Genomic DNA, 57,671 nt, shown 5'->3' on the forward strand with positions numbered 1-57,671 from the left:
AGGAGCACCGCTGGGTAGCTATGTACGGAGGGGATAAGCGCTGAAAGCATCTAAGCGCGAAGCCCCCCTCAAGATGAGATTTCCCAATTAGTAAGACCCCTTGTAGACGACGAGGTTGATAGGTTGGGGGTGGAAGCGCGGCAACGTGTGGAGCTGACCAATACTAATAGGTCGAGGGCTTATCTAAATACCATGATTTACCTTCGTTTAGCATCTAGTTTTCAGGGAATAAACCCTGTATAATAGTGAAGTATTAAACTTAGCAGCAATAATTTGGAGAGATACCCAAGTGGCTATAAGGGGACCCTCTGCTAAGGGGTTAGACTGCGTAAGCGGTGCGAGGGTTCGAATCCCTCTCTCTCCGCCAGTTCTATTCTTCTCTATAATTTAATTAATGTGGCGGTGTAGCTCAGCTGGTTTAGAGCGTACGGTTCATACCCGTGAGGTCGGGGGTTCGAGTCCCTTCGCCGCTACCAATATCATTCGGAGGCTTAGCTCAGCTGGGAGAGCATCTGCCTTACAAGCAGAGGGTCAGCGGTTCGATCCCGTTAGCCTCCACCATTTTTTTATTTCTAAATGTAAAGCGCTTGCTTTATATAAGAATTGAATATGCCGTTGTAGCTCAACTGGTAGAGCAACTGACTTGTAATCAGTAGGTTGGGGGTTCAAGTCCTCTCGACGGCACCATTAAATAAATCGGATGTGGAGCTGTGGTGTAGAGGCCTAACATGCCTGCCTGTCACGCAGGAGACCGCGAGTTCGAATCTCGTCAGCTCCGCCATTTATTTATTTCATGGACAAGCATTACTTAAGTGTTATGGCTCGGTAGCTCAGTCGGTAGAGCAGAGGACTGAAAATCCTCGTGTCGGCGGTTCGATTCCGTCCCGAGCCACTTTTTTTGTATAACGGACCTTAAAGTTCGGGATACTTACTGCATGGAGGCTTAGTGAAGTGGCTAAACACGGCAGACTGTAAATCTGCTCTCTTCGAGTTCGGTGGTTCGAATCCATCAGCCTCCACCATTATTATCTACCCTGGGAGCCATTAGCTCAGTTGGTAGAGCACCTGACTTTTAATCAGGGTGTCGAAGGTTCGAGTCCTTCATGGCTCATCAGATAAAAAGACCTCATATGAGGTCTTTTTTTGTTGTTTGTATTTGTAGTTTTTGATTAACGGACTGCATCTTTTGTTCACAAGAGGCTTGTTTGTCCCGACGATCATCAATTTTGACAGCGGTTGAGACACGTGCAGCTCCACTTGTGAAACAACCTTCGTGTAGAATCCCGATTACTTCTAACAAACGCTCAAGCGGCCCTTCAATAATTGTGCTCATCGGTGTGAGCTGATAAGTGATACCCTCTTGCTTCGATAATGTTATCTGCATATCTGCAACATACGCACTTAGGCTTGTTGTGCCAGTCCCTATCGGGATAATCGTAACTTCAGCAATAGCCATATTCTTAATATCTCCTTTTTAGCAATGTTAATCAAAAGTAAGTTTGCATTAAAACTTAATATACTTTTCTGCGAAGTATTGCAACTTTATGCGGGACTTAAACGTGGATACAGTGAAAGGGGGGGGAAAGTGAATCTAGATGAAGTATATCGAACATATGTGAATGATGTATACCGCTATTTGTTTTCCCTATCCCATAATCATTATACAGCAGAAGATTTGGTACAGGAGACGTTCTATCGAGCTTATGTGAAACTTGCTGATTACGAGATATCGAATATTAAAGCTTGGCTATTTAAAGTTGCCTATCATGCTTTTATAGATAATGAACGGAAGTATAAGCGCGTAATCTTGCAAGATCAAGTTCCAGAGATTGAACCCAATTTACATACACCTGAGAAAGAGGTAATCGATAAAGAAGGTTTACATACATTGCTTCGTATGATGGATCACTTAACGATGAACGAACAGCATGTTGTGTTATTGTGTGATTTTCATGGGCTCCAATACCAAGAGACCGCAGATATCCTGAATTTGAAGTTAAATACAGTGAGAAGCCATTTGCTCCGTGGGAGAAAGAAGATGATTAAGATGGTTAAGGAAAGGATGAATGGTGATGAGTAAAGATAATATAGACAAGCAATCGGATGAAGAAATATATCAGCAATTAATTAAAGGTTCCATTGATCAGTTTAAGGATACACATTCTCTTACTGAAAAGAACCAGCAACAAATTATTCGCTCCGGTAAGTTTATGGCGCAGAAAACGAACATCATGATTAGTCTAGCAATACTGTTGCTTATCCTTCCTGTACTTACGCTAGCGACGTATGTGTATTACGGAATTGGGGGAAAGGCGAATCGACTTATTGATGTAGCTGCTAAGACTGTTTATGTGACAGAACCGAATATGAGAATAAAGCAATGGGGAGTAAATATCGATATAGGCTTATTTTCAATGGATATGGATTTTTCTATTTATAAAAAGATCGGGAACGAGGAATACAAAGTTGCAAATTACGATGTTCCCATTACTTTTAGTCAGACAGGACGTATTCAAAGAGAAGCTTTCTTAGATCGTGAAGTCACGACCCATGACAAAGGCTTCATGTATCCTAGAGGCAGAGTTCCATATACGGCTGATCTACAATGGAACGTTCTAAAAGGATTACCGGACGGAACAGTATCTGAAATTTATATCTCATTGGCGAATGTCATGTCACGTGAAGAATTTGAAAAGTTGCTTCCTCAAAATATAGATCTTCGTTGGCTTGCTGTAGATACGGGATTAGAAGGTCGCACTGATGATCAAAGTGGAACTAGTTTCTCTGCAATTGGCTATCCTGCGCAAGTAGATGCGAATCCTTCTTCTCCTTTTTCTGATAAGGGGAAAACCAACGAAGTTACCTTCTTGGAAGTATTGAAGCTGCTTCGTGAATATGAACCACAAGCTGAGAAAATGGCTGGAGTAAGAAATCTTTCGCTTACAAAGAGAATCCAACATATTGAACAAAACGGGATAAAAATTTATGGAGCTGTTCTTACTGGACCAACCGCTCAATTAAGACAATTGGAACAAGTGAAAGAAATTCGCGGCATGAAAGTAGGGGAAGTGAAGTTATGGAATTAATGAGCAAGTTTAGCAAAATGACTGGATTTATATCCTTTCTCATTGGGCTTGTGCTACTAGCAATATTAAATATTTCCCTTCTTACCCAAAAAGGCACTATGGATGGGCTATTGAACCCCATTATATATTTCTCGCTGATCTCTTTTGTACTTGGTGTTGTTGGCTTATTCGCATTCAAACGTTTCCGGTTATTTGCGATATGGGGGATTGGGATAAGTGCGTTCTGTCTAATTTTCTTGGTCTTGATGTTCGGTTTATCTTGGAGCATCAATCCTAGACCATAAATTAAAAAAAGAAGAGTGCCAACAAGTGGCATTCTTCTTTTACTTTATATAGCGTAAATTTAATTTAACGAATTTCTTGCTTACTAGCTAGTTCTATAATATAGTCCGCAGATCGTGCAGCTAAGGCCATGACCGTATTCGTTGGATTGCCACCGCTGGATGTTACAAAAGTACTAGCATCGCATATAAACAAGTTCGGAATGTCATGTGATTGTCCGTACGAATTAACGACAGATGTCTGCGGGTCATTGCCCATTCGGCATCCACCCATAAGGTGAGCAGTATCTGGTACAACATATCTTACGGTACCTTCAGCAGCACGAATGATCGATTTCATATTCTCTACAGCATGATCAATTAGGCGTAAGTCGTTCTCTCCATAGCTGAAAGTCACTTGTGCACGAGGAATGCCATGTTTATCTTTCTCATCACCAATTGTAACTCGATTATTAACATCAGGGAGCACTTCACCAACCATGGTGACCCTTCCATAATAATTATAGTTGAACATCGCTTTACGAAGTCGATCTCCCCATAGTAGCGAATCACTTGATTCCATAATCGCTTTAGCGGTTGCTAAGGGTCTAGCCCCATGCGCATGTAAGGTATATCCTCTAGCGTACGAACGACTTTTATCTGTCTCATAAAAATCTTGTGTTGTCGCAAGAACAGGGGTCCCTTTGTATAACCGAATTTCATGATCAAATTCACCATACACATCGTGAGAGCTATGCGTCATAATAGCTCGTCCAACCCAGCCGGAGCTATTCGCTAGTCCATTCGGAAATTGAGAGTTTGCCGAGTTTAATAATAACCGCGGCGTTTCAACGGCATATGCACTAACAATAACGAGCTTGGCTTTTTGCGAATACTCTACCCCTCCATGTAGGAATGTAACGCCTGTGACAAGCCCATCTGACCCAACGGTAATCTGATTCACCATACAGTCTGTAAGCAGCACAGCACCTGCGGTAATGGCTTTAGGGACGTGAACAATTAAGGTGCTAAACTTTGCATTCGGCATACATCCTTGATTACAAAATCCACGATTAATGCACGGGGGTCTTCCTTCATAAGGAGCAAGTAGAATCGCAAGTGGCGATACGACGGATTGAATTTGTAATTTATCACAACCACGACGGAACATATCAGCATTCGGACTTAGGATATCCCGTTCGGGTAGTGGATAAGGACCTTGGAAATTTCCCCATGGAAAATGACGCGGACCAGCTACGCCAACTTCTTTTTCAATTTTTGTATAGTAAGGCTCTAGATCTCGATAGTGAAGGGGCCAATCCTCGCCCACACCATCAATCGAGCGAGTCTTGAAATCTGATTCATGGAAACGCAAAAATACGCCAGTAAAGTGCTGCGTTCCACCTCCAACTCCATAGCCGCTATTGTTGTGTCCCATCGTAAGAGGGTTCTGACCCTCAACAAGGCGGGTCTCCTGCCAACCTAATACTTGCATGGCCAGTTCATCACTAGCAAAGTCATGTTGGGGATCGCGCATAGGGCCAGCTTCTAGTATAACGACGCTCATACCCATCTCACTTAATTCTTTGGCAAGTACCCCGCCAGCTGCACCAGCACCGACGATGACGATATCGACTTCTTCTTTCTCATGTTTCCAATTCATGATTTATTGGTAGCCTCCCAAGGGTCAACTTGACCAGGAGCAAGTCTAACATAACCACGCGGATAAGCAGGTCCTCCAAATCCAATTTCGGACCAAACTTTCGGATGAGAGTAGTAAGACTCAACTGTCCATATGAGTAGCTTTTGAAAAAAGTCTTTAGGCGGAACTTGCATATGCTCATCGCCTTGTTGTCCAGTACCTTCGCTTATGTCTGTCATTAAGCTGTGTTGAATTTCGGGGGACAGTTTCCAAAAGTGATTGCCATAAAGGGACTCTGCCAACTTGTGCACATTATTTAACCCTGTACGAATTAGGATTGGAGCTGGAGGGACATGCGGCTTACGCTGCCCTTCGCCTTTATTGTCAAATAAAGTGCGATCTATGTGACCTAACACGTAAGTAATGATTTCTCCGCGATCATCATCCATTAACCTTGCACACCACGAACGTAAGATCTCAATCTCTATTGCATTTAAAAAATGGTAGGAGTCTTCTCGCACTATTCTTGAACTGACGATGGAACGTGTATGCTCGTCCCAATGTTCATGCTGGGACATGACATCATACATCGGGTAGTGAATTTCGTTCTTTTTTACCATAATATCATCTCCAATACACAGCCAGCAGTCCGAGAGCGCCGATAGCCGAATATAATAAGGGCATTATAATGGGTGGACCAACGAGGAAATTACGCAGGGCATAACCGCCAATACGTAAGCCTACACCCCGTACATGATAATAAAACCCAGTGAGTCCAGAGAAGACAGCTATCCACATTAAGATATGAAACGTGTGGAGCAACCACATTGGACCTGACAGGGCTAAACAAAGACCTACGACAAAATAGATCGGGGAGGATAATACCGGTGCCCACATGACTTTACGGTAAAAATTTTGTCGATAATGAGACATCGTAACTTGAATGCCGATGAGCAAATAGGCAATAGCCACAAACAATACAATACAGCGTGCAAGCTGCCAATGATCCCAAACCAATACCTTCACTCCTTTAACATACAAGGCTCCAAGTTGGAGCGTTTATTACTAATTATCTCCAATTATTGCTTTAAATATTGCCAAGATTCATTTCTGCATGGAGGTTTTTTGTTTAGGAGAACCTAACTTTGCTTTCCCTTCACGGCAGAAAGGAGTTCGGAAGCGATGCATATGGTTTTTCCTCTGCTTGTTTCGTTCATTATTGTGTTCTTAATCGTGCCTGTACTTCAAAGATATGCGAAACAAATTGGCTTTGTTGATCAGCCCTCTAAGCGCAAGATTCATAATGATCCCATCCCGCTTATGGGTGGTATTGCGATTTACTTAGGGTGCATGATTTCAATCTTAATTTTTGTTCCAACTAATCCAACCTCGCTGGCGATTATGCTTGGTGGTACGATTCTGATGCTTACGGGACTTTTAGATGATTGGTTTAAGACAAAAGGAAAAGAATTTCCTGTATGGCCGCGTATTCTTATTTATGGTGTCGTATCGTCGATTCCGATCTGGTTTGGAATAGAAATTACGGGTATGTCCAATTGGAAGTTCGATGACATGATTGTGTTTCCAGAGTGGTTAGCGTGGACAGCGACGATCATTTGGGTATTTGCGATTACGAACATGATCAATTTCATTGATGGAGTAGATGGACTTGCCTCGGGTATCGTTACGATTTCTTCTTTTACCTTGTTTATTATTGCGGCATTAATGGGGAATATGCCACTTGCGATGTTGGCAGGGGTACTTGTCGGGTCATGTCTTGCTTTTCTAACGTATAATTTTTATCCAGCCAAAATATTTATGGGTGACGCGGGCGCAGTCTTTCTCGGATATACGATTGCGGTTATTAGCATAAATGGGGCTTTTAAGAGTGCGACGGTGTTGTCTTTGTTCGTTCCCGTACTCGTATTAGGGGTGCCGATTCTCGATACGGCTATTGTATTCATGCGGCGTTTACTGAAAGGACAAGGGCTGCATAAGGCAGATAAACTCCATACGCATCACAGCTTGATGAAATGGGGGCTTAATCAGCGGCAGACGGTCACATTCCTTTACTTAATTGGTATTGTCTTCGCACTACTATCCATCATAATTGTTCTTCTTATTCGATAAATTGTCCATCCCTTGGTTAACGTGATAAAATTGTTAAAAAGTCGATCACAAGCAAGGAGTGGCCTATGAACTGGGAGCAGATAAGAGCACAATTAGAGACAATACTGGAACACTCGGTTGAACTTACGCAATTACCTTTAACTAGCTTGGAGACAGATGATACTACTGTACGGTTTGTACTTGAACATAAGGATAATGGTGAAGCTGTTGTACTTCGAATTGAAGGCGGAGAACTCACTTCTATCGAACATGCATTAATTGACATGATGATTCGTGGTGCTCAGAAGCAAGTAGCAGAAACATCTACCTTGCCGGTTAGAACGCAAGAACAGGTGCAAAGTGAGATGCAAATGTGGGTGCTGGAGCAGTTAAATCACGGGAATGTACTAATGGAGCTGCCAGATAAATTTGTAGAGGCTTTTCAGCTGCATGAGAATCGAATTCCTTTGCTTCTCATGCTTGATAGCACCACGAAAAACGTCAGTTATCGATCCTTCAAAAAATTGTTAGAGTCATTCTTCAGCAATGAAATTCTGCTTATGCCATTACTTGAAAAGGAATGGCTTATTCTTGCGTCAGAAGATTTACTTACAAGCAAGGCGGCAGAGCAGAGTGAGGTAGCAGTTACACTCGAAGAGGAACTGTCGGATATCGGTTCAGGCTTACACGAGATGTTAGAGGCCGAATGGGGTTTGGAATGCAGCTTAGGAATCGCTTATCCATGTGTGCCACGTCCACAGCTGCTTACGACCATTTGTAAATTACGAGAGACGCTTACGGTTGGACGTACCTTTAATGGCGTAAACCGTGTACATATGGCTTGGCAGTTGCGCTTTGAGACGCTACTGTTCCAGTTATCAGACGATGTGAGATCGGCATTCTTAGAAGATGTATTCAAAGGCAATGAGAATGTGCTGGATAGTGAGACAGTATCTACACTTGAGCAATTTTTTATGATGGACTGCAATGTAAGTGAGACGGCGAAGAAATTGTACATTCATCGCAATACGCTTTTGTATCGATTGGATAAGTTTAAACAAGAGGTTGGACTAGATGTTCGAACGTTCCACGATGCGGTATTGGTGAAAATGTGCATGGCATTGTACAAAGTGTACAAATTGAACAATGGGAAGCGATGATTTTTGTAGGCTTTGTGCATAGTCAGGGTAGTACGTATGGGTTATGATGAATTTGTACTTATTTTACTCGAAATTTGAGGGGGAAACGCATAATGGCTGGCGTACGTTTAAACCATATCGTAAAGAAATATTCCGGAAATGATGAAGCAACTGTTAAAGACTTTCACTTAGATATTCAAGACAAAGAATTCGTTGTTCTTGTAGGCGCATCTGGTTGCGGTAAATCAACAACTCTTCGTATGATTGCAGGACTTGAGGAAATTTCTGAAGGTGAACTATACATTGGCGATCGTCTTGTAAATGACGTGGCACCAAAAGACCGCGATATTGCGATGGTATTCCAATCCTATGCCTTGTACCCACACATGAACGTTTATGAGAACATGGCGTTCGGCTTAAAATTACGTAAATTCAAAAAAGCTGATATCGACAAACGCGTTCGTGATGCAGCTAAAATTCTAGATATTGAACACTTGCTTGATCGTAAGCCAAAAGCACTTTCCGGTGGTCAGCGTCAACGTGTTGCTCTAGGACGTGCGATCGTTCGTGAGCCACAAGTATTCTTGATGGATGAGCCGCTTTCTAACCTTGATGCGAAGCTTCGTGTACACATGCGTGCTGAGATCGCGAAGTTGCACAAGCGTCTTCAAACAACAATTATCTATGTAACACATGACCAAATCGAAGCGATGACAATGGGCGACAGAATCGTAGTTATGGATAAAGGTATTATCCAACAAGCGGCTTCCCCAGAAGTAATCTACAATACACCATCAAACATGTTCGTAGCTGGTTTCATTGGATCACCTTCCATGAACTTTATGAACGGTGCTTTGGCTGATAAAGGTGGATCCTTATACTTCACTTCCGGCAATGTAAACGTAGAAGTTCCTGCAGGTAAAGCACAAATTCTTCGTGAAAAAGGTTATGTTGGCAAAGATGTTGTTCTTGGCCTTCGTCCAGAAGATTTCCACGATGAGCCTGTATTCATGGAAGCTTCCCCGAACACAATTGTGAACGCGGTTATCGAAGTTTCTGAGAACTTAGGACATGAAATGTATCTATATCTTAATGGTATTGGTGAAGGTACAATCATTGCTCGTGTAGACGGACGCTCTGCACTTAAAGAAGGTACGAACGCGAAGCTTGCTCTTGATATGAACAAAGCGCACTTCTTCGATAAAGAAACAACGAGCTCCATTTTATATAATGCTTAATCAATATTAAGTAGCAGAGAACCTAGCGGCAATTGAGCCCTAGGTTCTTTTGTATATGCCTTTTGTTGATTTCATCTCCTAATTCTATTAGGATGGAACTATTGGACCATGAAAGGAACGATATGAGATGTCTAGAAAAGTAAAAGTTTCGGATCTGATCAGCCAGCTGCATTTGGAAATCGTAGGTGGCAAAGAAGGAGTCAATCGCCCAATTACGGTTTCAGATTTATATAGACCTGGTTTGGAGATTGCAGGTTATTTTAACTACCACCCGAATGAACGCGTACAAATCCTAGGAAAGACGGAAGTGACGTTCTTCGCTACGCTTTCCGATGAACAACGTCGTGAACGTTCACGCATGTTATGTGAATCTCCAGACACACCATGCATTATTATTACACGTGGCTTAGAAGTAGCAGAGGAATTGTTGCAAGAAGCGGAGAAGAACAACTTACCGGTTCTTCGCAGCACAATGACAACAACGATTCTCGCATCGAGAATTACAGGCTTTCTTGAGAATAAACTTGCACCGAGCACGACGATCCATGCCGTACTTGTCGATGTATACGGGATCGGTATGCTTATTACAGGGTCCAGTGGTATTGGTAAAAGTGAGACTGCACTTGAGCTTGTAAAGCGTGGTCACCGTCTGATTGCCGACGATGCAGTTGAAATCCGTCAAACTGCAGATAAAGTATTAACAGGGACAGCACCTGAACTTATTCGACACTTACTTGAAATCCGCGGTGTCGGTATTATTAACGTGATGACCCTCTTCGGTGCAGGTGCCGTTCGTACAGCGAAGAAAATTGCGCTTGTGGTGCGTCTTGAGAACTGGGAGAAAGACAAGCAATACGATCGCTTAGGACTCGATGAGGAGACGACGAAGATTATTGAAACTGATATTCCTCTTGTCACAATCCCTGTTCGTCCAGGTCGAAACTTGGCTGTTATCGTCGAGGTAGCTGCGATGAACTTCCGATTGAAGCGGATGGGTTACAATGCCGCTCTACAATTTACGAACAAATTGACAGAAACGATATCGGAAGACTCGGAAGACGCCGATTAATGATGTAGAACTTAAGATGCTAAGGAGGCAAGAATAGATGAACCCGATTGCATTGTCATTAGGGCCGATCTCTATCCATTGGTATGGAGTCATTCTAGGATCGGCTGCATTAATCGGATTACTACTCGCTATACAAGAAGGTAAACGATTTAAAATTAAGCCGGAGTTTTTCATGGATATGCTGCTTATCGCAGCCCCTTCTGCTATTATTGCTGCTCGAATTTATTACGTAGCTTTTCAGTGGGACAACTATAAAGATAATTTCTGGAGCGTATTCGCGATATGGGAAGGCGGTATTGCGATTTACGGTGCGCTTATAGGTTCATTAATTGCGGGTTACTTCTACTTCCGTGCCAAAGGATATGACTTCTGGCGAATGGTAGACATATGTGCTCCAGGTCTCATTGTGGGGCAATTGATCGGCCGTTGGGGAAACTTTGTGAACCAAGAAGCGTACGGTGGACCTGTTGAGGAATCCTTCTTGCGTCAGACCTTGCATTTGCCGGATTGGATCGTCAATAACATGTACATTCAAGGCGCCTACCATCATCCAACATTCTTATATGAATCGTTATGGAACTTAGTAGGTCTTCTTATCTTGTTCTGGCTACGTAGAAGACCGTTCTTACGTGCGGGCGAACTGTTTATGAGCTATTTTATCTGGTACTCCATCGGTCGTTTCTTTATCGAAGGTTTGCGTACAGATTCCTTGTCATTTACAGGTCCAACGTGGTTAGCTTCACTAATTGATGCAATGTGGTCACCTATGAATCTCGTATTTGAAGCAGGAGCTATGACATATGGGGGTAACATTCGAATTTCGATGCTTGTTGCGATTCTGATCTGTGTAGCTGCTGTTGTATTAATCATTGTTAGAAGAAAGAAAGGTTGGGCGAAAGATCGTTATTTAGACCCGATCGTCTCTAGCAAAGCACCAAAAGTAAATACTGTGGATCAGCCTAACTAATCTTAGAGAAGACAATATAGAAAAGAGGCAGACCATGATTAAAGCGATGTTATTTGATTTAGATGGAACAGTTCTTGATACGAACGAACTTATTATACAATCCTTTCTTCATGCATTAGAAGGTCAAACACCAGTACCTTATACCCGCGAGCTGCTTATTCCACATATGGGCAGACCGCTGTATGAGCAAATGCGTTATTTTACCGAGCAGGATGAAGTTGAAGAGATTGTGAAGACATATCGTGCGTTTAATGTTGCGAAGCATGATGAGCTTGTATCGGCATTCCCCCATGTAGAGGAGACACTTGCTGCACTTAAAGAAGCGGGTATTCGAATTGGGATTGTAACGAGCAAGGTTCGGATGACAACTGAGATGGGACTTAAGCTTACGGGACTGGACAAGTATGTCGATACGGTCATTACGGTGGACGATGTAAAGCAGCCGAAACCGCATCCAGAAGGCATTCAATCTGCGCTACGTAACTTAGACTTCGGATTAGAAGATTTATCAGATGTGATCATGGTGGGTGATTCCCATTATGATATTGAAGCAGGGCACAACGCAGGTGTTCAGACAGTAGCCGTAAATTGGTCCCTGAAGGGTCTAACTTATTTGCAAAAATATAACCCCACTTACATCATCGATGATATGCGTGAGCTTTTACCGATAGCGGGTGTAACGGAGGCTTAAAGCTTTGAGAAAAACAGATCGATATCCAGTTGAGGGATCGAATTCGTTGTGGCAGATTTATCGTACGGTGAGTAGATGGAAAGGGATGAAAAATTTCATCTGGATCCAAATCGCACGTTATTCGGCTTCCCTCCATTTTAAAAATTGGATTTATCGTCGCATGTTAGGTATGAAGGTCGGTCAAGATACGGCCTTCGGCCTGATGGTGATGGTAGATGTATTTTTTCCAGAAAAGATTACAATTGGTGAAAACTCGATAGTAGGCTATAACACAACGATATTAGCCCATGAATATTTGATTAAAGAATATCGACTTGGTGACGTACATATTGGTTCAAATGTATTAATTGGTGCGAACTGTACAATCTTGCCGGGCGTTACGATCGGTGATGGTGCAATTATAGGAGCGGGAACAGTCGTGCATAAGAATGTAGCTGCGGGCAGCTTCGTAGCGGGTAATCCCTTGCAGGTTATTCGGGAGTGATATTTAACTGGATTAAATATCCAAAATTTGTATTGACAGGGATAACTATCCTCAGGTATGATCGGATTAAAAGTTAAAGCCTTTTAATTTTAAAACGATTACAAGTGTAAGAGGGAGGGAAAATTCGACTTATTTCTTTATTTTTGTAAGCGCTTTTCCACAAAAGAATGAACAGCTTGTTTTTTTATATTAAAAATTAAAACGTTTAAACATTGGGGTGTATCTTCATGTTCAAATCGATAAGGAACCGTGAGACGGTTCACTTCTACATCTTTATCGCACCTTGGATTATCGGTACTTTAGTGTTCTTGCTCTATCCCATGATTGCATCACTTTACTACAGCTTCTCCGAGTTCAAGATCGGTCAAGCACCGAAGTGGATTGGATTGCAAAATTATGTCGATCTGTTCCACAATGATTTGTTCTGGCAATCCGTAAAAGCCACACTTCGCTTTACACTATTCAGCGTCCCACTTACTCTTATACTCTCCTTGTTATTCGCGATCTTGCTGAATCAACGTATTCCCTTCAGAGGCTTTTTCCGCACTTTAATGTATTTTCCAAGTATGATTTCGGGTGTTGCGATGTCGCTAATCTGGTTATGGATCTTTAACCCTGCAGTTGGCATGATCAATTATGTATTAGGTTTAATCGGTATTGAAGGTCCACATTGGTTGCTCGATGAGAATTGGGCGGTATATGCCCTTGTACTCATGACGTTATGGAGTGTAGGCGGTGGTATGGTTATCTTCTTAGCCGGACTGCAGAATGTTCCGCAAACGTTGTATGAAGTTGCGAAGATTGATGGAGTCGGTCGTTGGAAGACATTCTGGAAAATTACGTTCCCGATGATTTCACCTGTTGTCTTGTTTCAACTCATTATGGGTATAATCGAATCGTTCCAAGTGTTCACACAAGCCTATGTAATGACTCGAGGCGGGCCGCACTACTCGACTTCATTCTATGTGTATTATATCTATCAGAACGCATTTGCGAACAACAAGATTGGCGCTGCTTCTGCCATGTCATGGATGCTACTTGTTGTTGTCATTGCCTTAACTTATTTCATTATGAAGGTATCCAAAAAATACGTTCATTATGAAGGGGGTGAAGGACTATGAGTAGCGTGAATCTCGATACCAAGTCAATTGAATCCAGACCGCCTTATCCACTCAAAATAAAGAAACCTAGAAATCGACCGCGTACCAATTGGATTGCACTCCTGCTTGTTATTATCATCTCGATCATTCTAGTCGCACCGGCGATAAACTTAATTTCCACCGCTTTAAAATCCAACGCAGAATTACTCACTTTCCCTCCTAGAATTATCCCGAAGACGATTGTATGGTCCAACTTCTCCAACGCATTTGAACGTTACCCGATTCTCACGTGGTACAAGAACAGTATTTTCGTTGCACTTATGAGTGTAATTGGCACTGTGTTATCTTCCTCATTTGTGGCCTTCGGCTTTGCAAGGTATCGAGCGAAGGGTAAGCAAGCGTTATTTACGATTTTGCTCGCAACGATGATGATTCCTTATCCTGCAATCATGCTTCCGCAGTTTGTCTTGTTTACGAACTTAGGGTGGATGGATTCCTTTGCACCGATTGTTGTACCGACCTTTTTTGGATCCGCTTACATTATCTTTTTACTGCGTCAGTTCTTCACTTCGCTGCCGAATGAATTGTTCGAGGCTGCACGAATGGATGGTTGCTCCGAGTTTCGTCAGTGGTGGTCGATTGCATTGCCACTATCAGGTCCAGCACTTGCAACTTCATCGATCTTTACGTTTATCTGGACATGGAACGATTTAATTGGTCAGGTTATGTACTTGAACTCATCGAATAAATTTACACTGGCAATCGGAATGGCAAGTATGGCGTTCTCCAACACAAGGCTGATTCCTTGGAATTTGGTTATGGTCGTATCGATACTCTCGATTATTCCGATCGTCATCATTTTTGCAGTGGCACAAAAGTATTTTGTCCGGTCAATCGTACTCACGGGCGTGAAATAACTATTTTGAAGGAGGATTTATATGAAGTTAATGAAAAGAATGTGGTCCGGTGCAATTGTCCTGTTGTTACTGGCCATCATGATTCTACCTGCATGTTCCTCATCCGATAATGGTAAGGTGACGATTACACAATACACACTTGATACAGATGATAAGGCTTATATTGAGAAACTTGTACCTGAGTTTGAAAAGTTGAATCCGAATATTAAAGTTAATATATTGAAAGCACCACTTAATGAATATGACTCCAAACTACAGAACTTGGTCGCTTCCAAGCAAGCACCTGATGTGACTTCCCACTTTGGTAACGGTGGATTCATCGAGTACTATAACAAAGGTTTGGTTCGTGAGATGACGGACTTGCTTGAAGGATTTAAGCCGGAGGAGTATGGACTTCCACAGAACTTAATGGACATTTATAAGCAGAATGGAAAAGTATATGGCATCCCGGTCTATAGCTATGTATCGTTGTTGATGTATAACAAAGACTTGTTCGATAAAGCAGGCTTGCCATACCCGCCATCGGATTATGAAGATAAGTCTTGGACATGGGACAAAATGTTGGAATATGCAAAGAAGCTGACACATGTGACAGAAAGCCCGAATGATACCACGTATGGACTGGATTGGTTCTGGGGCGAGAAAGACATGAGACCCGTTTACTTTAATGCAAAGGTATATTCGGATGATACGTGGAATAACGGCGGAAAACCGTCTGAAGTATACTTCAATTCTCCAGAAGTAATTGCAGCAAACCAAAAAATTAACGATCTTGTATTTAAAGATAAAGTCATGGCACCTAATGCATTTAATCAGGCGATTGCAGGACAGGATGGAGATCCTTTTGCAACAGGAAAGATCGGAATGTCAGTGGGTGGTGCATGGAATTTAGCAGCAGCGAAAGATTTCTCCTTCAAAGTGGGCGTTGCGGCTGTTCCAGCTGGACCAAATCCGAAAGTAAGGGATGTTCTATATGTGGATCCGCTCTTTATCCTGAAAGACTCCAAACACCCGAAAGAAGCATTCGAGTGGATTAAATTCCAATTGAAAAAAGATATTCAGGAGAAGTCCATTGAGCTAAGCGGAGGAACGCCACCTGCCAACCAACAAGCACTAGATAAATACTTTAGCTTCTTCCCGACGGTTGAGCCGAAAGATTTGAAAAACGTGGTAGAAGGTGGAATTAAATATGGTGTCGAATCTTATAACCATGTAATTACAAATTACTCGGAACTACTGACAATTGTGAAGAATGAGATGGACCCGCTGGATAATGGTAAGAAGCAAGCTGCTGATGTCGCACCTGAATTGCAAAGTAAAATTAGCGAATTATTCAAAGTCGGTAAGAAATAGATTGGGTTTCATTCTCAAGGAGGGAGGGTTGTTGTGAAAGTTAGTATATTTGATGTGGCTAAACGCTCGGGGCTATCGGTTGTAACGGTTTCTCGTGTTCTCAACAATTCTCATTCCGTACGGGAAAAAAATCGGGAGAAAGTGCTCAAGGCGGTCAAAGAATTAGACTATATCCCAAACTCAGCAGCACGAAGCTTAGCTAGTGGGAAAACGAAAATCATTGGTATGACCTTGACGACTCTTCATGATTGGATTTTTGACGGGATTGTAAATACGGTGAATCGTAATTTAGAAGAGCATGGTTATTTTCTGGCGCTGTCCATCGATGGTGATCAAATAGGTGAACCCATTAAGGAAGAGCATCAAGGTGTTAACTTTTTGTTTCAAGAAGATCGCGTAGACGGCATTATCGTGCTATCCCCGCTCACACAGGAAAAGTATATGATGGAGCTTAATCGTAAACAGATTCCATTCGTTATTGTTGACAGTCAAGATGAAGATTTGGATGTGTCGATCGTTAACGTAGATAACTATTTCGGTGGATATGAAGCGACGAAGCATCTGATTGATCTTGGCCACAAGAAAATCGCACACATCTGTGGTCCAGAGTTGTTCCTCAGTGTTAAAGAACGTAGGCGGGGTTATGAAGCAGCGATGCGAGAAGCGGGACTTGAACCGTTTATTACCCAATCTGAGTTTAGCATTCGTGCGGGGTTTGATGTAGTTAAGGATTGGCTGCGGGATGATATAAGACCAACCGCTGTGTTTGCAGCAGATGATTTCGTCGCACTGGGTGTCATGCAAGCTTTTCAAGATGAAGGATATCGGGTCCCAGATGATGTTTCCATTGTTGGATATGATGATCAGCCTTTCTCAAGAGAAATGCATCCACGAATGACAACAGTTGCTCAACCGTTAGATGAAATGGGTAAACATGCGGTAAATTTATTGCTTAATAAAATGAGTGGATCTGCTAAACGGAATGTTGCGATGAAAATTAAACCAACGCTCCTTCCGCGCGAATCAACGGCATATTGCAAGTAAATAGAAGATTGCCAAGAGCAGGAAATTCCTGCTCTTTTTTTCATTGGAATCATATTGACGCGGGAAGTATGTGGTGTTAAAATTACGGATAACTTCATTTTGGTAGCATGGTAACATGGTAGCGAACTAAAGCGTTTGTTAAATGATAATTAGATATGAACATAATAAATAGATGATGAAAATGAAAGAAATAGACAGGATAAGGGTAGGAGGAATGACATGTCTAGACCGAAAGTGTTTGAAAAGCCTGCAGGGATGAAGGATTTCCTGCCAGAGGCTGCCGTACAAATGAGAGAAGTTGAGCATCAGGTGCTGGACTGTATGCAGCGGTGGGGATATAGGGAGATCATTACACCCACATTGGAATATTACGATACCGTCGGTAAGGCTTCATCGACAGAAGATCGCAAGTTGTTTAAGCTGCTCGATCGTAATGGCACAACCCTGGTGATGCGCTCCGATATGACGACGCCTATTGCGCGTGTAGTATCTTCAATACTTAAAGAAGAGGCTTTTCCGATCCGAATTTCGTATCATGCCAATGTGTTTCGAGCAATGGAAGACGATGCAGGGCGGGGAGCTGAGTTTTATCAGACAGGTGTAGAACTTGTCGGAGATGCAACACCTGATGCGGATGCGGAAGTTGTGGCACTTGCGATTGCATCGCTAAAGGCGGCAGGTGTGGAAACTTTCAAAATTGCGATTGGTCATGTCGGTTTTCTGCACGGATTTTTCCAAGAGATGTTGGTCGGCCTACCCGAAGTGCAGCAAGCACTTAAAGATTGCTTGCTCTATCGGGATTACGTCGGGTACAGGGATATCTTACGGACATTGCAACTTGGAGAAGAGACGCTGGAGTGTGTGATGAACATCTTGCGACTGCGGGGCGGAGCGGAAGTATGTGATCAGGCGCTTGCGATGACAGAAGATTCGCTTGCAGAGGCTTCGATTAAGCACTTATGTGAAATATGGCATGTACTTGAAGCATACGGAGTAAGTGAGCACGTGTTGATTGATCTAACGATGATCGGGGATTTCGACTATTACACGGGGATGACTTTCGAAGGGTATGCAGCAGGGCATGGCTTTCCGGTATGTGCAGGAGGGCGCTACGATAACTTGCTTAAACAATTCGGTAGACCCGCACCTGCAACAGGGTTCTCACTTAAGACGAATCGGATCTTGGAAGTCATCGCAACGAACGAGCAGGAACAACCTAAACGTATCTTAATTATTTATGATGTGAAGCATCGCGTAGAAGCGCTGAAATGTGCGGCTGAATATCGCGCTGAAAAAAATGTGTTCGTACAGACGTTGCTGTTGTCGGCGCTAGACAGAGTAGCCGCCTATTCGCAAACGGAGGATGGCAGGTATCTGTATCAAGGGGTTGTGTATCAAGAGATTGTAACGTGTATTGAGGAGGTGTAAATGGTGGGTGAGATGTTAAAAGTCGCGATGCCCAAGGGGCGTATATATAAACAAGCTTTTAAGTTGTTCCGTGAGGCTGGCATATCCATTCCAGAGGAAACGGATGATTCGCGCCGGCTCATGATTTCTTTTCCAGAAGCGGGGATGGAGTTCATTCTAGCAAAGCCTGTTGATGTACCAACTTATGTGGAGTATGGGGTCGCGGATCTTGGTGTTGTTGGCAAGGATGTGTTGATGGAAGAGAATCGGGATGTATATGAACTGCTTGATCTAGGTATTGCACGCTGCCGAATGTCTGTCATTGCGAGTCCAGAATGGAAGCCTGTACTGAATCCAAGGGTCGCGACAAAGTATCCGAATGTCGCATCGGCTTATTTTCGCGAAAAAGGACAACAAGTTGAGATCATTAAGCTGAACGGTTCCATTGAGTTAGCGCCATTAATTGGACTTGGTGATCGCATTGTCGATATGGTAGAGACAGGGCAGACGTTACGTGAGAATGGGCTTGTTGAACAGGAAGAAATCTTCCAGATTACAAGCCGCCTAATTGCGAATCGGGTGAGTTATCGGATGAAAAATGCAGAGATTCAAAAGCTGTGTGACATGCTGCAACAGTCGATTGTGATAGAGAGTTGAGGGTAGTGGAAGTAGTAAAGGGAAAAGTCGGAGCGAGATAGAGATTCAGATATAGATAGTTTGGAGTGAGAGAACCGAGTTCGTTCAGATGAAGTATAGAGAGGTACATGTAAAAAATTTGGCAGTGGAGTAAAGGGGGAGAAGTGAATGAAGATTGTGCAGGCAAGCGATTTTTCGCTGAAGCGGGAAGTAGAGTACGGGACACCGGAGCAGAATGAGGCTGTGGCTCGCATTATTGAAGCGGTGCGTCAAGATGGCGATGAGGCGCTCATTCGATTTTCACGGGAGTTCGACCGCGTGGAGATTGAGTCGCTGCGCGTTGACGCAGCGGAGATTGAGGCGGCATACAAGCAAGTGGATGCCGAGTTCGTGGTAGCGCTGCGAAAGGCAGCCGCGAACATAAGGGCTTACCACGAGAAGCAGAAGCGTAACTCGTGGATGGATCTGCAGGAGGACGGCAGTATCCTCGGGCAAGTGATCCGACCGCTGAAGCGGGTCGGGCTCTACGTGCCCGGTGGGACGGCTGCGTATCCGTCCTCGGTGCTCATGAACGCCATCCCGGCACAGGTGGCGGGGGTTCGCGAGATCGTGATCGTGACGCCGCCGGCGACAGCGGGAAGTGCGGGAGTGAACCCGCACATTCTCGTTGCCGCAGCGGAAGCTGGGATCACGGAGGTGTACCGCGTCGGCGGGGCGCAGGCTATCGCGGCGCTCGCGTACGGCACCGCGTCCATCGCCGCGGTGGATAAGATCGTCGGCCCGGGTAACATCTATGTCGCTCTCGCCAAACGTAACGTGTTTGGCGTGGTGGATATCGACATGATCGCCGGGCCAACAGACATCGTCGTGCTCGCAGACGAATCCGCCGACCCGACTTACGTCGCGGCAGATTTGCTCGCTCAGGCTGAGCATGACGTGCTGTCACCTGCTACGCTGCTCACCCCGTCGCTTCCGCTTGCAGAGGCCGTGCAAGCGGAACTTGCGCGGCAACTCGAGGTGTTGCCGCGCCGCGAAATCGCCGCCGAGTCGACGGCAAATCGCGGTGCGATCGTGGTCACAGCCACAATCGACGAAGCGGTGCGTCTGGCGAATGCCATCGCACCAGAGCACATCGAACTGCTTGTCGCCGAGCCGTTCGCGCTTCTCCCCCGCATCGAGAATGCGGGAGCTATTTTCCTAGGACAATACTCGTCCGAGCCTGTAGGCGATTACTTTGCGGGACCTAATCATGTGCTGCCAACGAACGGCACGGCAAGATTCTCATCACCGCTTAGTGTCGATGATTTTATAAAGAAATCGAGCGTGATTCATTACAGCCGAGAAGCGCTGCTAGCAAGTGGCGATATGATCATGACGCTTGCGCGCAATGAAGGACTTGAAGGACATGCAAGAGCGATTGAAGTACGACTAAATAAAGAAAAAGAAAGATTAAACAAAGAACGAAGCGAGGGGAACTGATCATGACGGAGTGGGTGCAATCAAGCCGAGTGGCTTCTATCAAGCGAACGACGAATGAGACAGATATTCAGTTAACTTTAGATGTGGATGGGCAGGGGAAAGTCGAATTAGAAACCCCCGTTCCGTTCTTGAATCATATGCTCGATTTATTTACAAAGCATGGACAGTTTAATTTGAAGTTGGATGCAAAAGGTGACATCGAAATTGACGATCACCACACGGTTGAGGATATTGGAATCTGCTTAGGTCAGGCACTTCGTGAAGCACTTGGAGATAAGCGTGGGATTAAGCGTTATGCTTCTGTATTCGTCCCGATGGATGAGGCTTTGGCACAGGTTGTGATCGACATCTCGAACCGTCCTCACTTGGAGTATCGTGCGGTGTATCCTTCACAAGTGGTGGGATCATTCGATACGCAGCTTGTGCATGAATTCCTGTGGAAATTAGCGCTCGAAGCGCGTATTACACTACATGTCATCGTTCATTATGGCAGCAATACACACCACATGATCGAAGCAGTATTTAAGGCGCTTGCACGTGCCTTAGATGAGGCTACAACGGTCGATCCGCGTGTGCAGGGAGTTCCTTCAACGAAGGGGGTGCTCTAAAAAGTGGCAACGATTGCAATTGTCGATTATGGAATGGGAAATCTACACTCTGTAAGTAAAGGGGTCGAACGTCTAGGACATCAAGCTCTGATTACATCTGACCCGAAGGAGATTGAAGCTGCAGATGGCGTTATTTTGCCTGGTGTTGGCGCATTTGGTGATGCGATTGATCAACTTCGTGAAACGGGATTGGATCAGGTTGTGCGTGAGTACGTCCAAACGGGCAAGCCTCTGCTTGGGATCTGTCTAGGGATGCAATTGTTATTTACATCAAGTGAAGAGCATGGCGAGCATCAAGGACTGGATTTACTTCCGGGGCGTGTCGTTCGGTTTCAAGGCGAGCTGAAAGTGCCACATATGGGCTGGAATCGACTCGCACTTGCAAAGTCCGATCCACTGCTTACAGGAATTGAAGAAGGTCATGTGTATTTCGTGCATTCGTATCATGTTCTGCTTAATCAACCGAGTGATCTATTAGCGAGTACGGATTATGGTCAGCCTGTTACGGCAATTGTCGGGCGGGATAACGTATACGGCATGCAGTTCCACCCGGAAAAAAGCGGCGAACTTGGCATTCGATTACTTCGTAACTTTGTGGATATGTGCAGGAATCCGTTGATATGTGGATAGCTTACTCGTGAAAACTTTTATCCACATGTTGATAATTTTTGAAAACAGTTATACCTGTGTATAAATGAAATTGACGTCCATTCTGTACACATCCTGTACACAAGATGTGTATAAAGACAGGGTTTTCTATAATAACTCGTTTGAAGCGATTTGTGAAGTGGGGGGACGAAATTATGTCAGCTTTTATTATTTATCCAGCAATTGATATTCGAAATGGCAAATGTGTGCGTCTTGTTCAAGGCGATTATAACCAAGAGACGGTGTATAACGATAATCCTCTAGAAGTAGCTCAAGATTGGGCTGCACAAGGAGGGAAGTGGATTCATCTTGTGGACTTGGATGGAGCTAAGGCAGGCTATCCGGTTAATGATGAGTTAATCGGTAAGATTGCGGAGAGTGTGAAAGTACCGGTTCAAGTCGGCGGTGGGTTAAGAACAGAAGATGATGTGGATCGTCTGCTATCACTTGGTGTTTCGCGTGTTATCTTAGGTACGGCTGCGATTGAAGATCGTGAATTTGTGTATCGGGTGCTAAGTAAATACGGAGAGCAAGTTGCGATTGGTATTGATGCAAGGGAGGGTTATGTGGCAACTCGCGGTTGGTTAGAAACTTCGCAGGTGAAGGCTACAGACTTAGCTGTTCAACTTGCAGAGCATGGTGCTCGTACGTTTATTTTCACGGATATTTCCCGAGATGGGATGATGGAAGGTCCGAATGTGGAAGCCATTGTGGATTTAGCGCGTGTATCGGGTCAGACGGTGATTGCTTCAGGTGGAGTTTCACGTCCAAGTGATCTTACGAAGCTTGCTACTTATGCTGATGCAGGTGTAGGTGTAGGTGGAGCTATTGTTGGTAAGGCATTATACACAGGGGCGATTGATTTGAGAAAAGCACTTGTGGAGATCGGTTGATCTTCGGGTAATTAATCAGGTAGATAGTTTAGGAGAGGAGCGATAGACCATGTTAACGAAACGAATTGTCCCTTGTCTGGACGTTAAAGACGGGCGTGTTGTGAAGGGTGTTAACTTTGTTAACTTACGTGACGCAGGCGATCCGGTTGAACTTGCGGCAATCTATGATCGTGAAGGTGCAGATGAGCTTGTATTTCTCGATATATCAGCTTCGATTGAAGGTCGCGCTACGATGGTCAATGTTGTGCGTAAGACAGCGGGCGAGATCACGATTCCTTTTACAGTAGGCGGAGGGATTAGTTCGGTTGAGGATATGAGTCGCTTGCTTCGGGCTGGGGCAGATAAGATTGGCATTAATACAGCTGCCGTGTTAAATCCGGAGCTTGTATCTGATGGAGCTCGTAAATTCGGTGCTCAGTGTATCGTTGTAGCGATAGATGCGAAATTCAACCCAGAGTGGGGCGAGTGGGAAGTGTATACCCATGGCGGTCGATCAGCTACAGGCATTCGTACACTCGAATGGGTGAAACAGTTAGAGAAACTTGGTGCAGGTGAGCTGCTATTAACTTCGATGGATGCGGATGGGACGAAAGATGGCTTTGATATTAAGCTCACTCGTGAGGTTAGCCGCTTGGTGAACATTCCAGTGATTGCCTCTGGCGGAGCGGGAACGAAGCAGCACTTCTACGATGTATTTACCGAAGGCGGAGCAGATGCGGGACTAGCTGCAACGATTTTTCACTATAAGGAACTGACGATTCATGACGTTAAACAGAATTTGCGAAGCAAAGGGGTGGAAGTAAGATGATAGAAGTGAAATACGATGCGCAAGGGTTGGTGCCTGCGATTGTGCAGGATGCAGTGTCCAAGGATGTATTAATGCTTGCTTATATGAATGAAGAGTCGCTTAAACTTACGATAGAGTCGGGCGAAACGTGGTTCTGGAGTCGCTCCCGCGAGGAGTTGTGGCATAAAGGAGCAACGTCTGGCAATGTACAGAAGGTTCGCGACATTCGCTATGACTGTGATTCGGATACACTGCTCATATTCGTGGACCCACAAGGCCCCGCATGTCATACGGGGCAGTATACGTGTTTTTATCGGAAAATGGAGCCTGAAGATGCGTTATCAACACAATCTACTACTCGTGATCGCTTCTCCATTCTATCTTCGTTGGAATCCGTGATTGCTTCACGTGATCTAGAACGTCCAGAAGGATCTTACACCACTTATTTATTCGAAAAAGGTGTGGATAAGATTTTGAAAAAAGTCGGAGAAGAATCAGCAGAAGTAATTATCGCGGCTAAGAACAGTGACAATGAGGAGCTTCGTTATGAAGCAAGCGATCTTATTTTTCACTTGATGGTGTTATTAAGAGATCGGAAGTTGCCACTAGATGATGTGATGCGTGAATTGCAAAATCGACATTTGAACCCGAAGAAGGTATAGGGGGTTATCCTAGATATGTTTATTGATTATCATACTCATCATGAGCGCTGCGGTCATGCCGTTGGTCGATTGGAAGAGTACATTGAACGCGGCATCGCGATCGGACTTGATCAGCTTGGTCTGTCCGATCACATGCCGCTTTTGCATGTAGACCCAGCTACATACTTACCTGAGATGGCGATGGCAATGGATGAGTTGCCGCGATACGTGGAAGAAGCGCTTCATCTCAAAGAAAAATACAAGGGACAAATCGATATACGTGTGGGTCTAGAAGGGGACTATATCGAAGGCTATGAGCAGCAGATAGAGCGTATTATTAAGGCGTATCCATGGGATTATGTGATTGGTTCGGTTCATTTTCTAGGAACATGGGATGTCTCTGATTTTCGACAATTAGCGCAGTGGGACAATCGGGATGTGAATGTCGTGTATCGTCAGTATTATGATGCTGTGCAAAAGGCTGCAAAGAGTGGTTTGTACGATTTTCTTGGACATATCGATATGATCAAGCGTTTTGGCTATAAGCCGGCCGAAGATATGTTGGCACTTGAAAGGGAAACGCTGGGTATCATCAAAGACAATAATATGGCAATTGAGGTGAATGCTTCCGGATTACGACATCAGGTAAATTCGATGTACCCGAGTCGTGACCTGTTGGAATATGCTTGTCAGATCGGGATTCCTGTTACGATGGGCTCGGATGCTCATGCGCCTGAGCGGTTAGCTGAGAACTTAGAAGTTGCACAAAAATGTTTAAAAGAAATCGGTTTTACGGAACTTGCCACATTTTGCTCACGAAGTCGGATTTTACTTCCTTTTTAATTTCCTTGACTTTCATGTATAATAAATGTGAAGTGACACGAACTGACATTGAAGCTCGAATAATGTCTTCCCACAAGAAGGGGAGGACTTTTCGTGCGGAATCTATTTTTCGGAGGTAACCATGACATCCCAAAACCAAGTAAAAATCTTTTCCGGGTCTTCCAATCCAGACCTTGCCAAACGTATTTGTGACGAACTAGGACAACCGCTAGGTAAAATTAAACTATCCCGTTTCAAGAGCGGTGAAATCTACTGCTGTTATGAGGAAAGCATTCGGAATTGTGACGTGTACTTGGTACAAACATTCTCCCACCCGATTAACGAACATATGATGGAATTGTTAATTATGATGGACGCGGCGAAGAGAGCATCAGCTAGAACTATCAACCTGGTCCTTCCTTATTATGGTTACTCCCGTCAAGAAAGAAAAGCAGCTCCGCGCGAACCGATTTCTGCTAAACTAATGGCTGATTTGTTTGTGGCTGCAGGATCACACCGCTTGATCACAATTGATCTGCATGCGCCGGCGATTCAAGCGTTCTTCAACATCCCAGTTGATCATCTAACTGCACTTGATCTAATTACGGATTACATCCGCAAGAAAGATATCAAGAACCCAATTATCGTATCTCCGGATGCGGGTCGTGCAACGACAGCTGAGAAAATGGCGAACATACTTGACGCTCCGTTTGCGATTATGATTAAGAAGCGTCCTGAGCATAACGAATCCGTTATTACACACGTAATTGGTGATGTTAAGGGCCGTACGCCGATTATTATTGAGGATTTGATTGATACTGGATCAACGATCGTAAATGTTGTTGAAGGGCTAAAAGAACGCGGTGCTGAGGATGCTTATGTATGCGCAACTCACCCTGTATTCTCTGGACCAGCATTAGAACGTCTTGACCATCCGAATATTAAAGAAGTTGTCATCACGGATTCCTTAGCAATTGGCTCTGAATATCCTGAACGCTTCAAAGTTCTATCTGTTGCACCGCTATTAAGTGATGCAATCCGCATTATTAATGATGGTGGATCCATCTCCTCCTTGTTCAAATACGGCGGTATCTAAGACTTAGCTGATTTTACAAGGGAAAGGTGTATGGTATACTAAAAGACGTATATTGGAAAGTTATGGAGGTGTCTTGTGATGAGAAAAAAGCGTGTCACCGCGAATGCTGCAACAACAAACACAAATGTAATACCCGTTCGTATGGATGCCACGTTCTTCTTCGAGAGGGCTGTACAATCCCTGGATCGATATCATTATGACAAGGCACTCAAGTACTTTCGCCGGACCGTTGAGTATGAAAAAGACAACCCAGTCAATTATCACAACTTGGCTGGTGTGTTGTCTGAAATGGGTAAATATGAAGAGTCGAACCAAGTACTAACACAAGTCGTTGAGCAAGTTGATCCTGCCGCGACTGAGTGTTATTTCTATATGGCGAATAATTATTCAAATATGGAACGATTTGATTTAGCAGAAAAGGCGATCATTCAGTACCTAGAGAATGACCCGAAAGGGTTATATCTTGATGAGTCTGAAGAGATGCTGGAGATGCTAACTTATGAACTGGAGCGTGCACCTAAGGTCACCCGTATCAAAGCGAGAGAAGGGTTGTTCGAACACGACCATGCTCGTGAACTATTGGAAGCGGGTAAATTCGGTGAAGCACTTCGGACTTTGGAAGCTATCGTAGAGAAAGATCCTGAGTTTCTAGCGGCGCGCAACAATTTGGCACTGGCTTACTATTACACAGGTCAATTCGACCAAGCGGTCGATACGATTCATCAAGTACTTACACTTGAGCCTGGCAATCTGCATGGTCTATGTAACTTGGCGATATTTAGTCAGCATTTACGAAAAGAAGCGGAAGTCCGCGAGATCTTGCAAATGCTTCAAAATATGGTGCCACTACATCCTGACCATATGTTTAAATTGGCGACGACGATGGGAATTCTAGGGGATCATGCGACGGCTTATTCCTTATTCAAGCGACTATTAAAGTATGGTGAGGGAAATGATGATCCTTGCCTCTATCATTATACAGCAGTAGCTGCTAGCAATATTGGATATTATGTGGAAGCGAAGCGCTTGTGGCTGCAAGCAGAGAAGCTGGATCCGAAATCGGATGTTGCACCTTTTTATTTGCAGCAAATGAAAGAGCTTGAGGCAGGTCGTCTAGGAAAGCTGCACTATCACTATCACCTTCCATTTGAAGAGCAATTCCGTCTCATTGAGAAGGCATCTAGTGGTGTTGCTGAGCATCTTAAAGAGGATCCACTCGTTCGCTCCTCCTTCTTCTGGGGACTTCGACATGGGGATAAGAATACGAAGTTGCAGGTCATTCAAGCTTTTGGTCTCATTGGAGACAAGGAAGTGCGAGCTGCATTACTTGAGTTTGTTCTCGAACCTGATGAAGAGGATGCTGTGAAGAAAGCCGCTTTGTTCGTCCTTCGCTCCATTGGAGTGGAAGGTCCGATTAAAGCGTATCTAGATGGCAGTTTACAAGAAGTAACGGATGCTTCTTCTGGGTTTAACTTACCGGTATGGGAGCCTAAATGGCAGACTGTGATGGAAGTTGCTTATAAACAAATGCATAAACGGTATGATTTGATACAACAGCATGATTTGGAAACACTATGGGTAGATTTTCTATCACGGGTATATCCAAACACGCCGAGAATTGCGAAGATTGAAGGTTGGTCTGCTGCACTTGAGTATTGGATCGCCAAAATGCATCGTAAAGCAATTACGTATCAAGAAGTAGCAGATCGTTATGGCACGACTGTCACGACGGTAAGCAAGAACGTGAAGCTAATTGATGAAGTGTGTGGTCTTAAACAAAAAATGGCGGCATTATGGCCTAAGTATCTAGATATTTAAGGGGGAACGCCTTATGTATAAATCCATTATCATCGGTACAGGTCCTGCTGGACTTACAGCAGCGATTTACTTAGCACGTGCGAACCTAAATCCACTTGTCATTGAAGGTCCAGAACCAGGCGGACAATTAACAACGACAACAGAAGTGGAAAACTTCCCAGGCTTCCCTGATGGGATTATGGGTCCAGAACTGATGGCGAACATGCGTAAACAAGCGGAGCGCTTTGGTGCTGAGTTTAAGACAGGTTGGGTAAATTCTGTTGATCTAAGCAGCCGTCCTTTCAAATTGCAAGTAGAAGGTATGGGTGAGCTTGTAGCGGAGTCCGTTATTATCTCAACAGGTGCTTCAGCGAGATACTTAGGCATTGAAAATGAGCGTGAGAACGTAGGACGTGGTGTGAGCACATGTGCAACTTGTGACGGATTCTTCTTCCGTAATAAGAAGATCATCGTAGTTGGCGGTGGAGACTCTGCAATGGAAGAAGCACACTTCTTAACGAAATTCGCTTCAGAAGTTGTACTTGTACACCGTAGAAATGAACTTCGTGCTTCGAAAATTATGCAAGACCGTGCACGTTCCAATCCGAAAATTACGTGGAACTTGGACAAAACCCCGCTTGCTGTTGAAGCAAATGGCATGGGTGTAACTGCTCTAAAAGTTCGCAATAATGAGACTGGCGAAGATGAATTAATCGAGACTAACGGTATTTTCGTAGCGATTGGACATACACCAAATACAAAATTCCTCGGCGGTCAAATTACGACAGATGAGCAAGGCTACATTATTGTGAATCCGGGTTCGAGCGAAACGAATATCCCGGGTGTGTTTGCTTGTGGTGACGTACAAGATTCCAAGTACCGTCAAGCGATCTCAGCAGCAGGTAGTGGTTGTATGGCTGCACTTGATTGCGAAAGATTCCTTGAAGCGTAAATGATAAGCATTCGATAAGGCTCCGAATAGGAGCTTTTCTTTTTTCGTATAGATTAGATGGTGGCTTTGGTTTGTAGGTAGATCATTGTAAACATAGACACATTTGGATATCCTTGACCTTGATACAGGGTTGGCTTATAGTTGACTGTGTAAACGGTACCCGGATATTTTTTTGAACAAAAACACTTTTCTTTGAGGTGACTTGGAATGGCAAATCAGATTTACGTTGGCGTTGATCTCGGTGGTACGAGTATTAAAGTAGGACTTTGCGACGAGAACGGGCAACTACTTCATAAGTATGAAGGCCCAACGCTATCCGAAGAAGGCGCAGAAGCTGTGCTGGATCGTATCGCAGACTATTGCAGAAAAGCAGTTGAAGAAGCTGGATATGCATGGGAGCAAGTTGCGGGTGTTGGAGCAGGAATTGCAGGTTTCCTCAATATTCGTGAAGGGATTGTAGAATTGTCAGCAAATCTCGGTTGGCGCGATGTCCCTGTCAAAAAAAGCCTAGAAGAAAAACTAGGTAAAACAGTGAAGATTGATAATGATGCGAACGTTGCTGCGCTTGGTGAAGCGTGGGGTGGCGCAGGTAAAGGCATCTCCAACTTGATATGCTACACGCTTGGTACAGGCGTTGGCGGCGGTATTATTCTAAATGGTCGTATTTATCAAGGGTTTAAAGGAATGGCTGGGGAACTTGGTCATATGAGTGTAGTGCCTGATATTGAAGCTATTCAGTGTTCTTGTGGTCAGTTTGGCTGTCTAGAAACGGTGTCTTCTGCAACAGGAATTATCCGTATGGCGAAAAATGCGGTTGAACGCGGTGAACATACAAGTCTAGCACTATTGCCGAAAATTACAGCGAAAGATGTGTTTGAGGCAGCAAGTGCGCATGACGAAACTGCACAACGCATCGTAAGTCGTGCGGCTTACTATTTGGGACGCTCCATGGCGCATTTAGCTGCGATGCTTAATCCAGAGCGCTTTATTGTAGGCGGCGGGGTTTCACACGCAGGTGAACTATTGTTTGTACCAGTTCGTGAAACATTTGATAAATATGCACCTGCTCCACTTAAAGCAGACGTTGATATTGTTCCAGCTACACTTGGTAATGATGCTGGTTGCATTGGCGCGGCAGGTCTGAATTTATTCTAGAAACAGGTCGAAGTGATTGACCTAACGGGAGAGGGTTAACCATGGATAACACATCCACGATTGCCAAGCTTGTTATCATTACGGGGATGTCTGGGGCAGGTAAAACCATTGCTGTTCAATGTTTTGAAGACTTAGGGTTCTTCTGTGTGGATAACTTGCCACCCGTATTGATTCCGAAGTTTGCAGAGCTAATTGAACAATCCCAAGGTAAAATTGGCAAAGTAGCGCTTGTCATTGATTTAAGAGGAAGAGAATTCTTTACAGCGCTACATGAGTCGCTGCGTACAGTTCGTGAGAATTACACGATCACGTATGAAATTCTGTTCTTAGATGCCACGGATGGAACCTTGGTTCAACGTTACAAAGAAACACGTCGTCGTCATCCACTTGCGAAGGATGGATTGCCACTTGAGGGTATTCATGCTGAGCGCAAGCTACTTGAGGAGCTTAAAGGTTTAGCGAGTCAAGTGATTGACACGAGTTCATTAAAACCTGCACAGCTGAAACAAAGTATTTTCTCTCGATTCACCAATCTGGATGCCAATCGCATATCCATAAATGTGATCTCTTTTGGGTTTAAGTATGGTGTCCCAATCGATGCAGATCTGATCTTCGATGTTCGCTTCTTGCCCAATCCGCACTATGTCGAGAATTTACGACCGCAGACGGGTCAGAATGAAGAAGTGTATGATTACGTAATGAAGTGGAATGAAACACAAGAGTTTTTAGCAAAACTATTGGATATGCTTCAGTTCTTAGTGCCACAGTACAAAAAAGAAGGCAAGAGCCAGGTTGTTGTTGGTATTGGATGTACAGGAGGCAAGCATCGCTCCGTTGCCATTGCTGAATACTTAGGCAAGATGCTAAGTTCCTCTGAGACGGAAGTCGTAAGAGTAAGTCATCGTGATGCGGAACGGGATCGTCATTAAGAGGGTGAAACTTATGTCAAGTAGAGGCTACGGACCGATGCCTAGACCGAAGATCGTCGTATTCGGCGGTGGAACGGGTTTATCTGTCATGTTGCGTGGTTTAAAAGAAAAGCCGCTCGACATTACAGCAATCGTAACGGTTGCTGATGATGGAGGAAGTTCAGGCGTATTGCGGTCAGAGTTAGGTATGCCTCCTCCGGGAGATATTCGAAACGTGCTCACAGCACTTGCTGATGTTGAGCCGCTTCTTTCATTGATGCTGCAGTATCGGTTCCGAGAAGGGACTGGGCTTGCAGGACATTCGCTTGGTAATTTAATATTAGCTGCGATGAAAGATATAACAGGTGATTTTGTCACAGGGATTAAGGAGATGTCGCGTGCATTTGCTGTGAGGGGCCGTGTGCTGCCAACGGCGAATCAAGCGATTATTCTTAATGCTGAGATGGAGGATGGCACTTTGGTTGTAGGTGAGTCCAAAATTCCTGAAGCTCGCAGCCGTATTAAACGTGTTTTTTTGGAACCAGCTGATGTGCAGCCGTTACCTGAAGCGCTTCAAGCGATTCGTGAGGCAGATGCAATATTGTGTGGTCCAGGTTCATTGTATACGAGTATATTACCGAATCTACTTGTCCCGCATGTGGCGGAAGAAATTCTGAAATCCAATGCGGTCAAAATGTTCATCTGCAACGTGATGACACAGCCGGGTGAAACGGATAACTACACGGTAAGTGATCATCTAGAAGCTGTTCATGCACATGTCGGTCATCATCTATTCGATTATGTGATTGTGAACAATGGTGAAATTCCTCCACAAGTACAAGATAAATATGCGGAAAAAGGTGCAAAAGCGGTTCATCTAGACTTAGAAGAAGTGAAGAAGCGAGGCTATGAGGTGATCGCGGATCGTCTTGTTCTATTCCGGACGTACTTACGTCATGATGCTGCCAAATTAAGCGACCATATTTATCAGATTGTCGAAAGTTGGATGTTAAGAAAGGGGTGAGATGGATGTCCTTTGCGGCGCAAACGAAAAAGGAGCTAACTCTTGTCGAGAGTGATGCTTGCTGTGAGAAAGCAGAGCTTTCAGCACTTATTCGCATGAATGGTTCTGTGCAAATCACGAATCAGAAAGTTATTCTTGATATTTCAACAGAAAATGCCGCGATCGCTCGTAGAATCTACTCCCTTCTGAAGAAATTGTATGGCTTGCATACGGAATTGCTTGTTCGTAAAAAGATGCGTCTAAAGAAAAACAATGTATATATCGTGCGTGTACCTAACGGGGTACAGATATTGCTCAAAGAATTATTCATTGTCTCGGAAGGGTTTCTTTTTACGGACGGGATCGATAATAGCATTATTCGCAGTACGTGCTGCAAGCGTTCGTACCTCCGCGGTGCGTTCCTAGCAGGCGGGTCGGTTAATAACCCAGAAGGTTCTTCGTATCATCTGGAAATTTCCTCGATGTATGAGGAGCACTGTGGAGAACTAACCAATCTAGCGAATAAATTTGATCTCAATGCGCGATTTATTGAACGGAAGAAAGGGTTTGTTCTTTATATTAAAGAAGGTGAGAAGATTATCGAATTCTTATCGATTATCGGTGCTCATCAAGCTCTGCTCAGATTTGAAGATGTTCGGATTATGAAGGACATGCGCAATTCTGTGAACCGAATCGTCAATTGCGAAACAGCGAATTTGAATAAAACGATTGGCGCTGCTGTGCGTCAAATCGATAACATACGACTCATACAAAAAGAACTGGGGCTCGATACTTTACCTGATAAACTACGAGAAGTAGCGGAAGTTCGCTTAGAGAACCCCGATATTAATCTTAAAGAAGTAGGCGATCTGCTTAAAGGTCAAGTGAGTAAGTCAGGTGTCAATCATCGACTGCGCAAGCTAGATGAACTTGCAGATCGAATTCGTGGGATAAAATAGGGAAGTCGTATAAAAAAGTAGTTTAATTGTTCGTGAAATGGTATAATAATGTTAATTGAGTGCGTTTTCTTTTGGTATCAATGGTAAAATTTGTATATAATAAATCGTAGAGAAAAAAGGGGGAATTGGTTCGATGTCAAGACGCCCAGTCGTTGTGAAACTAAAGACCGGTCTTCATGCAAGGCCTGCTGCATTATTCGTACAAGAAGCGAATAAGTTCTCATCTGAAATTTTTGTTGAGAAGGACGAGAAGAAAGTGAATGCCAAGAGCATCATGGGTATCATGAGTTTGGCAATTTCCACTGGAACTGAAGTTACCATCTCTGCAGAAGGTTCTGATGCTGAACAAGCTGTAACAGCTCTTACAACTTTGGTTAGCAAAGAAGAATTGGACAACCAATAAGACAAGTTCTAAACAATAAAGCCGCTGATGAATCAGCGGCTTTTTAACTATACCAAGAGCTCGGTAGACATAGAATGAGATGGAAAGGGTCGTAAGCGATGAAGCATTCGATATTTATAATAGAAGATGACGAGGCTATTGTGGAGATGGTCGAGAATTATTTGGTGAAGGAAGGTTACGCCGTTACCGTTGCTCGTGATGGTGAAGAAGGTTTGATGGTTTTTGAGCAAACAGAGTTGCAATTCGATCTTATAATGGTGGACTTGATGATGCCGAAGATCGATGGGATGGAAGTGATTCGTCGAATCCGGATGAGCAGTCTTGTACCGATTCTCATTCTATCAGCGAAGGATGGCGACATCGATAAAGCGTTAGGCTTAGGATTTGGCGCTGATGATTATATCGCAAAGCCGTTCTCCATGATTGAATTGTCAGCGAGAATTAAAGCGATGATTCGGCGTGCGACGCAATATGCGAAGGTGGATAGTAAGCCTGAGCCCATGCAGCAGATGCTAATGATGGGGGATCTGGAGATTGATCTGAAGAGCTTTGCGGTCTTCAAGAAGGAAGAGCCAATTAAGCTGACATCAAAAGAATTCGAAATTCTTAGACTGTTTGCAGCGCATCCGAATCGTGTCTATACGAAGGCACAAATCTATAGTCAAATATGGAATGATGATTATTATGGCGATGAGAATGTCATTAATGTACATATGAGTCGATTGCGAGATAAGATTGAAGATAACCCGTCAGAACCGCGATATATTAAAACATTATGGGGCATTGGTTATAAGTGGGAAGGCGGTTAGGATGGTATATATTCTTGCTGCAGTTATCGTTATCTTGATAGGTATTATATGTTATCAGACGTATTCCCGCTTAAGCTATAGGAAGCAAATGCAGCATTTGCGCCGCGAAATCGAGCGTATTTCTCAAGTTGCGTCCAATGAGAAGCTCTTACTGTTCACTGGAGATCGCGAGCTTCAATCTCTGCTGATGGAAATCAATCGATTGCTCGCGTCGCAGCATCAAGTTTATTCTGACTATACCAAGATGGAAATTTCAATGAAGAAGATGGTATCGAACATCTCGCATGATCTGAAGACACCATTAACCGTCGTTCTTGGTTACATTGAAATCTTATATCACGATCCGAATATACCAGCTGAAGAAAGGCAGCGTATACTCGGTAAAGTCTATGAGAAAACCAAAGAGACACTCGCCTTGATTCATGATTTCTTCGATTTGGCCAAGCTAGAATCGGGAGATACCGAGTTTCCGATGTCACGGATCTTAATGAATGAACGTTGCAGCAGCACGATACTGGAGTATTATGATATTTTGACAGAGAAGGGCTTTCAAGTTCATATTGACATTCCGGATCATCCTATTTATGGATTTGGGAATAATGAAGCCCTGCATCGTGTGCTTAACAATCTAATTTCCAATAGCATTCAATATGGAAGTCTTGGCAAACAGCTTGGACTCACACTGCGTGAAGATCAATCATTGGTCTACGTGGACATCTGGGATCGCGGGAAAGGCATTGATGCGATGCACATTGATCATGTGTTCGAACGCATGTATACACTGGAAGATTCAAGGAATAAGTCCTACCAAGGCAGTGGTCTCGGTCTTACAATCACCAAGCGATTAGTGGAGAGCATGGGTGGTTCTATTCATCTTCGCAGCAAGCCGGGTGAGCTTACGGTATTTACCGTTAAATTGAAAAAAGTGCAGTATTAGCTCATGGAGTGATATCTCGTTACCATTCCATGAGCTTTTTGTGTGAAATAGAACTTAAGAATTTCGTAAGAAATGCGAAAGAAAAATGAGAATGACGTCCTGTAAAATGAAGTTATGAGAGAGAGCGAGAGGGGAAAACGATATGGAGTATATGGTGCGAACGAATCGATTAACGAAAGCCTTTCAAGGCCAAGAGGTTGTCTCGAACGTCAACATGAATATAAAAAAAGGTGAAATTTATGGCTTTCTTGGACCCAATGGCGCAGGGAAAACAACGGCCATGAAAATGATGACTAATCTTGTGAAGCCGACGAGTGGCGAGATTGAAGTGTTCGGCGAAAAATTAACACCAAATTCATACCATTTATTGGGTCGTATGGGGACGATCATCGAATATCCGGTCTTCTACGATAAACTCACGGCGCGTGAAAACATGGAGCTGCACTGCGAGTATATGGGTTATTACAATAAGAAGTCGATTGATGAAGCACTGGAGCTTGTGAATCTTGTCGATACGGGGAAGAAGAAAGTGAAAACATTCTCTCTAGGTATGAAACAACGCCTTGGCATCGCGCGTGCGATTACGACGAAGCCAGAGCTGCTTATTTTCGACGAGCCGATTAATGGGTTAGACCCAATTGGGATCAGGGAACTGCGCGACGTATTTCGTATGCTGTGCAAGGAATATGGGACGACGCTTCTCATATCCAGTCATATTCTAGGTGAAATCGAGCAAATCGCGGATACCGTCGGTGTCATTCAAGGCGGTCGATTGCTACGGGAAATTACAATGGCAGAAATTCATGAGGAAACGACGAATTACATTGAGATTAGAACAAACGACTGCAGCAAAGCAGCTTACGTCTTGTCGGAGAAACTTCAATTAAGCAATATACGGGTGATTGATAATCAGTTCATTCGGATCTATGACCAACATATTCCACAAAGTGAGATTACCAAAGTATTGATTCTTAGTGATGTCGTTATTGACTCGATTCATAAGCAGAGCAGCTCGCTCGAGGATTACTTCATGCAGGTGCTAAATGGAGGTGGCGTACGTGCTTAAATTGATGAAGCTAGAACTACATAAATTCAAAATGATGGGGTATGTTCGCGCAGCTGCAATCGCCAATGTGTTTATTTTTGGGTTCATGATATTAATGAGCTATACGCCGGAGCTGGATGGTACGATCATATTTAGAGATTTTAATGTGGTGTTTTCCATGGTCGATGTATTTGCGAGAGCGACATTTATTATTTTTGCTGCCGTCTTGCTGGGACGATTGGTAATCGATGAATTTAATAGTAAGACGATTACGGTTCTATTCATGTATCCGATCAAACGGCAGAAAATCATTGCTGCTAAGCTTATTGTCATTATTATTTTCACATTCGTAGGTGTTTTAGCTTCTATTATTTTATTGAGTACATTGTATTTTATCGTAAACACATTTATGCATTTAGTGCCGGGAGAACTGACGATGACACTTGTGTTACAACAGGCTGTTAAAATAAGCTTTAATGCGCTAGCAGCAAGCTTTATGGCACTTATTCCTCTTTATTTCGGCATGCGTAAATATTCGTTTCCTACAACTATTGTATCTTCGATCATCATCGTCTTGTTGACCTGTTCGAATAATGGTGGTTTTAACTTGAACGATATTATTATCATTCCTATTGGGCTTGCGATTGTCGGTGCGGCGATTGGCTACATGGCGATTCGTAAAATTGATCAAATCGATATTAATTAGATCGTCACGTTACTTTAAATGCGAGAGGGATGAAGTTATGGAAACATCGTATGGGAAGATCGTGGCGCAATCCTTGTGGATGATGTGGGAGAATATCTTTGATGTAGTTACGAGATTTCGTAGTGAATCGATATGGCGGTTCGGGGTTTGTAAACTTGTGATTCGAAGACATTATGGCAAGCGTATTCGATGCTATGATGGCCAACAAATTGAATCAGGCGATTGGATCGGGGAACTGCATTTAGATAATCAACAAGTGATTGAGTTATCACGGACCGTAGGACCGGATAGAGCGGGCATCATGACAGCACGGATGCTGCGTCGCGACATGAAGCAGATTAGCTATACGATGCAGACATCACCGGAGCTTGCCAAAGTGAAAGCCCTAACCGGTATTACACTGCTCCATCGTGGAATTATCCACGGATTAGGCTTTGAGCAGCATCCGATCAAGTCCAGATGGGCTAAGGGTTTTATGAAGGTGTACCTTCGGTTTCTGCTCCGGATCTTGCATCCTGAAGGGAAGCAGCGCATGAAGCAAGCGGGGGAGAAGCTGGAGCCGAGGATGCTCATCATTTCACAGGAAGGGTTATTCGAGCGGTTCCCAGAGAAGGACAAGGATAAGAATCTGAGAGTGATTTACACGTAAGCTTCATCTATGGCTGGGAAGGGGGACATGATGTATGTCAGTCTTGCAACTTGTTGTACTTGGAATTGTACTTTATATGCTGATACCGTTCGTCATCACAAGAATATGTGGGCTCGTCGTTATACGTAGAGGAAAGGCAGCTCGCCAGGTGGCCTTCACGTTCGATGACGGTCCTAATCCTACGTACACGCCTAGATTGCTGGATCTGTTACACGTGCATGGGGTGAAAGCAACGTTCTTCGTGCTAGGTAAAGAGGCGGAGAAGTACCCGGATGTGATCCGGCGCATGCATCAAGAGGGTCATCAAATCGGAATCCATAATTATACGCATACCTCGAATTGGATCATGACACCTGGTGAAATAAAGCGGGGACAGATTGATATTACGGCAGACATCTTGGAGCGGATTACCGGTGAACGACCAACGTTCTACCGGCCACCCTGGGGGCTTCTGAATCTCGGCGATCTCTTCAACTATCACTTGCGAAGCACCTATCGCATCGTGTTGTGGTCGGTCATTGTGGGGGATTGGAAGCGATCTACGACAGCAGAAAGACTGAGAAGCAAGCTGCTAGGACGAATCAAACCAGGTGCGATCGTTGTGCTGCATGATTCGGGTAAGACACTCGGTGCTGATGCGGATGCTCCGCTACAGATGATTGCGGGTCTTGATGCCGTCCTTATGGAAGTCCACCAACAAGGGTATTCCTGTGTCAGAGTGGATGAGATGCTGGAGCCATCCGAACGGGATAGGTACCGTGAAGGTACATCGACTACGAAGAAGTCATATAAATCTTCTGTAATGAGATGAAATAACAAACAGGCTGTTGCATGTTCGCAAGCAGCCTGTTTGTTGTTTATGCATTCATATCCAAATGTAGTTATAGCTTTTCGATCACTTTGTCGACTAAGCCATACTCCATTGCTTCACTTGCAGACATGAAGTAATCACGGTCTGTATCGCGGTCTACTTTCTCGAACGGTTGACCGGAACGCTCAGCAAGAATTGTGTTCAGCTTCTCACGCATTTTAATAATACGGTTCGCACGAATTTGAATATCGGAAGCTTGACCTTCAGCGCCACCAAGTGGTTGGTGAATCATCACTTCTGCATTCGGAAGTGCATAACGTTTGCCCTTCGCACCAGCAGCAAGTAAGAATGCACCCATGGAAGCAGCGAGTCCTACGCAAATTGTGGATACATCCGGCTTGATGTATTGCATCGTATCGTAAATCGCCATTCCTGAAGTGATAGAACCACCTGGGGAATTAATATATAGCGAGATGTCTTTATCCGGATCTTGTGCAGCTAAGAATAACATTTGTGCAATGATGGAGTTCGCTACTTGATCGTTTACTTGAGAGCCTAGAAAGATAATGCGATCTTTCAATAGACGAGAGTAAATGTCATAGGAACGTTCGCCCCTTGCATCAGGTTCAACTACCATTGGAATAAAACCACTCATATCCTTACCTCCTTAAATACCTAACATTAAATATATTGTTCTTGTTTCTGTTATCATAACCCAAAATATAGTAAAGGTCAACAAAGGTCAAACAACGTCAAAGTGGATATGAAAAAATAAAAAGAAGCTCCTTCAATTGAAGGAGCTTCTTGCTTGTGTATATGTAGTTATTAACGCGCCCGCGAGGGATCGAACCTCGATCTCAGGCTCCGGAGGCCTACGTCATATCCATTGGACCACGGGCGCATATTGTCTAGCGCAGCATGAGTAATTATAGGCTACTGTAGATAAAAAATCAATACCGTAGGAATAAATCAAAGCCCATTTTGAAAGCATAGAAGGATATGTGGCAAAAAAGTGACTAAGCACAGTTGCTTCCTCTCTCATTTAGCGTTATAATAAAAAACGTAGTCGAGTGGGACTCAAAATGAACCGATGGGACATAAAACGTCCTAGCAGCAGGTGTGTAAATGAGAGATATCCTTGAAATTCAAAGGCAGCTCATGCCGGATTTTCTAGAAGTAATGAAAAAAAGGTATACCGTGCTGCACCATATTATGGTCTCGGGCAGTATTGGCAGGCGGACTCTTGCCTTGTCACTTGATATGACCGAACGTGTCCTTCGCGGTGAAATTGATTTCTTAAAGTCACATGGCTTAATCGAAATTGAAGCGAGTGGAATGAGCGTATCGGAAGTCGGGAGACAGTTACTTGAGCGCATGGAACCACTGATTAAAGAAGTGTTCGGTTTAACCGACCTGGAAGAGCAAATTCGCTCGGCCTTTAATCTGAAGCAAGTCGTCATTGTTGCAGGGGACGCAGATCATTCCTCTTTTACAAAAAGAGAACTGGGTCTTGCCGGAGCAGCTGTGCTTCGTAAAAATGTAACGAACGATGACATCATTGCTGTAACCGGTGGATCAACCATGGCAGGTATTGCAAGTCAGCTCGTAACCTCGGCTCCGCTAAAAGGATCTTGGTTCGTACCTGCAAGGGGCGGACTTGGTGAAAGCGTGGAGATGCAGGCGAATACGATTGCTTCGGAAATGGCGAAGAAAACAGGCGGGCAGTATCGACTGCTACATGTGCCTGATGATCTTGGTGAAGAAGCGTATCAATCGCTCATGCAAGAGGCTAGCATCAAGGAGATCATTGATTTTGTCCGAAAGTGTCGTATTGTTGTTCACGGAATCGGGGATGCTATGATAATGGCTAAACGAAGAAAAGTGGACCTGGAGACGACGGCAAACTTGCAACAGGCAGGAGCGCTGGCGGAAGCATTCGGTTACTATTTTGACAGAAGTGGTGCGGTTGTCCATAAGATGCCTACACTTGGACTGCAGCTGGAAGATATTCAGCGAACTGAAATTGTCATCGGCGTTGCTGGTGGGAAGAGTAAGGGGGAGGCAATTGCCTCGGTACTGCGATTCGGTCACGAAGACATTCTTGTCACGGACGAAGCAGCCGCTAATGAAATTATTAAACATTTTTAAAAACGTAAACTTGTCATCTTGATGTGCTTATGTACATCTTGAAATATATTGCATTTATCTAGGAGGACGATCTTCATGGTAAAAATCGGTATTAATGGTTTTGGACGTATTGGACGTAACGTATTCCGCGCTTCACTAACTAACAACGAGGTTGAAGTTGTTGCAATCAACGACTTGACTGACGTTAAAACGCTAGCGCACTTGCTTAAATATGACACAACTCACGGCGTTCTAGATGCAACTGTAGAAGCTGGCGAAGGCGAACTTAAAGTAAACGGTAAATCCATCAAAGTATTTGCTGAGCGTAACCCTGAAGCACTTCCTTGGGCTGAAGTTGGCGCTGAAATCGTTGTTGAATCCACTGGTATTTTCACAGCGAAAGACAAAGCTTCCATGCACCTTAAAGGTGGCGCTAAGAAAGTTATTATCTCCGCTCCAGCTACTGACGAAGATATCACAATCGTTATGGGCGTTAACGAAGATAAATACGATGCAGCTAACCACACAATCATCTCTAACGCTTCTTGCACAACGAACTGCTTAGCACCGTTTGCAAAAGTATTGAATGACAAATTCGGTATCGTTAAAGGTATGATGAACACAATTCACTCCTACACTAACGACCAAAACGTTCTTGACTTGCCGCACAAAGACTTGCGTCGTGCTCGTGCAGCAGCTCAAAACATCATCCCTACTACAACTGGTGCTGCTAAAGCGGTATCCCTTGTATTGCCTGAACTTAAAGGTAAACTAAACGGTATGTCCATGCGCGTTCCTACTCCTAACGTATCTGTTACAGATTTGGTAGTAGAACTTAAGCAAGACGTTACAGTTGAAGAAGTTAACGCAGCTTTGAAAGCAGCATCTGAAGGTTCAATGAAAGGTATCTTGAACTACACAGAAGAGCCTTTGGTATCCAGCGACTTCAACGGCGACCCAGCTTCCTCCACTATCGATGCTTTGACAACGATGGTAATCGGCGGAAACATGGTTAAAGTTGTATCTTGGTACGACAACGAGTGGGGTTACTCCAACCGTGTTCTTGACCTAGCTGCTTACGTTGCTAAAAAAGGTCTATAATTAGAGCAAGCCACTATATAAGCACGAAAATTGAAGAGGAGAAGCGATTCTCCTCTTTCTCTCTTTAATTATAAGCTTAACTATAAAACCATCCCTAGGAGGATTTTCCATTGAACAAAAAGAGCGTTCGCGATGTCGAAGTTTCCGGTAAAAAAGTATTTATGCGCGTTGATTTCAACGTACCTTTAGAAGATGGTAAAATTACTGATGACAAACGGATTCGTGAAACACTGCCTACGATTCAATATTTGATCGAACGTGGCGCGAAAGTGATTCTTGCTTCCCACATGGGTCGTCCTAACGGTGAAGTTGTAGAAAAATTACGCCTAACTCCTGCTGCAGCACGTCTTTCCGAGCTTCTTGGCAAGCCAGTGATCAAAGCAGATGAGGCAATTGGCGAAACAGTTAAAGCACAAATCGCTTCCATGGAAGACGGCGATGTATTATTGCTTGAGAATGTTCGTTTCTATGCGGGCGAAGAGAAAAACGATCCAGAACTAGCAAAAGCTTTCGCAGAACTAGCGGATCTGTACGTGAATGACGCATTCGGCGCTGCGCACCGTGCGCATGCTTCCACTGAAGGTATCGCTCATCACTTGCCAGCAGTATCTGGTCTGTTGATGGAAAAAGAATTGGATGTACTAGGTAAAGCACTTCATAACCCAGCTCGTCCGTTCACAGCGATTGTTGGTGGTTCCAAAGTTAAAGATAAAATTGATGTCATTAACAAAATGCTTGAGATCGCTGATAACGTTATTATCGGCGGCGGCTTGACGTATACGTTCTTCAAAGCTCAAGGCCATGAAATCGGTAAATCTCTTGTAGATAACACGAAGCTTGATCTTGCTCTTGAATTTATTAATAAAGCAAAAGAAAAAGGCGTTAATCTATTGTTACCAGTAGATATCGTTGTTGCGGATGACTTCAGTGCTTCTGCGAACACGGATATCGTATCCATTGATAACATGCCTGCGGATTGGGAAGGTATTGATATCGGACCGAAATCCCGTGAAATCTTTGCTAAAGCAATCAAAGAATCCAAGCTTGTTGTATGGAACGGACCAATGGGCGTATTCGAAATCGAACCATTCTCCCACGGTACACGTGCAGTTGCAGATGCTTGCGCACAGACAGATGGTTACACAGTTATCGGCGGTGGTGACTCCGCTGCAGCTGTTGAGAAGTTCGGTGTTGCGGACAAAATGGATCACATCTCCACAGGTGGCGGTGCATCCCTAGAGTTCATGGAAGGCAAGGCACTTCCAGGCGTAGTAGCACTAAACGATAAGTAGAAACGAAAAGGGGACTTGAATCGCATGAGCAGAACACCAATTATTGCAGGGAACTGGAAAATGTTCAAAACTGTTTCTGAAGCAGTTACTTTCTTTAACGGCGTTAAAGGCGGAGCAGAGGTTGAAGGCGTAGAGAGCGTAATCTGTGCACCTTTCACAGCTTTGCCTGCACTTGTAGAAGCAGCTAAAGGCACTTCCATTAAAATCGGTGCACAAAACTTGCACTTCGAAGACAATGGCGCATTCACTGGCGAAATCTCTGGTGTTATGCTTAAAGACCTTGGTGTTGACTATGTAATCATCGGTCACTCTGAGCGTAGAGCTTACTTTGCAGAGACTGACGAGATCGTAAACAAGAAAGTTCATGCTGCATTCAAACATGGTCTTGGACCAATCGTTTGTGTGGGTGAAAAGCTTGAAGAGCGTGAAGCAGGTCAAACGAAAGACGTATGTAAAGTGCAAACTGAAGCTGCGTTTAACGGTCTTAATGCTGAGCAAGCAAAACAAGTTGTTATTGCTTACGAGCCGATCTGGGCGATTGGAACTGGCAAATCTTCTACTTCAGAAGATGCGAATGAAGTTATTGCTTACATCCGTAGCCTAGTAGCATCCCTATATGATAGCAGCGTTGCTGATGTGATTCGCATTCAATACGGCGGTTCCGTAAAACCAGCAAACGTAACTGAATATATGGGTCAATCTGATATTGATGGTGCGCTTGTTGGCGGTGCATCTCTAGAAACTGATTCTTATATCCAGCTTGTTCAGGGGGCGAAATAATATGGCTAGACCGAAACCGGTTGCGCTTATTATTCTCGATGGAATGGGACTTCGCGGCGAAGTTCATGGAAATGCAGTAGCAAAAGCGAATAAACCTAACTTTGATCGTTATTGGAATACTTTCCCTCACACAACGCTAACAGCTTGTGGAGAAGAGGTGGGTTTACCAGAAGGTCAAATGGGTAATTCTGAGGTAGGTCACTTGAACATCGGTGCAGGTCGCGTCGTATATCAAGATCTAACTCGTATCTCCAAAGAAATTCGTGAGGGTGAGTTTTTCGAGAATCCTGCATTATTAGGTGCGATTCGCTCTGCTCGCGACAGCCATAAGAAGCTTCATATTATGGGACTTCTATCTGATGGTGGTGTGCATGCGCATATTAATCATGTGTATGCTCTTCTGGAACTTGCGAAGAAAGAAAACTTAACAGAAGTTTACATCCATGCATTCATGGATGGACGCGATGTGAAGCCTGATTCTGGTAAAGGTTATATGGAAGCATTGCAAGCGAAACTAGCTGAGATCGGTGTAGGTAAAATTGCATCCGTTCAAGGTCGCTACTATGCAATGGACCGCGATAAGCGTTGGGAGCGTGTTGAGAAATCTTACCGCACAACGGTGAGTGGCGAAGGTCCACAAAGCACGGATGCACTTAAAGTCGTTACAGACTCTTATGCAAAAGATGTATTCGATGAATTCATTGAACCGACTGTTATTGTAGGTGAAGATGGTGAGCCTGTTGCTCGCGTTGAATCTGGTGATTCCATGATCTTCGTGAACTTCCGTCCTGACCGTGCGATTCAGTTATCTGAAGCACTGACATCTTCAAGCTTTGATGGATTTGATCGTGGTGCAAACTACCCGGCTGAGCTTACATTCGTATGTATGACCACATACAGCGATAAAGTAAACGGCAAGATTGCTTACGGTCCGAAGGATTTGAAAAATACGCTAGGTGATGTGGTTGCTAATAGCGGACTAACACAACTTCGTATTGCGGAAACCGAAAAGTATCCGCACGTGACGTTCTTCTTCTCTGGTGGTAACCATGAGGAGCTAAAAGGCGAAACACGTATCTTGATTCCTTCACCAAAAGTAGCAACTTATGACCTGCAACCAGAGATGAGTGCTTACGAAGTTGCAGCAGCAGCAGTGGCAGAAATCGAAGCAGAGCGTCAAGATATGATCATCTTGAACTTTGCAAACCCAGACATGGTGGGTCACTCCGGTATGCTGGAGCCAACAATCAAAGCTGTTGAAGCAACAGATGAGTGTCTTGGTAAAGTGGTGGAAGCGATCCTTGCAAAAGGTGGCGTTGTCTGCATTACAGCTGACCACGGTAACGCTGAAATCGTGCGTGATGACGCGGAACAACCGCATACAGCGCATACTACAAACCCGGTTCCTTTCATTGTGACTAGCAACAATGTACAATTAAGAGAGGGCGGCATCTTGGCAGACATTGCTCCGACTATGCTTGATCTACTTCAAGTTGAGCAACCATCTGACATGACAGGTGCTACCATCCTTAAAAAATAAATTAATAAACATAACGAGGAGTGTTCATTCATGACAATTATCTCAGAAGTATACGCACGCGAAGTATTAGATTCCCGCGGTAACCCTACAGTAGAAGTTGAAGTTTACCTTGAGTCCGGCGCAGTAGGCCGCGCTATCGTTCCATCAGGCGCTTCCACTGGTGCTCATGAAGCTGTTGAGCTTCGTGACGGTGACAAGTCCCGTTACCTAGGTAAAGGTGTTCTTAAAGCAGTTGAGAACGTAAACGAAATTATCGCTCCTGAACTAGTTGGTCTTGACGCTCTTGACCAAGTAGGTATCGACAACAAAATGATCGAAATCGACGGAACTCCAAACAAAGGTAAACTAGGTGCTAACGCAATCCTTGCAGTATCTATGGCAGTAGCACGCGCTGCAGCTGAAGCTTTGGACATTCCTCTATATGTATACCTTGGTGGATTCAACGCGAAGCAACTTCCAGTTCCAATGATGAACATCATCAACGGTGGTGAGCATGCGGACAACAACATCGATGTTCAAGAGTTCATGGTTCTTCCTGTTGGTGCTCCAAACTTCAAAGAAGCACTTCGTACTGGTGCTGAAATCTTCCATAGCCTTAAAGCAGTTCTTCAAGCTAAAGGCCTTAACACAGCTGTAGGTGACGAGGGTGGTTTCGCTCCTAACCTTACATCCAACGAAGAAGCAATCACTACAATCCTAGAAGCAATCGAAAAAGCTGGTTACAAGCCAGGTGTTGATGTATTCCTAGGTATGGACGTTGCTTCCACTGAGTTCTACAAAGATGGTAAATACGTACTTGCAGGCGAAGGTAAATCTTACACTTCCGCTGAATACGTTGACCTACTAGCTTCATGGGTTGAAAAATACCCAATCATCACAATTGAAGATGGTATGGCTGAGGATGACTGGGATGGTTGGAAATTGCTTACTGACAAACTAGGAAGCAAAGTACAACTAGTTGGTGACGACTTGTTCGTAACGAACACTGAGCGCCTTTCCACGGGTATCGAAAAAGGTATCGGTAACTCCATCTTGGTTAAAGTTAACCAAATCGGAACACTTACTGAAACTTTCGATGCAATCGAAATGGCTAAGCGTGCTGGTTACACAGCAGTTATCTCCCACCGTTCTGGTGAGTCCGAAGATAGCACAATCGCTGACATCGCGGTTGCTACTAACGCTGGACAAATCAAAACAGGTGCTCCGTCCCGTACTGACCGTGTAGCTAAGTACAACCAATTGCTTCGTATCGAAGACGAATTGGCTTATGTAGCACAATACGCTGGTCGCAAAGCATTCTACAACTTGAAAAACTTCGCGAAGTAATTCATCCCTGAATTAACTCGCTTGGTTTAACTATAAAGCGGCGCATAAGTCCTTCAGGGCTTGTGTCGCCGCTTTTTGTTTTGTGGGTTGGGGTTGTTGAGTTTGGTTTGGTGGTTGTAGTGTGTTAAAGGACAAGATAAGGAAAATAGCAAACGGAGGGGGAAGTATCACTGGAAGGAGCGGAGCGTTCGACTTTGAAAGAGTAAACATACCATAAAATAAATTCAGAGTTTACGATTTCACGGAGACCGGAAGTGATACTTTCACCGCAGTGACCGTACTATTTTCAAATGGAAGTCTAATTTTAACCAATTTCCCCTTATCCTGTTGCTACAACCGCCTAACTATGATAAAATAAATGGTACATGTTTTTATAATCGTAGATTTAGATTTGCGTTATTTTTAAAATCGATATAATAACTATTGAGGTGTAGATATGGAACTTTTTTGGAAAATCTTGCTTGTAATCGCTTCGCTTGCTATGATCGTAGTCGTGTTGCTTCAAAAAGGTAAGAGTGCAGGTTTGTCCGGTGCAATTTCCGGTGGTGCTGAGCATTTGTTCGGTAAACAAAAAGCTCGCGGATTAGATTTGTTCTTACAGCGCTTGACGATGGGGATTGCAGGAGCATTTTTCATCCTATCCATCGTAGTAGCTTTTATCGTGAAGAGTTCGTAATTTAATAGGCATACTTATTCTCGCGTTACGAGAATTCAAAGATAAACAGGGCGTACAATTGGGTGCGCGCTGTTTTTTTGTATGCTTTTTCGGTCATACTGATAAGGATGTGCATATTTGGGTTATTGTTGGTGAATATTGGCTTAAACGGAGTAAAACATGTACAATAAGTTATGCATATGGATAAGGTAGGAAAAGACGAGAAGGTGAACACGGTGATGACCGGACAGGATATACTCAATTTTATGCGAGAGACTGCTTATAAGCCGATGACTTATACAGATCTTGAGAAGCATTTTGGAATTAATGATGCAACGGAATTTAAGGAGTTCTTGAAGCTCCTGAATAGTTTGGAAGAAGAAGGTTACATTCTGCGTACACGTAATGATAGTTACGGTGTGCCAGAGCGAATGAATTTGTTAAGGGGTAAATTGCAGGCGCATGCCAAGGGATTTGGTTTCCTTTTGCCTGATGATAAAGAGCACCCAGACGTATACATTCATGCCAATGATATGAACACAGCGATGAACGGCGATATTGTGCTTGTTCGTGTAACGAGCAAGAGCCCTGCTGGGGGACGTCTAGAAGGTGAAGTTGTACGTGTAGTTGTGCGTGCGAATACGCAAGTAGTGGGAACGTTCCAACATCATGAGGGGTATGGATTCGTAATTCCAGATGATAAGCGGATGACGCGGGACTTGTTCGTTCCTCGTGAGGCGTTTGCAGGTGCGGTAGATGGTCAGAAGGTTGTTGTGAAGATTGTTCACTATCCAGAAGGACGCGCTGCTGCACAAGGGGAGATCGTCGAAATCTTGGGACATAAGGATGATCCAGGTGTTGATATTCTCTCGATTATTCGCAAATACGGTCTGCCAGAAGGTTTCCCAGAAGAAGTAACGGTAGAAGCAGATGCTGTGCCAGATGAGATTCATCCAGATGAACTTGTCGGTCGTCGTGATCTTCGTAATGAAATCATTGTGACGATTGATGGTGAAGATGCGAAGGACTTGGATGATGCTGTTCATGTAAAGCGCCTTGAGAACGGCAATTATCTATTAGGGGTTCATATTGCGGACGTTGGTTACTACGTGCGTGAGGATTCGGCGCTTGATCAAGAAGCGTATCGTCGCGGTTGCTCGGTGTACTTGGTAGACCGCGTTATTCCGATGTTGCCACATCGTTTATCGAACGGAATCTGTTCCTTGAATCCGAAGGTGGATCGCCTGACGATGTCTTGCGAAATGGAGTTCGATTCTAGTCTGCGCGTGGTGCGTCATGATGTATTTACATCCGTGATTAAGACGACGGAGCGAATGACCTATACGAATGTACGTAAGTTGTTACAAGAACCAGAGGAGCATCCAGATTTAGTGGAGCGCTACTCAGGGCTTATGGAGCATTTTACATTGATGGAAGAGCTTGCGATGAAGCTTCGTAATCGACGGATGCAGCGCGGCGCTATTGATTTTGATTTTACAGAAGCGAAGGTACTGGTTGATCCAGAAGGTAAGCCTACGGATATTGTAAAACGTGAGCGTAGCATTGCAGAGATGATCATTGAGGAATTCATGCTAGCAGCGAATGAAACAGTTGCGGAGCATTTCCATTGGATGAAAGTGCCGTTCTTGTATCGCATTCACGAAGATCCAGATCAAGAGAAGCTAATGCGCTTCATGGAGTTTATCACGAACTTCGGTTATGTGGTGAAGGGGAAGGGCAATTCGGTTCATCCGAGGGCGCTTCAAACTTTGCTTGAGGAAATTAAGGGTACGAAGGAAGAGACTGTTGTCTCGACTGTGATGCTGCGTTCGATGAAGCAAGCGCGTTATGACTCGCAGAGCTTAGGACACTTTGGTCTTGCGGCGGAGTACTACTCACACTTCACATCACCAATTCGTCGTTATCCGGACTTAATCATTCACCGCGTCATGCGTGAAGTATTCGAGGCAGGAACATTAAGTCCTAAACGTCATGAATATTTAACGCAGCGAATGGAAGATATTGCGCAGCAATCGTCTGAACGTGAACGTGTGGCTGTTGATGCAGAGCGTGATACAGAAGCACTGAAGAAAGCGGAGTTCATGTTAGATAAAGTCGGCGAAGAGTTCGAAGGCATTATCTCATCTGTAACTAGCTTTGGGATGTTTATCGAACTAGACAATACCGTTGAAGGCTTGATTCGTCTAAGTGAACTGACAGATGACTACTACCATTACCACGAGCGTCAGCTTGCGTTAATTGGAGAGCGTACGTCAAAAATCTTCCGTATTGGCGATGAAGTGAAAGTGCGTATTGCGCGTGTGAATATGGACGATCATACAATCGATTTCGAGATGGTCGATATGAAGCCGCGTAGAAGTACGAAGATGAGCTTTATCGATCGCGCAAATCGTGGTGGTAATAATCGTGGCGGAGCAGCTCCGCAGCGTGAACGTGCGAAGCGTGCAGGTAAAGGCGGCGCTGCAGCAGCAGGTGGCTTCGGTCGTGGAGATCAAGGTGGAGGTCGTGGCGGTAGAGGCAAGAATGGAGATAAAGGCAGAGGACCATTTGGTGCTGATAGTCGTCAAGGCGGATCAGATCGTGGAAAAGGTCGCGGTGCTAGTGGATCTGAAGGGCGCAGTGTAGAAAACCAAGCTGATGTTGGCTTTGCTTTCGGAGGAGTGGAAGTTACTCCGGGACGTGAGCATACATCCAGTAGTGATCGTACTGAGCGTGTAGGTCGTGATAATCGACAAGGTCAGGGTCATGCAGCTGCATCTTCGGAGAAAGTCGGTCGTCGACGCGATAAGATGAGTCGCAAAGGCAACTTTGAAGCGGCTGGTTATAATCCATTTGCAGACCAAGGCGGCGGTAAAGGTAACCGGAAGAAGGGCAAAGGCGGTATCACGTTAGGCGATACTGGCGGAGTGGCTAAAAACGACGGTGGCTTTGAATCTGCTGGTGCTCAGCGCGGAAACAAGAATGGAAATGATCAGGTTCGTGGAAGCGAACAAGGTCAAGGCAATGAGCGTTTGAGTGGTCGTGCGAAGGAAATCGTGAGCGAGTTTGTTGATGGCGGTGCAGGCGGTCGCGGGAAGCGTCGTAATGGCGGAGCTCATGTAGAGCATCGCGCTGGAGGGCAAGCACAGCGTGGAGACAAACGTGGTGGTGAGCGAAACCGTGGTGAAGCAGGAGCATCAGAGCGTGGTGGTAATGGTGACGCGAGTGCATCGCAGCGTGGTGGTAACCGCGGGAAGCGTCAAGCTGGCGGCGCAGGCGTGGATGTAAAGATTACCCCAGTCGATTGGAACGACGGGGAGTCTGGCAACTACGCGGGAGACTGGGCGAGCTCGGTTAACGCGCTCGGCAAGGGCCGCCGCGGAGGCGGAAGTAATGGCGGTGGACGTTCGACACCGCCGGATCGTGAACGACGTCGCCGTTAAGGCAGACGTCGTCGGGGCTTCCGCTTCGCTCCCCGCTTGATTTTGCGGGGCGAAGCTGATACAATGAGACCACTTATGTACAAGTGGTCGGAAGGAAGTGGGCGAAGGCGCGTGTGCTTCGCCCTTTATCCTTTTGCAAGGAGAAGGAGGTTCATCTGCATGGCAACTAAAGGTAAAAGTGATAATCAGCTGGCTCAGAACAAGAAAGCGTCGCATGATTATTTTATAGAAGAGACATATGAGTGTGGTCTGGTATTGACGGGTACTGAGATTAAATCGCTGCGTAAGGGCAAAGCTAATATTGGTGATGCGTTCGCGACGATTCGTAATGGCGAAGCTTTTATTCATAACATGCACATCTCCCCATTCGAGCAAGGGAATCGCCATAATCCGGAAGATCCGACAAGAGCGCGTAAGCTTCTATTGAAGAAGTACGAGATCAACAAGCTGCTCGGCTTATCCAAGCAACAAGGTTATGCACTGGTGCCGCTTAAAGTTTATACGCGCAACGGTTATGCCAAGCTGTTAATTGGACTTGGTCGCGGTAAGAAGAACTATGACAAGCGTGAGACTGCGGCAAAACGTGATGCACAACGTGATATTCAGCGTGCACTACGCGAGAAGCAGAAGGTTGCGAGGTAGTTTATTGGGATCTGTAAGGTAAGGTCGATATGTGTTGGGGATGAGTTGATTGGATAATGTAAGGTTATCCATGGGTGGAGTATCCTGTACTTCCACGATCTTAAATGTACGATCTTAGCGGATTTATGTTATACTAAGTAAGGAATACAGCTTAAAAAGTTTTTACAATTAGCATCCTGCTCACGGAAACATCCGATATTGAACAGATGCGCCTTATAATACGGGGGCGTTCTTGGATTCGACGGGGATAGTTCGAGCATGGGTAGCGGGTAGTGGGGACGCGACCACTTCATCAACGCTAAAGCCTATTAAACGGCAAAACTAACAACAACTACGCTTTCGCAGCTTAATAACCTGTGAGCGTGCTTCTACCTAGCATCGTCCATGTGACTAGAATAGGGGCTAACATATAGTGGAATACGCTGTCACATCTCCGCCTGGGGTGTGCTGAAGAAGATAATCAGGCTGACCCAACGCAGAGCCGGTTACAGGGCGCTGCTCGGGTGACATCAAATCTGTGACTACACCCGTAGAAGCCTATGTGTCGTTATCTTCGGACAGGGGTTCGACTCCCCTCGCCTCCATACATAGTAAAAGGGACTGGCTATTGTGCCAGTCCCTTTTACTATGTATGGGAGATGCCTGAGGGAAAGCCAAAGCTGCCCAGGAGAGCGGATGAGTTTCAAATACTCAGTATGGGTTTGATATAAACCGCCAAGGTATTCGGGAGTCACTTGCCCTTCCGAACAGCTTCTATAAATAATATTAATATTACCTTTAATTCAAGCTAACAAAAACCCACATCTTTCCTTGTAAACTACAATTATAATTGCGAATGCCGCAATTTAAATGATACGAACAAGGAGATGTAATTGATGAACATCCTCAAAAGCATGACCTCTGTAGTTGCCGTTGCTGTACTCGGCACCGCTTTAATGACCAGCTTGGTCAATGTAGGACCCCGTACTGCTGTTGCAGCTACGCCTAACATGACGCCGAATTATGAGATTCACGCGCTGCTAGATCCTAATGAAGCTTTGAATCCGGACCACACTTTGAAAAACACAGTACTGAGTGCGTTCAACATTACCGCTGCACCGGACCAAATGAATGTTCAGTATATGGATACTAACAATCAAGACCTGAGCCAAGAAGGCTGGTCCGCCCGCATTCGCAAAATGACTGGTGACAGCAAATTCAAATTAAACTATAAGAAGCGCTATCCAATCACAGGTAATAACATTACCGCAGCTTTGAATCAAGCCAATCAAGAAGGTTTCGACTCCAGTGATACGAACTATGAAGCACAGGTTGAATGGAGCTATGGTTCAAAGACCCTCAGCATTTCGACAGACAAGAATGTCAGCATTTCCGGTTACACCGGCTTGACCCTGCCTAATCAGACAGATTCAGTCAATGCAATTGTCAATAACATTCCGGGCAAGCTGAATAAATGGACAAGCACAGGCTGGGGAACTTCGGTGCTGAACCAATCACGAGTATATGGACCGGTATATGCTACTAGATACACAGGCACATTTAACGGAATTAAGACGTACATTGAAATCTGGCCTATTAAAAATACGTCAGGAACAGGATACGAATATATTGTAGAAGCTTCGTTCAAAGTTGACACAGAATCCGATGCAGCTAATTCTTCCAGCCAATTGTTTACTTACCTGCAGTCCCGCGGATGGTTTCTTCCTCAGGACGCTTTAAAAACATCAACCATCTTGCAGCGTTATTAAACATGAAGAAAAGAGCTTTGTAGCCAGGTTGGCTGCAAAGCTCTTTTTCTAAGGAAACTAGCGAATTCGCATGGGGAAGGTAAACAACCACTAGTGGATGGTTTATCAAAAACTAGAATTTTGGATTTGCCTAGCCACGGTTCGCCTCCATAATAAAAAGAAATCCACTACCAATAAGGGCGGCCACTGAAGAAGTCTTCTCATGAAAAAGGTATAGTCCTTCAAGAAAATTGAAGAGGCTGTACCTTTTTTGTCGTATAATCAATAGATCATGGAAAGCAGATGGACGGATGATTCGGCAACAGCAAACATTGGTATTAAGTCCTTATGCCGCACTGTACGACATTGTCGTGCCAAAGGATAATACGTTACGTCAAATTAATGAATTGGTAGATTTCACTTTCATATATGAAGAACTCTGTTAGCATAAAATCGGATGCACATTCACAGCAAATGTCATTTCAAGAAACGGATTATTTCATAGAAAAATCGAAGGAACGCTATAAAATTGAAGCGAAAAACAGCGAGCTCAAACACAGACGCGGGTACGATGTTGCCACATCCTCGGGTTTATTAGGCATGGAGCTTCAAGGTGCTATGACAATATTCGCGGTCAATCTCAAACGGATATTGAAATTAACGGATTAAACATATCCACTTAAATTACAGATAAAGGTAAAAAATAGACATCTACCCCTAATATTAGAGAGTAGATGTCTATTTTTATGGCGGTTTAAGTTCATTACGATAAAAAGCAATAGTTCTTCAGTGGCCACCTCACTGAGCGGGGTTTTTGCCATTCTAGGGGTGGGAATGTAGACAATCAGTAGACATGAGAAATTTAATTATTATTTTTAACTGTAAATGCTAATGTAAAAGTTGACCACCTTTAGCTAAGTCCTGTTATGCTAAGTAGGAATCGGCAACCGTGAGTTAAGCAAGCAATTAAAGATCGCCAAATCAAGAAGCTGAGTCAAGAGCTTCGTCGTAGTGAAGCAGCCTTGGCAGAAAAAGCAGCTCTACTTGTAATCAGAAAAAAAGGCAATGCGATCTGTGGGACAACGCGGATGATTTATCAGGGCCTCAGATCGCAACACAGCTCTATTATACTGATCAAAAAAGCAGTTGTTAGCGGGACCAGAGAACCCTGCGTGTAAGGAACTAGGCAGTAGCCAGAGAACGCTACAACGCTGGAGAAGTGACCTTACACCAAATGAGGATCAGCGCCCCATAGTAGAACGACCAACGCCTAAAAACAAGCTGACTAAAGAAGAAAGAGTAACAATCGTCCAGACAGTCAATCAGCCAGTGTTCAAGAGCCTTCTGCCTAGTCAAATCGTTCCACGACTTGCTGATGAAGATGTCTATATCGCATCAGAATCTACGATTTATCGAGTCTTAAAAGAGGTAGCCATTTCATACGATAAACAGACTAGGAGATCAGTCTGCCTTTATGAAGAGACTTCATATCTTTATTGGAGTTAGAAAGGATAGGGAGCATTTTCAAGCTGCTAATCATGGGAGAATGGCACTGATGGCAAGTAGGGACGTGATCAAACGAAAAATTGTCCCGGATCCATCCCTTACAATCTTCATTATTGCATGTCCATACTTTCGTGTCTTCTTGAACGAGATCCTCTAACGATTTTCTTCGAGAATACATAGTTTTCTCCTCCTTATAAAAAAAACTGCCCTTAACACGTGTTAAGGGCAGTTCATTGTGAACTACAGTTTTACAACATTCTCAGCTTGAGGACCGCGGTTGCCTTGAGTTACATTAAATTCAACGCGTTGTCCTTCGTCCAATGATTTAAATCCATCTCCTTGAATTGCGGAGAAATGAACGAATACGTCATTTCCGCCTTCCATTTCAATAAATCCAAAACCTTTCTCTGCGTTAAACCATTTCACTGTTCCTGTTTCCATAATATAATTACCTCCAAATTGTTATTAACATGCTTTTCTAAACAAAAAAAATCACACATTGAAAAAGGTACCATTACACAAATGATCACTTTTTCAATATGTGAATTTATGTTAGCGCTGTTTATAAACTAATCCTAGCACATAAAAGTGTGATAAGCAAATTTATATTATTTCTCCTTTACGTATATGACAAATGTCATATAGGCTACATGATGTTTATGACTGCAACAAATTGAAAACGGTATTTATAATGAAGATAGGATACTAAAACTAATATTCGCTAACAAGTCCTGTGCACCATATCGAGGAGGAACTAAAAGATGACACAATCCACGCTAACCAACTTAAAAAAACAGGTTGCCCCTTATGAAAAATCAAATACGAGGGCTAGTATTAAACAGCTAATTAACACCTTAGGACCTTTATTTGTACTATGGTTTTCTGCGTATCTAAGCCTATCTATATCCTATTGGCTCTCGCTCCCCATTATGATTATCGCATCCGGTTTCGTTATACGAACTTTTATCATTTTCCATGATTGTTGTCATCAATCGTTCTTCAAAAGCCGTAGAGCTAACGAAATAATTGGTACAATTACGGGAATCCTTACACTCTTTCCCTATCAACAATGGAAGAATAGTCATTCGATCCATCATGCAACGAGCAGTAACCTCGAGAAACGTGGAATAGGTGATATGTGGGTACTTACCGTTGATGAATATGCGGCATCTTCGATAGGGGTCCGAATTGCGTATCGGTTATATCGGAATCCATTTATTATGTTTGGACTAGGCCCCATCTTGTTGTTCGTATTTACAAACCGCTTTAATACAAAAGGTGCAAAACGCAAGGAAAGAATCAGTACTTATATGACAAATGTCTCTATCCTTGCTTTATATGGGTTATTGATCTGGATAGTTGGATGGCAGTCATTTGTTCTGATCCAAGCTCCAATTATGTTCGTAGCGGGCTTGATGGGAATCTGGCTATTTTATGTGCAACATCAGTTTGAAGATTCCTACTTCGAGAATGAGGATGAGTGGAGTTATGTGAAAGCCGCGGTAGAGGGAAGCTCCTATTATAAACTGCCGAAGCTTCTGCAATGGATTACTGGAAATATTGGGTTTCATCATGTCCATCATTTGAGTCCGAAAGTGCCAAATTATAATTTGGAAAAGGCGCATAATGCAACGCCACCGCTTCAAAAAGCAACGACAATAACAATAGGAACTAGTTTGAAGTCGCTACGGTTTCGTCTATGGGATGAGCGTAACAAAATGTTTGTCGGTTATAGAAATATTAAACAGGTGAACCTTAAGGAAAATGCTCATGATCCTTTGGATAACAAATTAAAAGTAAAAGTTCGTAAATCGAGCTTACAAAGGTAATAAAACACATCGTTTCATGTTGTGCTAAAATATAAGTAAATCTATGTTGAAGAAAAAGAGGCTAAACGGACTATGCAAAAGTGGTATCAAATTTTTCACAAAAACACCGGTCTTAGTCCTTATGTGTGGGTTGTCTTTTATATCCTACCTTTTTATTTCATATTTCGTTCTTCTACCACATCCCACATTGTATTAGGCACAATCATGATTATGGTTTTCTTTAGTTGCTATGTGCTGTCCTTCGTATCTAAAGGATGGATTGTGTATTTTTGGACTAGTGTACAAATTATTATTTCGATTATCATGGCGATCGTATTCAGTTATGTGTATTTCTCTTTGTTTTTAGCATATTTTATTGGCACCATGAAAAGTCGGGCAGGATTTATTACGTTATACTGCATTCATCTAGTAACGACAATCTTAACGATTAACTATGGATTGATATCCGAAAATCCTGTCTATTATACACAATTGCCTTTTATCATTATTAGTGTCATTGGGGTTATTCTCATTCCAGTTACCACGTTCAACCGAAACAGAAGTGAAAAACTTCAGGGACAGCTAGAGGATGCAAATAAGCGGATTTCCGAGTTGGTAAAGCTAGAAGAGCGCCAAAGAATCGCTCGAGACTTACACGATACACTTGGTCAGAAACTCTCATTAATTGGTTTGAAGAGTGATTTGGCTGGGAAATTAATAAGCAAAAATCCGGCCCAAGCACAAATCGAAATCAATGATGTTCGTCAGACAGCTAGAATTGCGTTAAAAGAAGTTCGGGAAATTGTAACGCAAATGCGCGGAACGAGACTCGTGGAAGAGGTATTCCGAATCAAACAGATTTTGAAGGCAGCAGAGATCGACCTCATTGTGGAGGGGGATCCGAAGTTAACTAACACTTCCCTAATTAATGAAAATGTATTGAGCATGTGTTTGAAGGAATCGATTACGAATATTATCAAACATAGCAGTGCTACTCAGTGTTCGATCTCCATTGAGCCATCACCAAACGATCTCGTTATCAAGGTCGGGGACAATGGGATCGGCATAACGAATGAATGTCTTGTGTTACCTGGAAATGGAATACGGGGCATGAAAGAGCGACTTGAGTTTGTAAACGGTTGTATGGAAATTGTCTCAGATAGTGGAACGATGATTGTTATAAAAGTGCCGAATACCATCATACCACCAGAAAGGGAAGTGAGGATATGATCCGAATTGTGATTGCCGAGGACCAACGGATGCTGTTGGGCGCACTTGCATCCTTACTTGATTTGGAAGAGGATATGCAGGTTGTTGGTAAAGCAAGCAATGGAGAGGATGCTGTGAAACTGGTTAAACAGCATAAGCCAGATATTTGTGTCATGGATATTGAGATGCCAATAATGAACGGTTTAGATGCGGCGGAGGAACTAAAGGGATTGGGTTGCAAAATCATTATATTGACCACGTTTGC

At 43.9% G+C, this 57,671-nt stretch carries 57 protein-coding genes, 9 tRNA genes, 1 rRNA gene, 1 other RNA gene and 1 pseudogene (1 of these 69 running past the window's edge); 61 read left to right on the forward strand and 8 right to left on the reverse strand.

What is annotated here, in order from left to right; all coding sequences use genetic code 11:
- From NV379_RS11665 to NV379_RS11705, 9 genes are all read left to right on the forward strand, one after another.
- Positions 1–187 (forward strand): 23S ribosomal RNA (locus NV379_RS11665); the annotation flags it as partial.
- Between the two features lie 88 nt (positions 188–275).
- Positions 276–367: transfer RNA gene (locus tag NV379_RS11670), tRNA-Ser, on the forward strand.
- Positions 368–398: 31 nt separating this feature from the next.
- A tRNA-Met gene (locus tag NV379_RS11675) sits at positions 399–476 on the forward strand.
- Positions 477–485: 9 nt separating this feature from the next.
- Positions 486–561: transfer RNA gene (locus NV379_RS11680), tRNA-Val, on the forward strand.
- 50 nt (positions 562–611) lie between these two features.
- Positions 612–687: transfer RNA gene (locus tag NV379_RS11685), tRNA-Thr, on the forward strand.
- A gap of 17 nt (positions 688–704) precedes the next feature.
- Positions 705–781, forward strand: a tRNA-Asp gene (locus NV379_RS11690).
- 38 nt (positions 782–819) lie between these two features.
- A tRNA-Phe gene (locus NV379_RS11695) sits at positions 820–892 on the forward strand.
- A gap of 45 nt (positions 893–937) precedes the next feature.
- Positions 938–1,022 (forward strand) — tRNA-Tyr (locus NV379_RS11700).
- A 16-nt stretch (positions 1,023–1,038) separates the two neighbouring features.
- Positions 1,039–1,111 (forward strand) — tRNA-Lys (locus NV379_RS11705).
- 15 nt (positions 1,112–1,126) lie between these two features.
- Here NV379_RS11705 and NV379_RS11710 read toward each other — a convergent pair.
- Positions 1,127–1,456, reverse strand: coding sequence for an MTH1187 family thiamine-binding protein (locus NV379_RS11710; RefSeq protein WP_258207500.1), 330 nt, complete (start codon positions 1,454–1,456; stop codon positions 1,127–1,129).
- Between the two features lie 129 nt (positions 1,457–1,585).
- Between NV379_RS11710 and NV379_RS11715 the strand changes: the two genes are divergently transcribed.
- From NV379_RS11715 to NV379_RS11725, 3 genes are read left to right on the forward strand one after another with little or no spacing between them, the layout of a single operon-like run.
- Positions 1,586–2,080 carry a sigma-70 family RNA polymerase sigma factor gene (locus NV379_RS11715; protein WP_258207501.1) on the forward strand — a complete coding sequence of 165 codons (495 nt, stop codon included), beginning with the start codon at positions 1,586–1,588 and terminating at the stop codon, positions 2,078–2,080.
- Positions 2,073–3,086, forward strand: a complete 1,014-nt coding sequence (locus tag NV379_RS11720; RefSeq protein WP_258207502.1) for an anti-sigma factor C-terminal domain-containing protein — start codon at positions 2,073–2,075, stop codon at positions 3,084–3,086. Before NV379_RS11715 ends, NV379_RS11720 begins: the two co-directional genes overlap by 8 nt.
- On the forward strand, positions 3,077–3,370 hold the full coding sequence (locus NV379_RS11725; RefSeq protein WP_258207503.1) for a hypothetical protein: 294 nt from the start codon (positions 3,077–3,079) through the stop codon (positions 3,368–3,370). The genes NV379_RS11720 and NV379_RS11725 overlap by 10 nt, the downstream gene beginning before the upstream one ends.
- Positions 3,371–3,434: 64 nt before the next feature.
- Here the strand turns inward: NV379_RS11725 and NV379_RS11730 are convergent, their stop codons facing one another.
- Genes NV379_RS11730 through NV379_RS11740 form a run of 3 tightly spaced genes read right to left on the reverse strand, consistent with a single transcriptional unit; the run spans position 3,435 to position 6,014 of the window.
- Positions 3,435–5,009 (reverse strand): GMC family oxidoreductase, encoded by a 1,575-nt coding sequence (locus tag NV379_RS11730; protein ID WP_258207504.1) that lies wholly within the window; start codon positions 5,007–5,009, stop codon positions 3,435–3,437.
- A complete protein-coding gene (locus NV379_RS11735) occupies positions 5,006–5,608 on the reverse strand; it encodes a gluconate 2-dehydrogenase subunit 3 family protein (RefSeq protein ID WP_258207505.1) in 603 nt (200 codons plus the stop codon). The genes NV379_RS11730 and NV379_RS11735 overlap by 4 nt, the downstream gene beginning before the upstream one ends.
- Positions 5,609–5,612: 4 nt before the next feature.
- The gene (locus tag NV379_RS11740; protein WP_308860286.1) at positions 5,613–6,014 is read right to left on the reverse strand and encodes a hypothetical protein; all 402 of its coding nucleotides are present in this window, start codon (positions 6,012–6,014) and stop codon (positions 5,613–5,615) included.
- A 156-nt stretch (positions 6,015–6,170) separates the two neighbouring features.
- On the opposite strand from NV379_RS11740, the gene NV379_RS11745 reads away from it, so the two are divergent.
- The 34 genes from NV379_RS11745 (at position 6,171) to NV379_RS11910 (ending at position 38,250) form a co-directional block, all read left to right on the forward strand.
- Positions 6,171–7,118, forward strand: coding sequence for an MraY family glycosyltransferase (locus tag NV379_RS11745; protein WP_258207507.1), 948 nt, complete (start codon positions 6,171–6,173; stop codon positions 7,116–7,118).
- 65 nt (positions 7,119–7,183) lie between these two features.
- Positions 7,184–8,257: a PucR family transcriptional regulator gene (locus NV379_RS11750; protein WP_258207508.1), complete on the forward strand. Its 1,074-nt coding sequence runs from the start codon at positions 7,184–7,186 to the stop codon at positions 8,255–8,257.
- A gap of 92 nt (positions 8,258–8,349) precedes the next feature.
- Positions 8,350–9,474 (forward strand): ABC transporter ATP-binding protein, encoded by a 1,125-nt coding sequence (locus tag NV379_RS11755; RefSeq protein WP_258207509.1) that lies wholly within the window; start codon positions 8,350–8,352, stop codon positions 9,472–9,474.
- 127 nt (positions 9,475–9,601) lie between these two features.
- Entirely contained in the window at positions 9,602–10,543 is a 942-nt protein-coding gene (gene hprK / locus NV379_RS11760) for an HPr(Ser) kinase/phosphatase (protein WP_258207510.1), read from the forward strand.
- Between the two features lie 37 nt (positions 10,544–10,580).
- Positions 10,581–11,510, forward strand: coding sequence for a prolipoprotein diacylglyceryl transferase (lgt, locus tag NV379_RS11765; protein ID WP_258207511.1), 930 nt, complete (start codon positions 10,581–10,583; stop codon positions 11,508–11,510).
- Between the two features lie 34 nt (positions 11,511–11,544).
- A complete protein-coding gene (ppaX, locus tag NV379_RS11770; protein ID WP_258207512.1) occupies positions 11,545–12,201 on the forward strand; it encodes a pyrophosphatase PpaX in 657 nt (218 codons plus the stop codon).
- A gap of 4 nt (positions 12,202–12,205) precedes the next feature.
- Complete coding sequence (locus NV379_RS11775) at positions 12,206–12,685, forward strand: acyltransferase (RefSeq protein ID WP_258207513.1); 480 nt, start codon at positions 12,206–12,208, stop codon at positions 12,683–12,685.
- 227 nt (positions 12,686–12,912) lie between these two features.
- Positions 12,913–13,806 (forward strand): carbohydrate ABC transporter permease, encoded by an 894-nt coding sequence (locus tag NV379_RS11780; protein WP_258207514.1) that lies wholly within the window; start codon positions 12,913–12,915, stop codon positions 13,804–13,806.
- Positions 13,803–14,702 (forward strand): carbohydrate ABC transporter permease, encoded by a 900-nt coding sequence (locus NV379_RS11785; protein ID WP_258207515.1) that lies wholly within the window; start codon positions 13,803–13,805, stop codon positions 14,700–14,702. Before NV379_RS11780 ends, NV379_RS11785 begins: the two co-directional genes overlap by 4 nt.
- A 21-nt stretch (positions 14,703–14,723) precedes the next feature.
- Positions 14,724–16,055: an ABC transporter substrate-binding protein gene (locus NV379_RS11790; RefSeq protein WP_258207516.1), complete on the forward strand. Its 1,332-nt coding sequence runs from the start codon at positions 14,724–14,726 to the stop codon at positions 16,053–16,055.
- A 33-nt stretch (positions 16,056–16,088) separates the two neighbouring features.
- Positions 16,089–17,099: a LacI family DNA-binding transcriptional regulator gene (locus NV379_RS11795; RefSeq protein ID WP_258207517.1), complete on the forward strand. Its 1,011-nt coding sequence runs from the start codon at positions 16,089–16,091 to the stop codon at positions 17,097–17,099.
- Between the two features lie 219 nt (positions 17,100–17,318).
- Positions 17,319–18,527 carry an ATP phosphoribosyltransferase regulatory subunit gene (locus NV379_RS11800; protein WP_258207518.1) on the forward strand — a complete coding sequence of 403 codons (1,209 nt, stop codon included), beginning with the start codon at positions 17,319–17,321 and terminating at the stop codon, positions 18,525–18,527.
- Between the two features lie 3 nt (positions 18,528–18,530).
- On the forward strand, positions 18,531–19,163 hold the full coding sequence (hisG, locus tag NV379_RS11805; RefSeq protein WP_258207519.1) for an ATP phosphoribosyltransferase: 633 nt from the start codon (positions 18,531–18,533) through the stop codon (positions 19,161–19,163).
- Between the two features lie 147 nt (positions 19,164–19,310).
- Complete coding sequence (gene hisD, locus NV379_RS11810; protein ID WP_258207520.1) at positions 19,311–20,621, forward strand: histidinol dehydrogenase; 1,311 nt, start codon at positions 19,311–19,313, stop codon at positions 20,619–20,621.
- Between the two features lie 2 nt (positions 20,622–20,623).
- Complete coding sequence (gene hisB / locus NV379_RS11815) at positions 20,624–21,229, forward strand: imidazoleglycerol-phosphate dehydratase HisB (RefSeq protein ID WP_258207521.1); 606 nt, start codon at positions 20,624–20,626, stop codon at positions 21,227–21,229.
- A 3-nt stretch (positions 21,230–21,232) separates the two neighbouring features.
- Complete coding sequence (gene hisH / locus NV379_RS11820) at positions 21,233–21,859, forward strand: imidazole glycerol phosphate synthase subunit HisH (protein WP_258207522.1); 627 nt, start codon at positions 21,233–21,235, stop codon at positions 21,857–21,859.
- Between the two features lie 173 nt (positions 21,860–22,032).
- A complete protein-coding gene (hisA, locus tag NV379_RS11825; RefSeq protein WP_258207523.1) occupies positions 22,033–22,770 on the forward strand; it encodes a 1-(5-phosphoribosyl)-5-[(5-phosphoribosylamino)methylideneamino]imidazole-4-carboxamide isomerase in 738 nt (245 codons plus the stop codon).
- A 49-nt stretch (positions 22,771–22,819) separates the two neighbouring features.
- Positions 22,820–23,578, forward strand: coding sequence for an imidazole glycerol phosphate synthase subunit HisF (gene hisF, locus NV379_RS11830; RefSeq protein ID WP_258207524.1), 759 nt, complete (start codon positions 22,820–22,822; stop codon positions 23,576–23,578).
- Entirely contained in the window at positions 23,575–24,219 is a 645-nt protein-coding gene (gene hisIE / locus NV379_RS11835) for a bifunctional phosphoribosyl-AMP cyclohydrolase/phosphoribosyl-ATP diphosphatase HisIE (protein WP_258207525.1), read from the forward strand. The genes hisF and hisIE overlap by 4 nt, the downstream gene beginning before the upstream one ends.
- Positions 24,220–24,234: 15 nt before the next feature.
- Entirely contained in the window at positions 24,235–25,041 is an 807-nt protein-coding gene (hisJ, locus tag NV379_RS11840; RefSeq protein ID WP_258207526.1) for a histidinol-phosphatase HisJ, read from the forward strand.
- Positions 25,042–25,162: 121 nt separating this feature from the next.
- Positions 25,163–26,116, forward strand: coding sequence for a ribose-phosphate diphosphokinase (locus NV379_RS11845; protein WP_258207527.1), 954 nt, complete (start codon positions 25,163–25,165; stop codon positions 26,114–26,116).
- Between the two features lie 75 nt (positions 26,117–26,191).
- Positions 26,192–27,934 carry a tetratricopeptide repeat protein gene (locus NV379_RS11850; protein WP_373426108.1) on the forward strand — a complete coding sequence of 581 codons (1,743 nt, stop codon included), beginning with the start codon at positions 26,192–26,194 and terminating at the stop codon, positions 27,932–27,934.
- A 13-nt stretch (positions 27,935–27,947) separates the two neighbouring features.
- Positions 27,948–28,865, forward strand: coding sequence for a thioredoxin-disulfide reductase (gene trxB / locus NV379_RS11855; protein ID WP_258207529.1), 918 nt, complete (start codon positions 27,948–27,950; stop codon positions 28,863–28,865).
- Positions 28,866–29,072: 207 nt separating this feature from the next.
- Positions 29,073–30,020 carry an ROK family glucokinase gene (locus tag NV379_RS11860; RefSeq protein ID WP_258207530.1) on the forward strand — a complete coding sequence of 316 codons (948 nt, stop codon included), beginning with the start codon at positions 29,073–29,075 and terminating at the stop codon, positions 30,018–30,020.
- Positions 30,021–30,061: 41 nt separating this feature from the next.
- A complete protein-coding gene (rapZ, locus tag NV379_RS11865; protein WP_258207531.1) occupies positions 30,062–30,949 on the forward strand; it encodes an RNase adapter RapZ in 888 nt (295 codons plus the stop codon).
- A 13-nt stretch (positions 30,950–30,962) separates the two neighbouring features.
- Positions 30,963–31,952 (forward strand): gluconeogenesis morphogenetic factor MgfK, encoded by a 990-nt coding sequence (gene mgfK / locus NV379_RS11870; RefSeq protein WP_258207532.1) that lies wholly within the window; start codon positions 30,963–30,965, stop codon positions 31,950–31,952.
- Positions 31,953–31,957: 5 nt separating this feature from the next.
- Entirely contained in the window at positions 31,958–32,890 is a 933-nt protein-coding gene (whiA, locus tag NV379_RS11875) for a DNA-binding protein WhiA (RefSeq protein WP_258207533.1), read from the forward strand.
- Positions 32,891–33,023: 133 nt separating this feature from the next.
- Complete coding sequence (locus NV379_RS11880; protein WP_258207534.1) at positions 33,024–33,293, forward strand: HPr family phosphocarrier protein; 270 nt, start codon at positions 33,024–33,026, stop codon at positions 33,291–33,293.
- A 98-nt stretch (positions 33,294–33,391) separates the two neighbouring features.
- Positions 33,392–34,102, forward strand: a complete 711-nt coding sequence (locus tag NV379_RS11885; protein WP_258207535.1) for a response regulator transcription factor — start codon at positions 33,392–33,394, stop codon at positions 34,100–34,102.
- Between the two features lies 1 nt (position 34,103).
- A complete protein-coding gene (locus tag NV379_RS11890) occupies positions 34,104–35,039 on the forward strand; it encodes a HAMP domain-containing histidine kinase (protein WP_258207536.1) in 936 nt (311 codons plus the stop codon).
- Positions 35,040–35,181: 142 nt separating this feature from the next.
- Entirely contained in the window at positions 35,182–36,105 is a 924-nt protein-coding gene (locus NV379_RS11895; RefSeq protein ID WP_258207537.1) for an ABC transporter ATP-binding protein, read from the forward strand.
- Positions 36,098–36,790, forward strand: coding sequence for an ABC transporter permease (locus NV379_RS11900; protein WP_258207538.1), 693 nt, complete (start codon positions 36,098–36,100; stop codon positions 36,788–36,790). The genes NV379_RS11895 and NV379_RS11900 overlap by 8 nt, the downstream gene beginning before the upstream one ends.
- Before the next feature lie 37 nt (positions 36,791–36,827).
- Positions 36,828–37,439: a YkoP family protein gene (locus NV379_RS11905; RefSeq protein WP_258207539.1), complete on the forward strand. Its 612-nt coding sequence runs from the start codon at positions 36,828–36,830 to the stop codon at positions 37,437–37,439.
- A gap of 34 nt (positions 37,440–37,473) precedes the next feature.
- On the forward strand, positions 37,474–38,250 hold the full coding sequence (locus tag NV379_RS11910; RefSeq protein ID WP_258207540.1) for a polysaccharide deacetylase family protein: 777 nt from the start codon (positions 37,474–37,476) through the stop codon (positions 38,248–38,250).
- Between the two features lie 70 nt (positions 38,251–38,320).
- Here the strand turns inward: NV379_RS11910 and clpP are convergent, their stop codons facing one another.
- Both clpP and NV379_RS11920 read right to left on the reverse strand, forming a co-directional pair.
- Positions 38,321–38,905, reverse strand: a complete 585-nt coding sequence (clpP, locus tag NV379_RS11915) for an ATP-dependent Clp endopeptidase proteolytic subunit ClpP (RefSeq protein ID WP_258207541.1) — start codon at positions 38,903–38,905, stop codon at positions 38,321–38,323.
- Positions 38,906–39,079: 174 nt separating this feature from the next.
- A tRNA-Arg gene (locus NV379_RS11920) sits at positions 39,080–39,151 on the reverse strand.
- A gap of 224 nt (positions 39,152–39,375) precedes the next feature.
- Here NV379_RS11920 and NV379_RS11925 point away from each other — a divergent pair.
- The 12 genes and pseudogenes from NV379_RS11925 to NV379_RS11980 all read left to right on the forward strand — a co-directional run.
- Positions 39,376–40,398 (forward strand): sugar-binding transcriptional regulator, encoded by a 1,023-nt coding sequence (locus NV379_RS11925; protein WP_258207542.1) that lies wholly within the window; start codon positions 39,376–39,378, stop codon positions 40,396–40,398.
- 75 nt (positions 40,399–40,473) lie between these two features.
- Complete coding sequence (gap, locus tag NV379_RS11930; RefSeq protein ID WP_258207543.1) at positions 40,474–41,478, forward strand: type I glyceraldehyde-3-phosphate dehydrogenase; 1,005 nt, start codon at positions 40,474–40,476, stop codon at positions 41,476–41,478.
- A 110-nt stretch (positions 41,479–41,588) separates the two neighbouring features.
- Positions 41,589–42,770 carry a phosphoglycerate kinase gene (locus tag NV379_RS11935; RefSeq protein ID WP_258207544.1) on the forward strand — a complete coding sequence of 394 codons (1,182 nt, stop codon included), beginning with the start codon at positions 41,589–41,591 and terminating at the stop codon, positions 42,768–42,770.
- A 24-nt stretch (positions 42,771–42,794) separates the two neighbouring features.
- A complete protein-coding gene (tpiA, locus tag NV379_RS11940; protein WP_258207545.1) occupies positions 42,795–43,550 on the forward strand; it encodes a triose-phosphate isomerase in 756 nt (251 codons plus the stop codon).
- A gap of 1 nt (position 43,551) precedes the next feature.
- On the forward strand, positions 43,552–45,090 hold the full coding sequence (gene gpmI, locus NV379_RS11945; RefSeq protein ID WP_258207546.1) for a 2,3-bisphosphoglycerate-independent phosphoglycerate mutase: 1,539 nt from the start codon (positions 43,552–43,554) through the stop codon (positions 45,088–45,090).
- A gap of 30 nt (positions 45,091–45,120) precedes the next feature.
- Positions 45,121–46,416, forward strand: a complete 1,296-nt coding sequence (gene eno / locus NV379_RS11950) for a phosphopyruvate hydratase (protein ID WP_258207547.1) — start codon at positions 45,121–45,123, stop codon at positions 46,414–46,416.
- Positions 46,417–46,852: 436 nt separating this feature from the next.
- Positions 46,853–47,092, forward strand: a complete 240-nt coding sequence (gene secG / locus NV379_RS11955; protein ID WP_258207548.1) for a preprotein translocase subunit SecG — start codon at positions 46,853–46,855, stop codon at positions 47,090–47,092.
- 215 nt (positions 47,093–47,307) lie between these two features.
- Positions 47,308–50,514, forward strand: coding sequence for a ribonuclease R (rnr, locus tag NV379_RS11960; protein WP_258207806.1), 3,207 nt, complete (start codon positions 47,308–47,310; stop codon positions 50,512–50,514).
- 159 nt (positions 50,515–50,673) lie between these two features.
- Positions 50,674–51,156, forward strand: a complete 483-nt coding sequence (gene smpB / locus NV379_RS11965; protein WP_258207549.1) for an SsrA-binding protein SmpB — start codon at positions 50,674–50,676, stop codon at positions 51,154–51,156.
- A gap of 222 nt (positions 51,157–51,378) precedes the next feature.
- Positions 51,379–51,743: a transfer-messenger RNA gene (ssrA, locus tag NV379_RS11970) on the forward strand.
- A gap of 288 nt (positions 51,744–52,031) precedes the next feature.
- The gene (locus tag NV379_RS11975) at positions 52,032–52,904 is read left to right on the forward strand and encodes a hypothetical protein (protein ID WP_258207550.1); all 873 of its coding nucleotides are present in this window, start codon (positions 52,032–52,034) and stop codon (positions 52,902–52,904) included.
- A gap of 417 nt (positions 52,905–53,321) precedes the next feature.
- A pseudogene (locus NV379_RS11980) lies at positions 53,322–53,552 on the forward strand (transposase); the annotation flags it as partial.
- A 784-nt stretch (positions 53,553–54,336) separates the two neighbouring features.
- Here the strand turns inward: NV379_RS11980 and NV379_RS11985 are convergent.
- Positions 54,337–54,567 carry a cold-shock protein gene (locus NV379_RS11985; protein ID WP_258207551.1) on the reverse strand — a complete coding sequence of 77 codons (231 nt, stop codon included), beginning with the start codon at positions 54,565–54,567 and terminating at the stop codon, positions 54,337–54,339.
- A gap of 62 nt (positions 54,568–54,629) precedes the next feature.
- Entirely contained in the window at positions 54,630–54,830 is a 201-nt protein-coding gene (locus NV379_RS11990) for a cold-shock protein (protein ID WP_258207552.1), read from the reverse strand.
- Positions 54,831–55,150: 320 nt separating this feature from the next.
- On the opposite strand from NV379_RS11990, the gene desA reads away from it, so the two are divergent.
- The 3 genes from desA to NV379_RS12005 all read left to right on the forward strand — a co-directional run.
- Entirely contained in the window at positions 55,151–56,218 is a 1,068-nt protein-coding gene (desA, locus tag NV379_RS11995; RefSeq protein ID WP_258207553.1) for a Delta(5) desaturase DesA, read from the forward strand.
- Positions 56,219–56,290: 72 nt separating this feature from the next.
- Positions 56,291–57,427, forward strand: a complete 1,137-nt coding sequence (locus tag NV379_RS12000) for a sensor histidine kinase (protein ID WP_258207554.1) — start codon at positions 56,291–56,293, stop codon at positions 57,425–57,427.
- Positions 57,424–57,671 carry the start of a response regulator transcription factor gene (locus NV379_RS12005; protein ID WP_258207555.1) on the forward strand. It continues 352 nt past the right edge of the window, so the window shows 248 of its 600 coding nt (coding positions 1–248); it begins with the start codon at positions 57,424–57,426; its stop codon lies off the right edge, out of view. Before NV379_RS12000 ends, NV379_RS12005 begins: the two co-directional genes overlap by 4 nt.

Source organism: Paenibacillus radicibacter (assembly GCF_024721995.1).
In the GTDB taxonomy this organism is placed as follows: domain Bacteria; phylum Bacillota; class Bacilli; order Paenibacillales; family NBRC-103111; genus Paenibacillus_AM; species Paenibacillus_AM radicibacter.

Coding starts and splice junctions, on each gene's coding strand:
- NV379_RS11710 (WP_258207500.1), bottom strand. CDS start 1,456: ATGGCTATTGCTGAAGTTACGATTATCCCGATAGGGACTGGCACAACA.
- NV379_RS11720 (WP_258207502.1), top strand. CDS start 2,073: ATGAGTAAAGATAATATAGACAAGCAATCGGATGAAGAAATATATCAG.
- NV379_RS11725 (WP_258207503.1), top strand. CDS start 3,077: ATGGAATTAATGAGCAAGTTTAGCAAAATGACTGGATTTATATCCTTT.
- NV379_RS11730 (WP_258207504.1), bottom strand. CDS start 5,009: ATGAATTGGAAACATGAGAAAGAAGAAGTCGATATCGTCATCGTCGGT.
- NV379_RS11735 (WP_258207505.1), bottom strand. CDS start 5,608: ATGGTAAAAAAGAACGAAATTCACTACCCGATGTATGATGTCATGTCC.
- NV379_RS11745 (WP_258207507.1), top strand. CDS start 6,171: ATGCATATGGTTTTTCCTCTGCTTGTTTCGTTCATTATTGTGTTCTTA.
- NV379_RS11750 (WP_258207508.1), top strand. CDS start 7,184: ATGAACTGGGAGCAGATAAGAGCACAATTAGAGACAATACTGGAACAC.
- NV379_RS11755 (WP_258207509.1), top strand. CDS start 8,350: ATGGCTGGCGTACGTTTAAACCATATCGTAAAGAAATATTCCGGAAAT.
- hprK (WP_258207510.1), top strand. CDS start 9,602: ATGTCTAGAAAAGTAAAAGTTTCGGATCTGATCAGCCAGCTGCATTTG.
- lgt (WP_258207511.1), top strand. CDS start 10,581: ATGAACCCGATTGCATTGTCATTAGGGCCGATCTCTATCCATTGGTAT.
- ppaX (WP_258207512.1), top strand. CDS start 11,545: ATGATTAAAGCGATGTTATTTGATTTAGATGGAACAGTTCTTGATACG.
- NV379_RS11780 (WP_258207514.1), top strand. CDS start 12,913: ATGTTCAAATCGATAAGGAACCGTGAGACGGTTCACTTCTACATCTTT.
- NV379_RS11785 (WP_258207515.1), top strand. CDS start 13,803: ATGAGTAGCGTGAATCTCGATACCAAGTCAATTGAATCCAGACCGCCT.
- NV379_RS11790 (WP_258207516.1), top strand. CDS start 14,724: ATGAAGTTAATGAAAAGAATGTGGTCCGGTGCAATTGTCCTGTTGTTA.
- NV379_RS11800 (WP_258207518.1), top strand. CDS start 17,319: ATGTCTAGACCGAAAGTGTTTGAAAAGCCTGCAGGGATGAAGGATTTC.
- hisD (WP_258207520.1), top strand. CDS start 19,311: ATGAAGATTGTGCAGGCAAGCGATTTTTCGCTGAAGCGGGAAGTAGAG.
- hisB (WP_258207521.1), top strand. CDS start 20,624: ATGACGGAGTGGGTGCAATCAAGCCGAGTGGCTTCTATCAAGCGAACG.
- hisA (WP_258207523.1), top strand. CDS start 22,033: ATGTCAGCTTTTATTATTTATCCAGCAATTGATATTCGAAATGGCAAA.
- hisF (WP_258207524.1), top strand. CDS start 22,820: ATGTTAACGAAACGAATTGTCCCTTGTCTGGACGTTAAAGACGGGCGT.
- hisIE (WP_258207525.1), top strand. CDS start 23,575: ATGATAGAAGTGAAATACGATGCGCAAGGGTTGGTGCCTGCGATTGTG.
- hisJ (WP_258207526.1), top strand. CDS start 24,235: ATGTTTATTGATTATCATACTCATCATGAGCGCTGCGGTCATGCCGTT.
- NV379_RS11845 (WP_258207527.1), top strand. CDS start 25,163: ATGACATCCCAAAACCAAGTAAAAATCTTTTCCGGGTCTTCCAATCCA.
- trxB (WP_258207529.1), top strand. CDS start 27,948: ATGTATAAATCCATTATCATCGGTACAGGTCCTGCTGGACTTACAGCA.
- NV379_RS11860 (WP_258207530.1), top strand. CDS start 29,073: ATGGCAAATCAGATTTACGTTGGCGTTGATCTCGGTGGTACGAGTATT.
- rapZ (WP_258207531.1), top strand. CDS start 30,062: ATGGATAACACATCCACGATTGCCAAGCTTGTTATCATTACGGGGATG.
- mgfK (WP_258207532.1), top strand. CDS start 30,963: ATGTCAAGTAGAGGCTACGGACCGATGCCTAGACCGAAGATCGTCGTA.
- whiA (WP_258207533.1), top strand. CDS start 31,958: ATGTCCTTTGCGGCGCAAACGAAAAAGGAGCTAACTCTTGTCGAGAGT.
- NV379_RS11880 (WP_258207534.1), top strand. CDS start 33,024: ATGTCAAGACGCCCAGTCGTTGTGAAACTAAAGACCGGTCTTCATGCA.
- NV379_RS11885 (WP_258207535.1), top strand. CDS start 33,392: ATGAAGCATTCGATATTTATAATAGAAGATGACGAGGCTATTGTGGAG.
- NV379_RS11890 (WP_258207536.1), top strand. CDS start 34,104: ATGGTATATATTCTTGCTGCAGTTATCGTTATCTTGATAGGTATTATA.
- NV379_RS11895 (WP_258207537.1), top strand. CDS start 35,182: ATGGAGTATATGGTGCGAACGAATCGATTAACGAAAGCCTTTCAAGGC.
- NV379_RS11905 (WP_258207539.1), top strand. CDS start 36,828: ATGGAAACATCGTATGGGAAGATCGTGGCGCAATCCTTGTGGATGATG.
- NV379_RS11910 (WP_258207540.1), top strand. CDS start 37,474: ATGTCAGTCTTGCAACTTGTTGTACTTGGAATTGTACTTTATATGCTG.
- clpP (WP_258207541.1), bottom strand. CDS start 38,905: ATGAGTGGTTTTATTCCAATGGTAGTTGAACCTGATGCAAGGGGCGAA.
- NV379_RS11925 (WP_258207542.1), top strand. CDS start 39,376: ATGAGAGATATCCTTGAAATTCAAAGGCAGCTCATGCCGGATTTTCTA.
- gap (WP_258207543.1), top strand. CDS start 40,474: ATGGTAAAAATCGGTATTAATGGTTTTGGACGTATTGGACGTAACGTA.
- tpiA (WP_258207545.1), top strand. CDS start 42,795: ATGAGCAGAACACCAATTATTGCAGGGAACTGGAAAATGTTCAAAACT.
- gpmI (WP_258207546.1), top strand. CDS start 43,552: ATGGCTAGACCGAAACCGGTTGCGCTTATTATTCTCGATGGAATGGGA.
- eno (WP_258207547.1), top strand. CDS start 45,121: ATGACAATTATCTCAGAAGTATACGCACGCGAAGTATTAGATTCCCGC.
- secG (WP_258207548.1), top strand. CDS start 46,853: ATGGAACTTTTTTGGAAAATCTTGCTTGTAATCGCTTCGCTTGCTATG.
- smpB (WP_258207549.1), top strand. CDS start 50,674: ATGGCAACTAAAGGTAAAAGTGATAATCAGCTGGCTCAGAACAAGAAA.
- NV379_RS11975 (WP_258207550.1), top strand. CDS start 52,032: ATGAACATCCTCAAAAGCATGACCTCTGTAGTTGCCGTTGCTGTACTC.
- NV379_RS11985 (WP_258207551.1), bottom strand. CDS start 54,567: ATGTATTCTCGAAGAAAATCGTTAGAGGATCTCGTTCAAGAAGACACG.
- NV379_RS11990 (WP_258207552.1), bottom strand. CDS start 54,830: ATGGAAACAGGAACAGTGAAATGGTTTAACGCAGAGAAAGGTTTTGGA.
- desA (WP_258207553.1), top strand. CDS start 55,151: ATGACACAATCCACGCTAACCAACTTAAAAAAACAGGTTGCCCCTTAT.
- NV379_RS12000 (WP_258207554.1), top strand. CDS start 56,291: ATGCAAAAGTGGTATCAAATTTTTCACAAAAACACCGGTCTTAGTCCT.